The following is a 55,816-nucleotide window of genomic DNA, read 5'->3' as shown; positions in this document are numbered from 1 at the left end:
CCTTCAGTGGCCCGATGCTCGGCGCAATCATGGTCGATTTCCTGTCCTGGCGCTGGGCCTTCGGTGTCTTCACGTTTGGCGGTGCGGCCATGGCGCTCGCAAGCTTCGCCGTGCTTGGCACGCCGCAGGCGAAGCGGCCGCAGGCCGGCGCCGGCCCGACGCCCGCCTTTCCCTTCCTGGCGCTCGGATGCCTTGCCGTCAGCGTCGTGCTGATCGCCGCCGCTGGCGTCGACATCGCCTTGCTGCGCTCGTCGCTGCTCATACTGCTCGGCCTGGCCGGCCTCGCGCTGTTCTTCCGCGTCGATGCGCTGAAGCCGCGCTCGCGCCTGTTTCCCTCGCAACTTTTTTCCTGGAATTCCGCGCTCGGCAGCGGCATGACCATGGTGGCCGCCTCCTCCGTGGCGACCTGCACCTTCGCCATTTACGGGCCGTTGCTGCTGACCACGCTGCACGGCATCCCGATCCTGACGACAGGCTATATCATCGCCGCCGAATCGATTGCCTGGTCGATCCTGTCGATCCTCGTCGCCAATGCGCCGCTGCATCGCGAGCGGTCGATCATCGTCGTCGGCGCGCTGATGATCGCCTGCGGCATTGCCGGCTTCGCCTACACGATCCCGACCGGCTCGATCCCGCTGATCCTGCTTTGCGCCCTTCTGCAGGGCGGCGGCTTCGGCGTCGCCTGGCCGTTCCTGACGCGCGTGATCGTCGCCTCGGCGCGCGAGGGCGAACAGACCATCGCCTCGGCCGCCGTGCCGACGATGCAGCGCATCGGCTATGCGGTAGGCGCCGCCCTTGCCGGCATTATCGCTAATGCCTGTGGGTTCTCCGATGGCCTGAGTCGCGAGGCGGCCGCGATCGTCGCCGGCTGGCTGTTCCTGGCTTTCGTGCCGCTCGGGATCGTCGGGTGCCTGGCCGCGCTCAGGATGTCGTTGACGGCGAACCGGCCGCAAATGGCCACGGGCTGACGTTCCAGACCACGAGCTTATCGAGAGCTGCGAGGCGGCAGACCCTCAAAGCGACGGCAGAACCTTGCGGATGTGATCGGCAAAGGCCGTGGCCGCGGGCGATCGTTCCGCATCGGCGAAAATGATCACGATACCGAGCCCGGGCAGCGGAGGAAGCGGAGCGCCGAGAATATGGAGATCGGGCGGCACCGCCCCCTCCGCCATCACGCTGATCGCCAGCCCTGACCGCGCAACGGCGATCAGCCCGGCAAGGCTGTTGGAGGCATAGGCTATCTTGTAGCGCAGGCCGGCGCGGGTCATGGCCTCGCAGGCCCCCTTGTGGTCGATCGCGTTCGACGCAGCCAGGGCGAGTGGGACGGTGTCGCCGAAATCGTAGAGTTCCAGGGTTGGCCGGCTGCCGACCCAGACCAGCGATTCCCTGCGCACGACATCCGGCGCATCGCCTGGATTGGGTGTGGAAACGAGCGCCAGATCGACCTGACGCGCATTGATGAGCGTGCGCAGTTCGACCGTCGGCGCCGAGACCACCTTGATCTCGACATCGGGATACATTGTGCCGAAACTCTTCAAGAGCGCCGGGAAGAACGCGCTCAGATAGTCTTCGGGGCTGCCGAAGATGATCGACCCATGCAGGCCCTGGTCGGAAAAGGCCGAGATCGCCTCGTCATGGATTCTGAGGATGCGCTCGGCATAGGCCAGAAAACGTTCGCCGCTGCCGGTCAGCCGCACGCCGCTGCCGCTGCGATGAAAAAGGCTCTGGCCAAGCGCTTCTTCCAATCGCTGGATCTGCATGGTCACGGCCGATTGCGTGCGCCCGACCTGCACCGCCACGGCGCTCAGCGTGCCGGAATGCGCCGCGCGCACGAATGTCGACAGGAGCTTGAGATCGAGTGGAGCCTGCATATCAAATCCATTGATATCCGGATCCGATTACTATCAATTTTACTGCACCCGCGCCAAGTGCTATCTAGTCATCTGGTCGCTTTGGTGGAGCTGGAACCATGTCAAAAAACCAGGATCGCGGGTTCTGGAATGCGGCGCAAAAGCATCTGATACGCTATGGCGGCAGCTTCGAGCCGGCAATCATCGAGCGCGCCGCGGGATCCTTCGTCTACGATGCGGATGACAAGCCCATCCTCGATTTCACCTCCGGGCAGATGAGCGCGCTGCTCGGGCATTCTCACCCCAGGATCGTCTCAACGGTGAGCCGCCAGGTCGGTCAGGTCGCGCATCTGTTCAGCGGCATGCTCTCCCGTCCCGTGGTCGAGCTTGCCGTGCGCCTGGCGGCGCTGGCGCCAGGGCTCGACCGGGTTCTGCTTTTGTCGACCGGAGCGGAATCGAACGAAGCCGCGATCCGCATGGCCAAGCTGGTGACCGGCAAGCACGAGATCGTCGCCTTTTCGAAGAGCTGGCACGGCATGACCGGCGTGGCAGCGTCAGCAACCTACAGCGCCGGCCGCAAGGGCTATGGACCTGCCGCGGTCGGCTCGCTCGCGATCCCGGCGCCGAACAGTTTTCGGCCGCGTTTCAAGCATGCCGACGGCTCGCTGGATTGGCAGACCGAGCTCGACGATGCTTTCGATCTGGTCGACAGCCAATCGACGGGCAGCCTGGCGGCCTTCGTCGCCGAACCGATCCTGTCGAGCGGCGGCATATTGGAGCTGCCGCAAGGCTACCTGGCGGCTCTCCAGCAGAAGTGCCGCGAGCGCGGCATGCTGCTGATCCTGGACGAAGCGCAGACAGGCATCGGCCGCACCGGACATATGTTCGCCTTCCAGAGGGACGGCGTTACGCCGGATATCCTGACGCTTTCCAAGACGATCGGCGCCGGCCTTCCGCTTTCGGCCGTCATGACGACGGCCGAGATCGAGGAGGAAGCGCATGCGAAAGGTTTTCTCTTCTACACCACGCATGTCTCCGATCCGCTGCCGGCGGCCGTGGGCCTGGCGGTGCTCGATGTGGTGGAAGAAGAAAAGCTCGTCGAACGGGCGCGCAACATGGGAGCGAAACTGTCCGCCGGCCTGTCCAGCCTGAAGCAGCGCTATGAATGCGTCGGCGACGTGCGCGGCCGCGGTCTCCTGCTCGGCGTCGAGATCGTCAAGGACCGCAAGGACCCTGTCCCCGACCATCAGCTTGGCGCCGCGATCGCGGCTGAGGCGTTCCGGCGCGGTCTCAGCATGAACATCGTGAAGCTTCCCGGCATGGGCGGCGTCTTCCGCATCGCGCCGCCGCTGACGATTTCCGATGAAGAGCTGGACCTCGGCCTGAAGATCATCGCCGAGTCGATCGAGGCCGGGCTCGCCGCGAACACGAGCCTTCCCGGCATCGCCGCGGAGTGACGTCGAGGGCCGGCGACCGAAGCGCCGGTTTCGGCCTCACACCACGACGGTCTGCAGCCGCTCCGCAATCAGCGCGGCAAGCCGCGCCGCCACCTCGTCCTTGCCCATCTCCGGCCACTCCTCAACGCCGGCCCTGGAGACGATGCGCACCTTGTTGCGGTCGCCGCCCATCACGCCCGATGGGCCGATGCCGCTTTCATGCGAGACGTCGTTGGCGACGATGAAGTCGGCGCCCTTTTTCTTGAGCTTGGCCTCGGCATTTGCGATGAGATCCTGCGTTTCGGCAGCGAAGCCGACGACAAGGCCAGGCCTCTGCGCATGATGGCCGATGCCGGCCAGGATGTCCGGGTTCTCGACCATCTGCAGCGCAGGCGGCCCCTCGCCCGCCACCTTCTTGATCTTCTCGCCGGCGGCGTTGGCCGTGCGCCAGTCGGCGACCGCCGCGACAAAGACAGCGGCATCCGCCGGCAGCAGGCTCTCGACCGCTTCCTTCATCTGGGCGCCCGTTTCGACATGGGTGGTCGCGACGCCGGCCGGATCGGCAATGGTGACCGGACCGGAAACGAGCCGCACATCGGCGCCGAGCTTTGCCAGCGCGGCCGCGATGGCATGGCCCTGCTTGCCCGAAGAGCGGTTGGCGATGTAACGCACCGGATCGATCGGCTCATGCGTCGGCCCGGAGGTGACGATGATCCTGCGGCCGGCAAGCGGCTTCGGCTTCTCGTCAAGCATCGTCTCGATCGCGGCGACGATCTCCAGCGGTTCGGCCATGCGGCCCTCGCCCGCTTCGTTGCTTTCGGCCATCTCGCCTTTGGCGGGGCCGATAAAGGCGATGCCATCCTTCTGCAGCGTCGCCCGGTTGCGGCGTGTAGCGGCGTGCGCCCACATCTTCGGGTTCATTGCAGGGGCCATCAGCACCTTCTTGTCGGTGGCCAGCAGCACCGTCGAGGCAAGGTCATTGGCATGGCCGTTGGCAAGCTTCGCCATCAGGTCGGCGGTGGCCGGCGCCACGACCAGCAGGTCGGCCTCGCGCGACAGCCTGATATGGCCGACATCGTGCTCGTCCTTGCGGTCGAACAGGTCGGTAAAGACGTGGTCGGCCGAAAGCGCGCCGACCGACAGCGTGGTGACGAATTCCTGCGCTGCCGAGGTCATCACCACCCGCACAGAAGCGCCGCGCTCGCGCAGCCGCCGTATCAGATCAAGCGATTTATAGGCGGCGATGCCGCCGCCGATGATCAGCAGGATGCGCTTGCCGGAGAGAGTCATGCGGCTTCCCACGGATTGGCCGCGCAGTGGCAGCTCAATATCAAAGCCGCCATGCGGCTCGACCAGACCGCGGATCGCCGCGTAAAGGCTCTCGCCCTCCGGGGCGGTCGCCGCTCCTGCGGACAGAACGCTTCTGCCCAGGATCTCGCGCGCCTGTTCTTCCATGGACACGCCGCGTGCTGCAGCACGTTCGCGCAATCTCTGCTTCACGTCGTCCGCTAGATTACGGACAGTAATCGTGCCCATGATCCCGTTCCAACCGTCAACTGCCTGCAACGCTAGCAAATTGGATGCTAGCATTGCAAGCAATCAGAGCGATTTCCACGCGATGTAGATCAGCGTCAGCGCGATCACCCACAGCGCCACGCGGCCGGACCGGGTGTGGCGCGCTTCAGCCTCGCCGATGGCTTGCGCGGTCGCTTCGTCGAAGCGCAGGCCGTTCTCGGCCATCAGGTCGATCTCGCGCGACAGCCGGTCGGTTCGGGCGGCAAGGTCCAGCGCCTGGCGGGCGAGTGCCAGCAGCGCCTTGGCGCCGTCGCGCGCGTCGGTGAGCAGCCCGCGCGGACCGAGATTGCCGGCGATCCAGTCGCCCACCACCGGTTCGGAGGTCTTCCACATGTTGAAGGCCGGATCGAGCGTGCGGGCGACGCCTTCGACGACCACCATGGTCTTTTGCAACAGGATCAGCTCCGGTCGCGTCGCCATGTCGAACAGCTCGGTGACCTCGAAAAGAAGCGTCAAAAGCTTCGCCATCGAGATGGTGTCGGCCGACTGGCCGTGGATTGGCTCGCCGATGGCGCGGATCGCCTGCGCGAAGGCCGAGACATTGTGCTGGCGCGGCACATAGCCCGCCTCGAAATGCACTTCGGCGACGCGCTGATAGTCGCGCACGATGAAGCCGTAGAGGATCTCCGCCAGGAAGCGCCGCTCCTTCTTGCCGAGCCGCCCGGCAATGCCGAGATCGACGGCAACGATGGTGCCGTCCGCCTCGACGAACAGGTTGCCCGGATGCATGTCGGCATGGAAAAAGCCGTCGCGCAGCGTGTGCCTGAGGAACGACTGGATGAGATTGGTGGCGATCGCCTTGAGGTCATGACCGGCGGCAGCAAGGCCGGCGATGTCGTTCATCTTGACGCCGTCGATCCACTCCATGGTGAGCACGTCGCGGCCGGTCCGTTCCCAATCGACTGCCGGCACGCGGAACCCCGGATCGTCCTTGGTGTTCTCGCCGAGCTCCGAAAGCGCTGCCGCCTCGAGCCGCAAATCCATCTCGATCCTGGTGGTCTGCGCCAGCGTCTGCGTCACCTCGACCGGGCGCAGCCGGCGCGACGATGGGATGTATTTTTCCTGCAGGCGGGCGGCGAGGAAATAGCTTTCGAGGTCCTGGAAGAAGCGGTGCCGCACGCCGGGCCGGATGACCTTCACCGCCACGCGCGAAGCAGTGCCCTCGCGCATGACCTCGGCCCTGTGCACCTGCGCGATCGAGGCCGCCGCCACCGGCTCACCGAAGCTCGAATAGAGATCGTCGATCCTGCGGCCGAGCGAGGCCTCGATCGCGTGGACCGCTTCCGCCTTCGGAAAGGTGTGCATCTTGTCCTGCAACAGCGCGAGGTCGAGCGCCATGTCGTTGCCGACGACATCGGGCCGCGTTGCCAGGAACTGGCCGAGCTTGACATAGGAAGGCCCGAGCCGCACCACCGCGCGCGCCAGCCTGTCGCCGCGCTGATAGCTCAGCGCCCGCCGCCGGGTGAAAAGTCGCGCAACGCTCCAGCCGAATTTCGGCATGCCGGAGAGCTCCTCGCCCGGCAACGCCGCGACGACGCCCTCGCGGACCAGCACCCAGCCGGCCCGGGCGAGCCTGAAGGCGGCGCCGACGCTGCTCATTGGCCATCCCGATTCAAGAGGGCCTGTTTCAAGGGGGCCTGCTTCAAAGGTCCCGCCTCAAAGCTTCCAGCCGGAATGAAGGGCGGCGATGCCGCCCGAATAGTTGCGGAAGGTGACGCGATCGAAGCCGGCGCGGGCGATCATCGCCGCGAAATTCTGCTGGTTGGGGAACTTGCGGATGGATTCGACGAGGTAGGAATAGGGCTCGCCGTCGCCGGTCACCGCCTTGCCGATCCTGGGGATCGCGTTGAACGACCAGGCCTCATAGGCCTTGTCGAGCAGCGGCATCTCGACCTCCGAGAATTCAAGGCACAGAAACCGGCCGCCGCGCTTCAGCACGCGATAGGCTTCGGCAAGGGCGACCTCGATGCGCGGCACGTTGCGGATGCCGAAGGCGATCGTATAGGCGTCGAAGGTCTCGCTCTCGAACGGCAATTCCTCGGCATTGGCCTCGACGAAGTCGGTGTTTGCCGCAAGCCCCTGCTTCTCGGCGCGGTCGCGGCCGACGGAGAGCATTGAACCGTTGATGTCGAGCACGGTGGCATGGGCCTGGCGATGGCTGGCCTCGACGATCCTGAAGGCGATGTCCCCGGTGCCGCCGGCGACATCGAGCACCTTCCAGCCCGGCCGTTTCGGCGGGTTCAGCCAGGCGACCATTGCGTCCTTCCACAACCGATGCAACCCGGCCGACATCAGATCGTTCATCAGGTCGTATCGATTGGCCACCTTATGGAAGACGTCGTTGACCAGGGGCTGCTTCTCGCCTGCCCCGACCTTCCTGAAACCATAGGAGGTTTCCATGCCGCCCGCGGCCGTGGTTCTCTCAACTGACATTATTTTGATCCGTCATAAAACCGGCGGGACCATAGCCGATCGATGGTGCCGACGCTATTGTCCAAGGCGCGGTTTTCGGCCGCGCTTGCAAAACCCGGTCGAGAAAGGTCCCGCATGATTTTCCGGCCAGATTCCGTGCGAGAACAGCATGCCGCGCGCAATGACCGCATGATCTTGAAGGCCGAACTGCACTGCCACATCGAAGGCGCGGCGGCCCCCGAGCTTGTCGTTGCCCAGGCCCGCAAATATGGCAAGGATCCTTCGCCCTATATCCAAGATGGCTCCTTCGTCTGGCACGATTTCACCTCCTTTCTCGCCGCTTATGATTTCGCGTCCGACCTGTTTCGCACGGAAGACGATTATGCGCGCCTCGCCGACTATTATCTGACCAGCCTCGCTCGCGACGGTGCCATCTATTCCGAGGTCTTCACCTCGCCGGACCATGCGAAGAAGGCTGGCCTCTCGCCAAAAGCCTATACCGATGCGCTGGGCGAAGGCATGGCCCGCGCCAAGGCCAAGACAGGGATCGAAGGCCGCATGATCGTCACCGGCGTGCGCCATGTCGGAGTCGAGGCGATCGAGCAGGCCGCACGCTTCGCGGCGCGCTGCGGCCATCCGCTGGTGACCGGTTTCGGCGTCGCCGGCGACGAGCGCATCGGCGATTTCGAGGACTATGTGCGCGCCTTCGAGATCGCGCGTGAAGCCGGCCTCGGCATCACCATCCATGCCGGCGAGCTGATGGGTTGGGAAAGTGTGGCGGCCGCCCTCGACCACATCCGCCCTGCCCGCATCGGCCATGGCGTTCGCGCCATCGAGAACCCCGACCTCGTCCGCCGCATCGCCGACCAGGGCGTGGTGCTGGAATGCTGCCCGGGCTCCAACATCGCGCTGAAAGTCTTCGACAGCTTCGCCGACCATCCCTTTCCGGCGCTGCGCGCCGCCGGCTGCAAGGTGACGCTCAACTCCGACGACCCGCCCTATTTCTGGACCTCGCTGAAGCGCGAATACGATATCGCCGCCGAGCATTTCCGCATGGACGACAAGGCGCTTACCGCCGTGACGCGGACGGCCATCGAGGCAGCCTTCGTGGACAAGAAAACCAAGGCCGCCCTGCTTGCCCGTGTCAACGGCGTCGGCCGCTAACTCTCCGCTGGATTCGTTCTTCTTCTGGATTTAAGGCAAAAGCTGTGGTGGATGGCCGCCGGGCGGTTCCTTGGCCGGCGCATTGTCGCTAGGGTCGCTTCCAGCAGCCGGAATTTCAGGAGATCACGATGCAGGGCGTCACCGTCGTCGACCACCCCCTTGTCCAGCACAAGCTGACCATCATGCGCAAGAAGGAGACCTCGACGGCCGGCTTCCGGCGGCTGCTGCGCGAGATCTCGCTGCTGCTCGGCTATGAAGTGACCCGTAATCTCGAGCTGACCACGACCATGATCGAGACGCCGATCGAGGAGATGGAGGCGCCGACGCTGGAAGGCAAGAAACTGGTCTTCGCCTCGGTGCTGCGCGCCGGCAATGGCCTGCTCGAGGGCCTGCTCGATCTGGTGCCAGCCGCCCGCGTCGCCCATATCGGCCTCTACCGCGACCATGAGACCCTGGAAGCGGTGGAATATTTCTTCAAGGCGCCGAGCGACCTTGCCGACCGCCTGGTGATCGTCGTCGATCCGATGCTGGCGACCGCCAATTCGGCGATTGCCGCCATCGACAAGCTGAAGGGACGCGGCGCCACCAACATCCGCTTCCTCTGCCTGCTTGCCGCCCCCGAAGGCATCGAGCGCTTCACCAAGGCGCATCCGGATGTGCCGATCTTCACCGCCTCGATCGACCGCCAGCTGAACGACAAGGGCTATATCATGCCCGGCCTCGGCGACGCCGGCGATCGCATGTACGGGACAAAGTGAGCGCATCCGTTTACCGCGCGTTTACACAACCGCGCGGTTCCGGCGCACATTAAAGCGGCAAACACCATGCCAGCGTTAGGATGTGGCCTTGATCCAAGGGGCATCCATGCTGCGCAAGCTTCTCATCCTCGGTATTTTTGCCGGAACCTCGGCCTCGATTCCGATCGTCTTTCAGGCCAATCCGCATCTGGTGGACGGACTGCTCAAATCGACCGATGCCGCGCGGCCGGCGGCGCCGAAGGCCGAGCCCCAAGTCAACCTCGCTTCGGTGCCGAGCAAGCCAGCGGCGCCGTTGCCGCTCGGCCGGCAGGTTCTGGTCAATGCCGATGCCCGCGGCCATTTCACATCCCAGTTCAAGCTCAACGGCCGGCAGATCGATGGCATGATCGACACCGGCGCGACACTGGTCGCCATCAACGCCTCGACCGCGCGCAGGATCGGCATCTCGCTCAACCCGTCAGATTTCAATCAACAGGCGAACACCGCCAATGGGGCGATCAAGGCCGCTGTTGTGACAGTCGACCACCTGCAGATTGGCAAGATCTCGGTCGACAACGTCCAGGCGATGGTGCTCGACGACCGGGCGCTGCAGACCAACCTCATCGGCATGAGCTTCCTGCAGCGGTTGCAGAAATACCAGGTCCAAGACGGCGCGCTGCTGCTTGTCCAGTAAGTGTGTCATAAGCAATTCCAGGAAAAGTGTGCAGCGGTTTTCCGTCCGGAATTGCGTCAAAACAAAACAGATAAAGCAGGTCACCGTTTCCGCGAAACGGTGACCTGCTTTATCGAGCCAATATCCGCCTGAGCACGGTCTTCTCGGCGGGCGGCTTGGAACTGCCGATCGTGTAAGCGGCTCTCACCGCCGCCGCTGCTGTCTCCGCCTCCGCGTCGGTACGGGCATGGACCAGCGCCAGCGCCTCCCCCGCGCGCAACTCCGCGCCGACCGGCAACAGCCGGGTCAAACCGACCGCATGATCGATCCTGTCGTCCGGATGGGAACGCCCGCCGCCAAGCGTCACGACGGCAAGCCCGATATCGCGCGTGGCGATGCCGGTCACAAAGCCGGCCTGTTCCGCTTTCACCGCCAGTTCGACCTGCGCCTTCGGCAGATATTTTTCAGCGTTCTCGATAAAATCGCCTGGGCCGCCAAGCACGGACACCATCCGCGCGAAGACGGCAGCCGCCCGGCCGCCGGCGAGCGCTTCGGTCGCACGCCTGAGGCCATCCTGCTGCGACGAAACCAGCCCCGCCGACTGCAGCATCTCGGCCGCCAACGTCAGCGTCACGTCCTCCAGACGCTTGTCGCGAAAACGACCGGTGAGGAAGTCGACGGCATTCTTCACCTCGACCGCGTTGCCGGCCACGGAGGCCAGCGGTTCGTTCATGCCCGTCACCAGCGCCGATGCGTTCAGGCCGGCGCCGTTGGCGACCTCCACCAGGCTGTTCGCCAGGGCCACCGCATCGCGCGACTTTTCCATGAAGGCGCCGTTGCCGAGCTTGACGTCGAGCACCAGCGAGCCCAGGCCCGCGGCAAGCTTCTTCGACAGGATCGAAGCGGTGATCAGCGGTATGGATTCGACCGTTCCCGTCACATCGCGGATCGCGTAGAGCCTGCGGTCGGCGGGCGCCAGATCGGCGGTCTGGCCGATGATGGCGCAGCCGGTCTCGAGCACCGTCTTGCGGAAAAGCGGTAAATCCGGCTGGCTGGCATAGCCGGGAATGGCATCCATCTTGTCCAGCGTGCCGCCGGTGTGGCCGAGGCCGCGGCCGGAGATCATCGGCACATAGGCGCCGCAGGCGGCGACGATCGGCGCCAGCATCAGCGAGACATTGTCGCCGACGCCGCCCGTCGAATGCTTGTCGGTGACCGGGCCAGGCAGGTCGGACCAGTCGAGCACGTCGCCGGAATCGCGCATGGCAATCGTCAGCGCCACCGCTTCCTCGCGGCTCATGCCGTTGAGGAATACGGCCATGGCGAAAGCGCCGACCTGGCCTTCGGAGATGGTGCCGGCCGTCAGCCCCGCGACGAAGGCCGCGATCTCGTCGGACGAGAGCCTGTGGCCGTCGCGCTTGCGGCGGATGATCTCCTGCGGCAGCATCAGTCGGGCAAGCCGCCCTGGAAGACGCGCCGCAGGATCGTCGCCAGCCGCGCGCCGCCGATCGGCGCCATGTCCTTGGTTTCCTGGTGCGAGAGTTCCGCTCCGGTCATGCCGGCCGCCAGGTTGGTGATGACCGAGCAGGCGGCAACCTTGAGCCCGAGGAAACGCGCGAGAATGACCTCCGGCACGGTCGACATGCCGACGGCGTTGGCGCCCATGACGCGCGCCATGCGGATCTCGGCAGGCGTTTCGAAGCAGGGTCCGGAGAACCACATATAGACGCCTTTGTGCAGCGCCGTGCCGGTTGCCTTGGCCGCCCTTTCGATCGCGCCGCGCAGGCCGGCATCGTAGGCCTCGGTGAGGCCGACGAAACGGCGGTCGCTCGGCTCGCCGATCAGCGGATTGGAGCCGGAAAAATTGATGTGGTCGGTGATCAGCATCACCGAGCCCGGTCCCATCTCGGGATCGACCGAGCCGGCGGCGTTGGTGAGGATCAGATGCGAGATGCCGATGCCGGCGAGCACCTCCAGTGCCGGGCGCATCGCGGCGGCGTTGCCATGCTCGTAATAATGCGCGCGGCCGGACAGCATCAGCACCGGCGTGCCGGCGAAATGCCCGGCAACCACCTCGCCGGCATGGCCTGAAACACCGCTGCGCGGGAAGCCCGGCAACTCCGCATAGGAGACGCGCCTGGCATCCTTGACCTGGTCGACCAGCCCGCCAAGGCCCGAGCCCAGCACAAGCGCCGCCTTGGGCGCCAGCCCGTCCAGCTTCTCGACCAGATGATCCAGCGCTTCCTTCATTTCAAGATATCGCCCCTGAAGCCGTAAGGCAGCATCTCGCCCATGGTGACCGTCTCGGCCACGCCGGTGTTGTCGCAGAGATAGAGCTTCGTGTCCGGCCGGCAGAATTCCGCCAGCCGCTGCCGGCAGCCGCCGCAGGGCGAGCATTTGGCCATGCGTTCGGCGATCACGGCGATCTCGACGATCCTGCCGCCGCCGCCCATGATGTAATGGCCGAGCGCGGTCGTCTCGGCGCACCATCCTTCCGGATAGGACGCCACCTCGATATTGGCGCCGGTGAAGACACGCCCGTCCTCGGTGCGAAGCGCGGCGCCCACCGGGAATTTCGAATAGGGCGCATAGGCCTTGGCCATCGCCGTCTTCGCCGCCTCGAACAGATCATGCGACATCCGGTTCTTCTCTCCCACGATCTTGTTCAAATGCCGGTCGCCGAACGAAAATCCAGCCTCAGCGTTCCCGACCTCAGTGTTCCCGACCTCAGCGTTCCTTGACATAGGGCACACCACCGGCGCGCGGCGGTATGGCCTTGCCAATGAAGCCAGCCAACAGGATGACGGTCAGCACATAGGGCAGCGCCTGCATGAACTGCGCCGGCACCTTGCCGACAAGGGGAAGCGGCGACCCCTGCAGGCGGATCGAGGCCGCGTCGAGGAAGCCGAACAGCAGGCAGGCGAACATGGCGTTGACCGGCTTCCACTTGGCGAAGATCAGCGCGGCCAGCGCGATATAGCCCTTGCCCGCCGTCATGTCCTTCACGAAGCCGCCATTCTGGACCATCGACAGGTAGGCGCCGGCGACCCCGGTCAGGATGCCGGTGCAGATCAGCGCGCGATAGCGCAGCCAGGGGACCGAAATGCCGGCGGTGTCGACGGCAGCCGGGTTCTCACCCACGGCGCGCATCCTGAGCCCAAAGCGGGTGCGAAACAGCACCCACCAGGTGAACGGCACCATGGCGAAGGCGAAATAGACCAGGATCGAGTGGCCTGAGATCAGCTCGGCATAGATCGGGCCGATGATCGGCACATCCCTGATCGCCTCGGCGCCGGGCCAGATGATCGCCTCGAAGCGTTCGCCCGGCTGCAGCGCCGGCGTGCGCCCGCCCTGCTGGAACCAAGCCTGGCCGAGGATGATGGTCGATCCGGCGGCGATGAAATTTATCGCCACCCCGGACACGATCTGGTTGCCGCGATGGGTGATCGAGGCGAAGCCGTGCACCAGGGCAAAAGCGACCGAGATCAGGATTGCCGTGCCGAGGCCGATCAGGGCCGAGTGGAAGACCGCGGCGGCCGACGCCCCGGCAAAGGCGCCGACCAGCATCTTGCCTTCCAGCCCGATGTCGAAGATGCCGGCCCGTTCCGAATAGAGGCCAGCCAGGCAGGCGAGCAGCAGCGGCACAGAAAGGCGGATGGTCGAGTCCAGCACCTGGACGATTGCGTTGAACATATCCATCTCAGGCCCCTGTCCCCTTGACCGCCTGCATGCCGACCGACTTCGGACTGACCGAGGCAAAAAGCGCCTGGATGTAAGGCCTGAACATATGCTCCAGCGCGCCGGCAAACAGGATGACAAGGCCCTGGATGATGACGATCATGTCGCGGCTGATCGCCGGCATCTCGAAGGCAAGCTCGGCGCCGCCCTGGTAGAGCATGCCGAACAGGATCGCCGCCAGCACGATGCCGACCGGATGCAGCCGGCCCATCAGCGCCACCGCGATGCCGACATAGCCGGCGCCGGACACGAAATCGATCGCGACATTGTGCTGGTCGCCCATGACGGGGTTGAGCGCCATCATGCCGGCCAGCGCGCCTGAGATCATCATCGCCGTGATGATGATGCGGGTTTCCGAAATGCCGGCATAGCGCGCCGCCTTCGGGCTGTGGCCATAGGTGCGCATCTCATAGCCGAGCCTGGTGCGCCAGATCAGCAGCCAGACCAGGAAGGCCATGACCAGAGCCAGCAGGAAGCAGATGTTGAGCGGCGCCGAGCGGATCTTGGCGCCGAACAATTCAATCACCCAGTTGAGTTTCGGCAGTTCCGCCCCGGCAAGGAAATTGCGCGTCTGCGGCGCCTGCGAGCCGGCCGGCTTCAGCGCGCCGACCAAGAGATAGACCATCACCGAGGCCGCGATGAAGTTGAACATGATGGTGGTGATGACGATGTGCGAGCCGCGCTTGGCCTGCAGATAGGCCGGGATCAGGCCCCAAAGCGCGCCGAACGCAGCGGCGGCCACGATCGCGATCGGAAAGATCACCCACCAGGGCATCACGCTGTCGAGGCTCAGGCAAACGAGCGCGATGCCCAGGCCGCCTATATAGGCCTGGCCCTCGGTGCCGATATTGAACAGGCTGCAATGCGCCGCCACCGCCACCGACAGTCCGGTGAAGATGAAGGTGGTGGCATAGAAGAGCGTGAAGGCGATGCCCGTGCCCCTGCCGAAGGCGCCTTCGACGAGGATGACGGCAGCGCGGAACGGGTTCTCGCCAACCAGCATGACGACGAAACCGGCGACGATGAAGGCGACCGACAGGTTGATCAGCGGGATCAGCCCGTAATCGGCCCAGGCCGGCAGCTTGGCATAGGGCGTGCTCATTCGGCGGCCTCCTGGTGCTCGACGCCGGCCATCAGCAAGCCGAGTTCGCCTTCGGTCGCCTCGGGGCCGCGCTCGCCGACGACACGGCCGGCGAACATCACCAGGATGCGGTCGGAAAGCGAGCGGATCTCGTCGAGCTCGACCGACACCACCAGCACGGCCTTGCCCTGGTCGCGCATGGCGATCAGCCGCTTGTGGATGAATTCGATGGCGCCGACATCGACGCCGCGCGTAGGCTGGCCGACGATCAGCACGCCGGGGTCCTGTTCCATTTCCCTGGCCAGCACGATCTTCTGCTGGTTGCCACCGGAGAAATTGGCCGTCTTCAGCCGCGGATTGGCGGGGCGGATGTCGTATTTCTCGATCTTGTCCTTGGCGTCGGCCATGATGACATCGACGTCGAGGAACGGCCCCTTCAGATAGCGCTCGTCATCGTGATAGCCGAGGATGGAATTCTCGTTTTCCTCGAAAGCGAGCACCAGCCCGACATGGTGGCGGTCCTCCGGCACATGGGCCAGCCCGCGGTCGCGCAATTCGCCGGGATCGGCCTTGCCGGTGAGGTCGATCGGCTTGCCGTCGAGCATCACCTCGCCGGAGACCGCATGCCTGATGCCGGAAATCGCCTCCAGCAGCTCGGACTGGCCGTTGCCGGCAACGCCGGCAATTCCGACGATCTCGCCGCCGCGCACGTCAAACGAAACGTCGTCGACCATGGTGACGCCGCGCTGGTCCTTCACCGTCAGGTTCTTCACCGACAGTTTCACCGCGCCGGCTTCCGACTGGCCCTTCTCGACCCTGAGCAGCACGCGCCGGCCGACCATCAGCTCGGCCAATTCGCCGACCGTGGTTTCCTTTGTCGTCCTGGTCGCGACCATCGTTCCCTGGCGCATGACCGAAACCGTGTCGGTGATCGCCATGATCTCGCGCAGCTTGTGCGTGATGAGCACGATCGTTTTGCCCTGGTCCTTCAATTGCTTGAGGATGCGGAAGAGGTGGTCGGCCTCGGCCGGCGTCAACACGCCCGTCGGCTCGTCGAGGATCAGGATCTCGGCGCCGCGATAGAGCGCCTTGAGGATCTCGACGCGCTGCTGCAGGCCGACCGGCAGCTCCTCGATGACGGCGTCGGGATCGACCTCGAGGCCGTATTCGCGTTCCAGTCGGTCAAGCTCCGAGCGCGCCTTGGTTATGCTGCTCTTCAGCAGCGCATCGCTTTCGGCACCGAGGATGACGTTTTCCAGCACCGTGAAATTGTCGACCAGCATGAAATGCTGGTGGACCATGCCGATGCCGAGCGCGATGGCATCGTTGGAGGTGTGGATCGAAACAGGCTTGCCGCCGACGCGGATTTCGCCGCTGTCGGCCTGGTAGAAGCCGTAGAGGATCGACATCAGCGTCGACTTGCCGGCGCCGTTCTCGCCGACAATGCCGTGGATGGTGCCGCGCGCGACCTCCAGGTTGATGTCGCGGTTGGCGCGCACCGCGCCAAAGCTCTTGTTGATGCCTATGAGCTCAATTGCGGCTTGCGCCATGCAGCCTGTCCCACTCAGTATTTTTATCGCTTGGTCAAAATGCCTAGCATGATGCCCCGCTTATGCCAATCGGCCGTTCACTCTCGACAAATCCCCGCGCCCTTGTCAATTTCGAACCTGAGCAGGTTCCGCAAAAGTGTCCCGCGGTTTTGCGATCGGAACCTGCGAGAACCAACTGAGCATAAGCGGGTACTCGTGGGCATCCCACCAATATCTGCTTGGGTGAAGGCTTCATATTCGCAAGGAACGGTTTTGCATGGCCACGCCTGACGATCGGCTGACGACGCTGGAAATCCGCGCCGCCGAGCAGGAAAAGACCATCGAGGAACTGTCCGGCCAGATCGCCGAACAGTGGAAGGTGATCGAGCGCATGGAGCGCAAGCTTGCAGCCCTGACCAACCGGTTCCTTGAACTGGAGGAGCAGACCGCCTCCGACGTGCCGGTGAGCAAGCCGCCGCATTGGTGAGGAGCCATGGGAAAAGACGGCCATGTCCAGTGAAAGCGACCGCGTCGCCCGGGCCGGCGACTATGTCTTCGGCTTGATGAACGACAGAGAACGCGCCCGCGCCGAGCGCGACCTCGAGATCGATCCCGCCTTTCGCGACACGGTGCTGCGGCTCGCCGAGCGCCTGCGCGCGCTTGATCCCGCGGCGCCCGGAGCGCGCGGCAATCGCTGGGAGCTGGTCACGCAACGCCTTGCCGAACTGCCGCAGATGCAGGCGCGGCTCGCCGGCATTGCCGCTCCCGAGGCCGAACCGCCGCCGGTGATGATCCACCGGGTCGAGCGCAAACCCTACGGCGTCGGCCTGCATTCGCTTGGCGGCAGGCTTGGTTTTGTCATTGCGCTCGCCCTGCTGGCAGCCTTCGCGCTCGGCTATCTCGTCGGGACGTTATAGGATGTCGCCTTCGGCCACGGCTTCGATCGTCGGCCGCATCACCCCCGGCCAAAAACGAAACCGCCGGGCGCTGGCCCGGCGGTTTCAACCCTGCTTCAGCTGCCGATCAATAGGGGCACTTGTTGTCAGCGGTATAGTCGTGCACCTCGATCTTGCCGGCGATGATGTCGGCCTTGGCCTTTTCGACCGCTGCCTTCATCTCGTCGGTCACCAGCGCCTTGTTGTTGTCGTCCATGGCGTAGTCGACGCCGCCTTCCTTGAGGCCGAGATTCTGGAGGCCGCCCTTGAAGGTGCCGTTCTTGCCGTCCATGAAGGCGTTGTAGACGGCGACGTCGACGCGCTTCATCATCGAGGTCAGCACCTTGCCCGGCTGCAGGCCGTTCTGGTTGGAATCGACGCCAACGCCGAGCTTGCCGGCATCCGCCGCCGCCTGCAGCACGCCGACGCCGGTGCCGCCAGCCGCCGCGTAGACCACGTCGGCGCCCTGGTCGATCTGGGTCTTGGCGATCTCACCGCCCTTGGCCGGGTCGTTCCAGGCGGCCGGCGTGTCGCCGGTCATGTTCTGGATGACGTCGGTCGCACCTGCCGACTTGGCGCCGCCGACATAGCCGCATTCGAACTTGCGGATCAGCGGGATATCCATGCCGCCGATGAAGCCGACCTTCTTCGACTTCGATGCCATCGCCGCCAGGATGCCGACGAGGTAGGAGCCTTCGTTCTCCTTAAAGACCAGCGAGCGCACATTGGGCAGGTCGACGGCATCGTCGATGATGGCGAAGTTCAGGTCAGGATAGTCTTTCGCGACCGCTTTCAGCGCGTCCTCCCAGGCAAAGCCGGCCATGACGATCGGGTTGCGGCCGTCCTCGGCGAAGCGGCGCAGCGCCTGCTCGCGCTGCGAGGCATTCGAGACTTCGAATTCGACATAGGCGACGCCGGTTTCGGTCTTGAACTTCTCGGCGCCGTGATAGGCGGCCTCGTTGAAGGATTTGTCGAACTTGCCGCCCAGATCATAGAGGATGGCCGGCTGCACGTCCGCGGCGAAAGCCGGAAGAACCATTGCGGTTGCGGCCAGAAGGCCGAGAACGATACGTTTCATGTGATCCACACCCTGTCGGTTATTTTTCCGTTTTGCGCCGCCTGCCTGCCCGGTTCTCCGGCAGGCTGGCGATGCCAGGCAGGAAGTGTTTGCCCTTCCCGCTCGCGGCCAATCTGGCACGGCGCGAAACAAAATTCACGTGGATTTTTGACCTGTTGGAAAAAGCGGTTACCGGCGGTCCGGCACGGCTCTTTGAGCAATTCCAGGAAAAGTGAAGCGGCAGGCTCGGCGGTTTCGCCGTAGCATTCCGCCCGGAATAGCGTCGCAACAAGAGCCTTCAGGAACTTGGAGCGAATTCCGCGCCCCGGCGCCTGCGCCGGTAGCCAATGGCGTAGAGCAGGAAAGCAAGCACCGCGAACACGGCGAAACCAGGCTGCGCGAGCACCCAGGCGAAGGCGCCGTCCCACACCAGCGGACTTGCCTTGGCGCGCACGAAGCTCTCGAAGGCGGCCCGGGTATCCGGCGAGACCGCCAGCCAGCTTGCGTTGAGCGGCGTCATCACCAGCGAGGAGGCGGCGACCGAGCGTGTAGTGTCGATCACCGCCATGATGACCGAAATCGACAGCGCTATCATGGCTGCCAGCCGAAAGATGAAACGCAACATCGACGCTCTCCCCGGGAAGGCTCCCGTCTACCCCGCCATCGACATAGAGCGTGCGTGGTTCCCGCGCAATCGCGGCCCCCATGAAATTGACACCTTGAAATTACCGAGCCCGCGGCGGCCCGCGCCGGTTGACCCGCCAGATTGCGAAAATGCCGCCGGCGATCGCGCCGACGATCAGGCCGCCCAGCCCGATGAAAGCGGCGAAAAATCCGCAGGCGCCCTCGAAGCAGCTCATATGCGTCAGGTCCGCGATCAGCGAACCGGCGAAGAACCCACCAAATGCGCCGATCACGCCGCCAAGGATGATGCCGAGCAGCGCGGCGAAGATCGAGACGAAGACCGGCGGCCGCTCGGTCTCCAGGTTGGCGTAGACCGTCTCTGCGCCGGCCCCGTTGCGCAGGAGATAGATACAGAGCAGGCCGACGGCGATCTCGGCGACGGTGAAGCCCAGCCCCTCGGCCGAGAACACGAAGTCGGACACCAGCAGCACATAGGCCTGGCGGACCAGGATCCATATGATGATGGCGACCTGCCAGATCGTGTAGTGGCGCGGGAAACGGGCCGATCGGTTGAAGGCGAGACCAAGCAGGTACAGCCCCCACAGAATGGTGATGACGCCGCCGGCGAGGCCGCCATAGATCAGGAAGAGGACGTTATCCGGCAGGCTGAAGTCGCCGATCAGCCGCCAGTTCGAGATCAGGCCATAGGCCGACAGGCCCATGACGATGACGAGCCAGGCCACTGGGATGAAGGAAAGCCCGCTGTCCGGCCGCCCCGCGGGTTGCTGGTCGATCGATGCCATGTCAGGACAATGCCCCTCGCAAAGCCCAATGCAATTCTGCAAGCAGTCGACAGGCAGGCAAGGCCGAAGTCAAGCTCGCTTGCAGAGCACCGACCACTTCACGGCGACAGCCGCCTTTCCTCCTCGACCGCTTTCAAGCGCACGACCGACACCGAGCAAAGGGCCCGCGCCACGACCTTGGTCGACACGCTGCCGAGGTGGCGGCGAATTGCCGAAGAGGATCGGGCGCCGACAACGATGTGCCCGACATCATTGTGCTCGGCATAGTTGAGGATCGCGTCGGCCGGACTGACCGCCTCCAGCACGTGATAGCTTATGCGGTCCTCCGGCAGATGCAGCGGACGCGCCCAGTCCTTCAGCGCGACCAGCCGCTGCAGATAGACAAGGCGCCCTGATTCATCGACATCCGGTGTCTTGCCGACAATCTCGGTCTTCAACACGGTCACGCAGGCCAGCCAGGAATCCGGACGTGCCGCAAGGACACGCGCGGTTTCGTTGCGAACCTCGCCGGCCAGCGCATCGCTTCCATTGGCAAGGTCGACCGCGGCCAAGACGATCGGCGGTCCGGCGCGCACTGCCGAGCTCGCCGCCTTGCCAACCAGCGACTTCTCGTCCGTTCTGCGGAAGAAGTTCCTGATCGCTCCCCAGGCCCGTTCCTTCGATGGCGCGCTCTTCCTGGCGACCACAACCTGATCGGGATTCCTGAGATCCGAAAGAACATGCGCCGCTTCGCCATAGCGCCTGGATCTATCGACTTCCATGCATCGAACAATGACGGCCTCCAGCCACCTCGGCACGGCCTTGTCGATGTCTCGCGGCGGCTTGGGCGCATGATAGAGCCTGCGCTTCATTCCCGCGAAGGTGGCCGGACGCCCGAACGGCTCCTCGCCGGTGGCGAGCTGATAGAGGATGCAGCCCAGCGCGAATATATCGCTTGCGGGATCGGACCTCTCGCCCAGCACCTGTTCCGGCGACATATAGGCTGCCGTGCCCATCGGCACGGAACTCTCTTCGCCGAGAAGGTCCGGAAGCTCCGCATGGCGGGCGAGGCCGAAGTCCAGGAGCACGGCGCCGCGCTCGGCCAGAATGATGTTTTCAGGCTTGAGATCTAGGTGGACGACCTTCTGGCGGTGCAAGGCGGCGAGCGCCTTCGCGATTTCCGCGCCGATCCTTGCCACCTCGTCCGGCGGCTGTGGCGCGCGGTTCGTCAGCTCCGCCAGACCGATGCCGGCGACGAACTCCATGGCAATATAGGGAACCTTCGCCAGGCTTCCGGATGCCGCGAAGCGTGGCACATGCGGACCCGACAGGCGTTTGAGGATCAGTTCCTCGGCTTCGAAGCCGAGAATGACGGAAACGTCTCCGCCCGGGTCGAGAAACGGTATCTTCAGCAGAAGCGGGAAATCGAAATTCGGATTTCTCGCGCGCCATAGCGTTGCCATGCCGCCGGATTGAAGCCGCTCGACGAGCTCGAAACCATCGATGCTTGCCCCTGCCTCGAACTTCTGCATCCATCGCCTCCAGGTTGACTAGCGGCCGATCTTCAAGCGCATGCCGAGCCACCCGGGCAAGCCTGACGCCTGAATCTTGCGGGCGGTTTCTTCATGATCGTAAGGAACGCGCACCATCGTCACCTCACGCCGTTCCGTGTCGAGAAGCGCGAAGCAGGCGGCCGGGTTGCCGTCACGCGGCTGGCCGACCGCCCCGACGATGACAAGATGCCGCCTAAGCTCGGACAAGGGCGCCCCCACATTGTCCAGCGGCCGAAAATGAACCGGCCGTCTGCCGGGCAAAGCATAGTAAATGGCTGGAACGTGGGTATGGCCACAGAAGATGAAGCGGGCATCGCTTGAGGAGAGGCAGCGTTCTGCCGCGTCGACGTCGCGTATGTACAACCATTTTTCCTGCCGCTCCGCGCTGGCGTGCACATACAGCCGGTCTTCGGACCGGAGCGAAAGCGGCAGCTGCGCGAGAAAGTCGAGATGCTCCTGGGCGAGCCGTTCGCGAGTCCACTCGATGGCGGCCCGCGCGTTCTCCGTCATGTCGGTCCGGCCCAAGGCCGCCGCTTCATCGTGGTTGCCCTTGATGCAGAACGCGCCGCCCTCCACCAGATCGGCGGCCTTCTCGACCACATAGACAGGATCGGGCCCGTAGCCGACCAGATCGCCAAGCAGAACCAGCTGGTCCGGCGCCTGCTCCCGAACGACCTCCAGGACTGCGTCGAACGCCTCACGGTTGGCATGGATGTCAGACAGGATCGCGATGCGCATTCAACCTTGTCCCGGGAAGCGAGCAACATAGCAAGGCGACGGCTGCAAGGAATTTGATCCGGCTCAATGCCCCTGCGCGAGCTTACGGCGGAGATTCCCCCCAATGCGGTCACCTTGTCGACTTCCACGACATTGCCTGCAGATCGCTGTCCACCCTCTCACGCACGCTGAAACCAGGCTGCAGCTTAGGCGCGAACGGTCTTACGGGTCGGCCCGCATACATCACGCGAACGCGCGGCACGCCCTCGTTGCGGCGGCCTTCGAGGCCATCCACGGCCAAAAGCCTTTGCATCGCCATTATGGCTTGGCATTCGCTTTCGGATCGACTAGATGAGCCCCGCGCCTGTTTGCCTAGACGGCTAGCGGGTGCAGGGAAGGGTTGCCCGCCGGTTGAAGGCACACCATGTCCGTCGAGGACTTCCCACGGGAGCATCTCCCCAACCCGCGCGGCAAAACCGGCCGGCGCGAGATGTCAAGGACGGAGAGGTGGCCGAGTGGTTGAAGGCGCACGCCTGGAAAGTGTGTTTACGGGAAACCGTAACGCGGGTTCGAATCCCGCTCTCTCCGCCAGAATTTTCCTAATAAATCAATGATTTCATACACTTAGATCATTATTGAAGTCCTTCAAGATCGAAGCGACCTTAATCTGCGTAACAAACCGCCAAGAATCCGCTCAGTCCGCCACAGCGTCGCTCAACGTCGAGGTGGTCAGCATCCTATTCGGGCCGCAAGCAGACGTCAGCTTGCGGCCGCAGGCTTCGAGGGCGGAAGCCGAAGAAGATCTTGTATATCGCATGGCCTCACGGCGTGCGGGCAACGTGCGAGCGCGGGCAGGGTTAGATCCTAACCAATGCGACGCGGCAGACCGCCTTTCGCACGAAAGAACGCCCCCCCTCATAGCGAGAACCGCTGAAGCCCAAGCGGAGAATCTGCGTCCGGCAATGCCGAGGAGCGCCGTACCTTCCCGCGCGTCCGGCATGGCTCGCTCCTTATCCCACTCGTCCGAGGTGAGCGGCAGGTTCAGGGCCAGGAGACGGCGGACGCGGCTCCCAGACCCCGAGCTTGCGCAGGACACGCACCTCATCGCGGATGAGCGTCGTCAGCGCGCGTATGACCGTCGTGGTTGGCCGCTGGCTGGACGTGGCCAGAAGCAGCTCCCGCTCGATCGGGGGATTGCGGATGCGCCAGTAGTTGATCCTGCCTTCGGCAACGAGGTTGTGGCAGCTTGAATAAGACAGGATGGTGTAGCCTATCCCCGCTTCGACGAGCCGCAAGGTCGAAGGCATGGCGTCGACCTCGACCTCGATATTCGGCTCGATGCCGGCGGACCCGAGAATGTGATCCAGCACCACGCGCAGGCCATGCGGCCTCGCTGGCAGGATCATCGGCAGCCGGGACATCACGTCCGCATCGACAGGGCCTGGCCCGAGATTGTGTGGGTCGTTTTTGGCGCCGAGCAGGAACAGCTCGTCGCGCAGGATGGGTTCTGCCAGAAGATTGTTCATCCTCGGCGCGTTGTACAGGACCGCGACGTCGATCTTGCCCATCACCAGCCATTCGAGCAGATGGCCGCTGAAGCCTTCGATCACCCTCAGGCTCACCTGCGGGAACTGGACGCGGAAATTCTGCACCAGCGGCGCCGTCAGCACGACGCCGACCGAGGGCGGCATTCCGAGCACGATCGTGCCACGCGGGTTCGAGCGCAGCGCCGCCAGTTCCGTCTCGGCGCGCGCGGCCTGCTCAAGCAGGGCCACAGCGTAGCTTTGCAGGATCTTGCCGGCTTCCGTAAGCACGATGCCGCGGCCATTGCGATAGAGCAGCGCGACGCCGACCTTGTCCTCGAGCGACTTGATCTGCCGGCTGAGCACCGGCTGGCTAATCGAAAGCGCCACCGCCGCGCGTGAGAAACTGCCGAACTCGGCCACGGCGGTAAAAAGCTGCAGTTGCTTCAGATCGAACATCAGGTGCGGCCCTTGGCTCGAATGCGGGAAACCGCATTGTCGAAGCACGCGGCAAACGCCTGAGTTTGGGGCACTGAGCGATGGTTGACAAGGGAGGCCCAACCGGCGCCCTGCAAAGCTGTTATGCGGCGAGCGAAGCTTATGCTGCGCTCTGGAATTGGCTTATTTGCTAGCTCATGGCCGTCTGCACCAGGCGGCCTTCCCGGAGTAAAAACTTTGCAGACTCGAACGCTTGGGTTCGTTGGGCTCGGCCGCATGGGCGCGCCTATGGTAAGACGGCTTGCTGAAGCGGGCCACCATGTCATCGTCCATGACCGCAGGCCGGATGCCGCCACGGACCTGCCGGGCAATTCTATAAGCGTGGCCGCCACGGCCGCCGCCGTCGCCGACGAGGCCGAGGTGGTGTTCTGCAGCCTGCCGACGCCGCCGATCGTCAAGGAGGTCGTGCTCGGCGCCGATGGCTTGACATCGGGCGCGAAAGCCAAAGTGGTGATCGACCTGTCAACGACCGGGCCCAGCATGGCCAAGACCATCGCGGCGGAGCTGGCCGGCCGCGGCATCGCCTGGGTCGACGCGCCGGTTTCTGGCGGCATCGCCGGAGCCAGCAGCGGCTCGCTCGCGGTAATGGTCTCTTGCAAGAAGTCGGTGTTCGATGAGATCGACCCGGTGCTGGCCAATTTCGGCAAGCGGTTCTACTGTGGCGAAAACGCCGGCACCGCCCAGGTCGCCAAGCTCGGCAATAACATGATCGCGGCGGCCGTCATCCTGCTCTCGGCCGAGGCGCTGGCGATGGGTGTGAAATCCGGGCTGGACCCGCGCATCATGTGCGACATTATCAATGCCTCGAGCGGCCGCAACAGCGCCACCCAGGACAAGTTTCCCCGCGCTGTGCTGCCGGGAACGTTCGATTTCGGCTTCGCCACCGCCCTCTCCTACAAAGACGTCCGCATGTGCGTCGACGAGGCGGAGAATCTCGGCGTGCCGATGGTCGCGGGCTCGCTGGTAAGACAGATGCTCGCCGCCACGAATGCCCGTTTCGGACCGGACTCGGACTTCACTTCGATGGTACGCATCGTCGAAGAATGGGCGGGAATAGAAATCCGCGCCTGAAGGTGGGAACCGCGGAGGACTTGGGAAATGGCAAGCTTCACGAAGCAATTGGCCGACACGCTGGCCGGCCTGCCCTTGGAAGTGTTCAGTCCTGCCGTCACCGCCAAGGCAAAGCTTTGTCTGCTCGATTTCCTCGGCTGCGCCTTCGAGGCGTCCGCGCTCGATCCGAGCCAGCAAGCGCTGGCCGCGGTGACGCCGGCGCGCGGCGGCCACATCATTGGCGAAAGTCGGCAGGCCACACCGGCGGACGCGGCCTTCGTCAATGCGGTCAAGGGGCATGGGCTGGTCCGCGAGGACATGCACGCCGGATCCGTATGCCATCACGGCGTCGTCGTCTGGCCGCTGCTGCTGGCGCTCGCCGAAACGAAGACGGTTTCGGGGATCGACCTGCTGCGGGCGGCAATCGTCGCCTATGAGGTCGGCGGGCGGCTGGGCCGGATGCTCATCGACCGCGAGCTTTCGGGACTGTTCAGGCCGACGGGGCTGGTGGCTCCGATCGGCGCGGGATGTGGCGCCGCGCGGTTCATCGGCCTCGACAAGGAACAGACCGCGGCCGCGATCGCCTTTGCCGCCAACACGTCGTCCGGCCTCAACCAGTGGCCGAAGAGCGGCGGATCGGACATGTTCTTTCATCCGGGCTTTGCCGCGCGCAACGCCTGGATGGCGGTCCAGCTTGCGGCCGCCGGTGCCTATGGCAGCCCGGACGTGCTTGAGGGAAAATCCGGTTACTTCGCCGCCTTCGCACGCCGGCCGATGCGGGGGCCGGTGCAGCTCTTCCCCGACGGCGAGGCCGATATCCTGGCCGTCTACCACAAGGCGGCGCCTGCCTGTAATTTCGCCCAGACGGCCTGCCAGACCGCGCTCAAGCTCGTCGAGATGATCGGTCCCGGCGCAGCCCCCGTCGAGCGGATCCACATCCGTGTCCCCGCCGCCGCGGCGGCCTATCCGGGTTGTGACAACACCGGCCCCTTCGAGCGTTCACTCCAGGCCAAGATGAGCATTCCTTATGGCGTTGCAGCGGTGTTCGCCAGCGGCCGTCTCTCGGAAGACAACTACAGGGACCTGCGGGATAAGGAGACGCTGCGGCTGATCGATGCCAGCGACCTCTCGGCTAGCGACGAACTGACGGCACAGTTTCCGGCCAAGCAGGGCGCCAGCATCGATGTCGTGCTCGGGGACGGGCGGCAGCTGTCGATGGGGCTTCCGGATGTGATCCCGGCGACCGAAGCCGAAATCCGCGAGCGCTTCAGATCGGCCGCCGCGCCGATCGTGGGCGGCGAGGCCGCAAGGTCGATCGAGGACTTCATCGACCGGCTGGAGTCCAAGAAGGATGCCGGCCGGCTGATGCCGCTCTGCGCCACCAAGGAAAAGGCCAGGCCGCGAAGAGCGGCTTGAGCGGGAAGGCGCATGGAGGACGCTGAATGACAGTTCGGCGAAAGACAGCTTTCGTCACCGGCGCCGCGAGCGGCATCGGCAGAGCCATCGCGACAAGCCTCCAGGCCGACGGCACGCGCATCGTGCTTGCCGACCGGCAGGCCGAGGCGCTTCAGGCGTTGTCAAACCAACTGGGCGGCGAGGTCTTTGCGCTCCCGCTGGACATCACCGACGCGTCGGCCGTCGACGCTTGCCTGGAACAGGTGCCGGCGGAATTCCGCGACATCGACATACTGGTCAATAATGCCGGCCACGATATTGGCGGCCGCATCCGTTTCGACCAGGGATCGGCGGATGACTGGTCTGCCATCATCGAGACCAATCTGATCGGCTTGATGCGCGTCACGCGCGCGATCCTGCCCGGCATGGTCGCGCGCGGCCGCGGCGACATCGTCAACATGAGCTCGATCAGCGCGCTCCGGATCGTGCCCGAGCAGGCGCCCTACTCGGCCAGCAAGGCAGGCGTGCACATGCTGAGCGACATCATCCGCGGTGAGCTCGCGGAGACGCCGCTGCGGGTCATCGAGATTATGCCCGGCCTGACGCGCACCAGCATCGTCACGACCCGCCACCGCGGCGACGAGGAAGCGGCGCGGCAATATTTCGAGCGCTTCGGCATGGCGCTTGACCCCGAGGACGTGGCGCGCTGCGTGATGTTCGCGCTGAGCCAGCCGCCGCATGTCCAGATCGCGCAGATGTTCGTGCTGCCTACGAACAGGTGGTAGGTCCCGTCGCCCAGGCCTGCACTGAGCCGGGCGGCCGGGGCCGGCCTGTTCAGTGAACGGCCGCGTACATGATGCGGCTTTCGCTGGCCTCGGCGATGTCCATCTCCTCGACGACGCGCCCCTGCCGCGCAACGAGGATACGGTCCGAGAGAGCCAGTATCTCAGGCAGATAGGACGAGATCACCACCACCGCCATGCCGCTGTCGGCAAGCTCGTTGATGAAGTTGTGGATCTCGACGATGGTGCCGACATCCACGCCGCGCGTCGGCTCGTCCAGGATGACCAGCTTCGGCTTCTGGATGAGCGCCTTGGACAGCACGACCTTCTGCTGGTTGCCGCCCGACAGCTCGATCACGCGCGCATCGGCATCGATCGCCTTGACGCCCAGTCGCTTGGTCCAGGCCGTGGCAAGCTCGCGCGCATTGCGCGGCGTGACAGCGGTCAGCGGATTGCTGCCGGTCGCCAGCGCGCCGAGCTGGACGTTGCTGGCAATCGTCATCGTCTCGAAGAAGCCTTCGATCTTGCGGTCCTCGGTGACATAGACGACGCCGTCGCGCACAGCGGGCCGTGGCGTGCGGTAACGGACCGGCCGGTCCTCGAAGCGTACGGTGCCGCCGTGGAAATAGTCGCGCTTCAAGACGCCGGCGACGATCTTCATCGTCTCCGTTCGCCCCGCCCCGACCAGGCCGAACATGCCGGTGACCTGCCCCGCGAACACCGAGAAGGAGGTGTTTCGGACCGTATTGCCCATCGACAGGTTCTCGACGCTCAGGATCTTCTTGCCCATCGGCCGCGCCTTGCGCTTCTCGCCGGCATAGAGCTCGCCGGACAGGCTCCGTCCGACCATCGCCTGCACGATGCGATCGCGGTCGAAATTGCGCGTGTCGTCGGTGACGACGACCTTGGCGTCGCGCATCACCGTGATGCGGTCCGACAGGTAAAGCGCTTCCTCCAGCGCATGGCTGATGAAGATGATCGCGATGCCTTGCTCCTTCAGCCGGCGCGCCAGGTTGAAGAAGTGGAATTTCTCTTCCGGCGTCAGCGTCGCGGTCGGCTCGTCGAAGATGATGAGCCGGGCATGATGATGCACGGCGCGCGCGATCTCGACCATCTGCTTCTTGCCGGCGCCCAGGGTGGAAACCTGCGACGTGGGGTCGACGTAGAAATTGAGCGACAAAAGATAGCGCTGCGCCTGGATGTTGAGGCCGCGCAGGCGGTTGAAGAGTTTTTCGTCGCCAAGATAGATGTTCTGCGCGACCGACATCGACGGAACCAGATTGGTCTCCTGGAAGACCATGGCGACGCCATGCGCGAGCGCATCGGAAGGCGAGTTGAAAACCGTCGGCTTGCCGTCCAGCACCATCTCGCCCGAGGACGGCTGATAGACGCCGGCCAGCACTTTCATCAGCGTCGATTTGCCGGCGCCGTTCTCGCCGAGGATGGCATGGATCTCACCCGGACGGACGTCGAGGTTGACGTCCGAGATCGCGAGCACGCCGCGAAAGTCCTTGGACACACCGCGCAGTTGAACCAGTGAATTCATGCCGCCGTCTCGTCGTCGATTGCCACGATCTTGCCCGAGCCCTTGGCGCCGGCGATCAGCCTGCCACCTGTCTCGCAGAGCGACGTCACGCCATGGACATCGCCGTCGGCACGGCTCTGGTAGCTGCGCAGCATGGCCATGCGGTCGTCGCATCGCACCACCAGGCCGGTCGACCATGCCGGCGACCACGGCTTGAGCATATTGAGTTTCTTGCGCGCGCCGCCCTGGATCGGCTCGAGAAAGCTCTTTCCGGTCGCAAGCGCCGGCGCGATCCAGTAGGCCGGATCGATCGTGTCGACCATGCGGCGCCGGTATTCGTCCTCCTTGAGCACGAATTCGACCAGCGGATTGCGGGGCGCGAACATCGCCAGCCAGAAGCCGCCCGAGGCGGACTGCGTCATGCGACCCGGATAGGCGGGCAAGGCCGCAAGCGCGACGCGGGGCTGTGAGCCGCCCGCCAGCGCAAGGACGCGATGCCGCCACGCTTCAGCGACAAAGATGTCCTCTCCCGAAAGCGCCAGGCCTGCCGCGAACTCCAGCCCGCCCAGAAGCCGTTCGGCGCGGCCGCTGCGGGTATCGATGCGCCACACCGAGCCGCTCGCCGACTTCGTCATCAGATCGCGCTTCCATTCGCTCGCCGCGTGGCGATCCGATCCGACGGCGACGAACAATGTCGTCGGATCGGCGAAGACCATGGCCGTCACGCAAGAAGGATTGATGCCTTCGACCTTCAGCGGCCTTGAGGCGGTGCCGGGGCTTTCCAGGAGAATTCCGCGACCTTCGACCGCAATCGCCAGGTTTTCGTCCAGGGCGGCGATGCTGGTCACCAGTCCATCCATCGGACAACGCGCGCTCAGCTCAAATTGCGAGGCATCGCCGCTGGTTGAAAGGGTCAGCAGGTTGTTGCCGGAAGAGCAGAGGATGCCGTCATGCGCGGGTGTGAGATTGTCGACGCCGTCGAGCTGCATCAGCACCGGCATCGCGTCGAGCTTCGCGTTCGGCCGCAACGGCCCGTCCATCGGCGGCACGGTGCTGCCGGTGAGATCGAAGCCGCGGAAATTGGCCCAGGCTTTCCAGATCGCGCCGATCATGAACGGGCGCCCCAATAGGCGTCCTGCGCGCACCAGTTCGGGTCGGCATCGGGCAGGCGGTAGCGCCCGATGCGGTTGTTGGAGACGCCGCCGAGATAGAGCCAGCCGCGATGCTCGCGCATTGAGGTGATCATGGGATGGTTGAGGCCGCCAAGGTCCCAGAGATTGTCGAGGATCTCGCCCTTCTCGTTGAACTTCACCACGCAGCCGGTATTGATGTTGGGATAGAGCCACTGGTCCGGCGCGACGCGACGGGCCATGCGCTTACGGAAGCCGGGCATGCGCAGTGCTAGATCGAGTGCCGGCCCGCGCATGCCGAGCAGCGCCAGCCAGTAATTGCCGTCGGAAGAGCGGTTGATGTTGTCTGGGTAACCCGGAAGATTGGAGATCACCTTCTCGGTCCTGCCCTTCTTCGGACCGTCGAAATAGTAGCGGCTGATCGAGCAGGTCCAGCTCTCGGCGAACATGAAGGATTGCCCGTCGGAGCACATGGCGACGCCGTTGGCGAACACTAGTTTCGGGATTTCCGTATGCGTCTTGCCGGTGCGCGGGTCGTAGCAAATGATGCGCCCGCTGGCGCGGCTCTCGAGCGCATCGGTCGCCCAATCCTCCTGCTCGTAGCGGATGGTCGCCTCGCTGAAATAGATGCGGCCGTCCGGCGCCACATCGACGTCGTCGGCAAGGCGAAGGCGCGAATCGTCCACCACCGAGAACCAGCTGCGGTTCGTCTCGTCGGTCAGCTTGGTGACCGTCTTGTCGGGCGCCACCTGGAAAAGCCCCATGCCGCCGATGCAGACGAGCAGATTGCCGGACTTGTCGAAGGCCATGCCGAGCGGATGGCCGCCAATATGCGCGAACACTTCCGAGCGCTTATGATCGGGGCCGAAGAAGCGCACGATGTCGCCGTGGCGGGTGCCGCAATAGAGATTGTCGTCGCGATCGAGGATGACATCCTCCGGCCCTTCGATCTCGCCGAGGCCAATGATCTCGACCGAGCGCAGGCGGTCGTTGAGCATATAGGGTGAGCCGGGCGCATCGACCTGCGGCGAAGGCGGCAGCGACAGATAAGCGGGCGAGACATAGACCTTGGCCAGGATGCGGTGGCGGTGCTTCTGCCAGCGCATGTCGACGAAGACGGCGAGCAAAAGGATCGCGCCGAGGATCGTCGAGTTTATCGGACCGCTGATGCCGAGATTGATCAGGCCGTTGGTCAGCATGAGCACAAGCAGGCTGCCGATGATGGCCTTGGCGACGGAGCCCCGGCCGCCGCCGATTGCGGTCCCGCCGAGCACCGCGGCGGTCAGCGCCTGGACCTCCAGGCCGACGCCGGTGTCGGACCCCGTGCTGCCGAGGCGTGCGGCGAACAGGAAGCCGGCCAGCGCGCACATGGTGCTCGACGCGACATAGGTGAGGAACACCATGAAGCGCACATTGATCCCGGCATTGAAGGCCGAGCGCCGCGCCCCGCCGACGGCCGTCAACCGCCAGCCGGGTCGCATGCGAGAGAGCACCAGATGCCAGGCAAGCGCGATGGTCAGCGTGATCACCAGCGACACCGGAATGCCGAGCACCGTGCCTTCGCCGATGAACACCCACAGATCCGACATCGAGAACCCCGACATGATCGAGGTCGACATGCGCACGAAGACGATCTCGTAGAGCGAGCGGAAGATGATCAGGCTGACCAGCGTCGTCAGGAAGGCGCGCAGCCGCAGATAGCCGATCAGCACGCCGTTGATGGCGCCGCAGATCATTCCCATGCCGAGAATGCCGGCGAGAACAGCCGGCACGGGCAGCTCGTAGACATTCACGCCGATGAGCGAGAACAGAACGGCCAGCGAAAAGACCGAGGCCACTGAGAGATCTATGCCGCCCGAGATCATGACGACGGTGAGCGCCAGGACGACAAGCCCGAATTCGGCGAACTGCCGGGCGAGATCCGACAAGCTGGACAGCGACAGGAAGTCGGGAATGATCGATCCCATCACCAGCACGGTAAGCACCAGCGCGGTGAACGGGATGGCGTTGTCGATCCATCGCTTGGACATGATCTCCCCGATCAGATGATCGGGGAGATAGCGCGAGCGCAGAGACGCTAGAGTGTCGCTTGACATGATGCTGATTGACTTGCCCCGGCTCACTTCAACTGGTCGAGCGACCAGCAGGTGCGCGGACCGATATTGTCTTTCGTCAGCAGCGTCAGCGGCGTGTAGTAGGAGGTCTTCGATTCGCCTGCCTTGGCGGGCGACAGCAGCGTCTGGACGATCTGCTGGTTGATCGCGTTGCCCTGCAGCGGCACGTCATAGCTGATGATCAGGTCGAGAAGCCCCTTCTGGATGTTGTCGCAGCCGATCTGGTTGCCGCCGCCCGAGGTCACGACATAGACGTCGTTTGCCTTGCCCGCCGCCTGGATGGCAGCGCCCGCGCCGACATCCTGGTTGTCCCAGTTGCCGACCACGCCGCAGAGATCGGGATGCTGCTGCAGCACCGTCTCCATGATGGCGCGCGCCTTGGCCGGATCATACTGGGCGGCCTGCTCGGACACGATCTTGATCGCCGGGTCCTTGGCGAAGGTCTGCTTGTAGGCATAGAGCTCGTAGAGGTCCGACGCCGCTGTTGGCTGGCCGCGGATGATCGCGATCTTGCCGGACTTGCCCGATCCCGTGCCGCACTGCTTCACCAGCGCGTCCGACTCGATATAGCCGACGCGCGACCAGTCGGCGCCGACATAGGCGTCGGTCGGCACTACCGATTCCAGGTTGAGCTGGACCACCTTGATGCCGGCGTCCATCGCACGCTTCAAAAGGCGCGCATAGGACTGGACGTCAGGATTGTGCGCGATGATCAGGTCTGGCTTTTCGGCGATGAGCGCCGTCAGCGCCCGCGTGCCGGCATCCGTGCTCCAGTTCGGGTCGCGGATCTCGAGCGTGTAGCCGAGGTCGGCCGCCTGCTTGCGCATGATCGCCGCCCAGCCCTCCGTCAGGTCGAAGCCCATGGCCAGCGGAATGAAGACGACGCGCTTGCCCTTGAGGCCGTCGTAGAACGGATTGCGCGACGGATTGTCGAGGCCGTCATCGGCATGTGCGGCCCCCGCCAGGCCGAGTGCCATGAGCCCGGCCGCCAGGATAGTTCTGAATTTCATGATTTCCTCCCATTGGATTGCAAAGCTTGTCTTCAGATGTCGCCCTGGCTCTGTTGCGAAGTCTGCTCGTCCCTGGGGTTGATGAAGCTATCGACCGTGATGGCGAGCAGCAGGATCAGGCTCTTGATGAGGTTCTGCGTCGTGTAGGTGATGTCGAGGATGGTCATGCCGTTGAGGAGCACGCCGACCAGCAGCGTCCCCACCAGCACGTTGCGCACGCTGCCGCGGCCGCCGCTGAGGCTGATGCCGCCGAGCACGACGACCAGCAGCACGTCGTAGATCATCGTCGAGTTGTAGACCCGCGTGCTCATTCCCGAGACGGCGGCGGCCATCACCACGCCGGCGAGGAAAGCGATCAGAGCGCTGATCACATATTGCGCCACGATCAGCGGGCGCAGCGGCAGGCCGGTGATGCGCGCGGCGAGCGCATTGTCTCCGGCCGCGTAGACGAAGCGGCCGAAGCGCGTGCGCATCAACACCAGCGCGACCAGTGCGGCCAGCACGGCAAAGGCGACGATGGGCATCGGCAGGCCGAGGAAAGCCCCTCGTCCAAGGAAGTCGAACCAGTCGACGCCGGCAGGCGAGTTCTGAACGTCGATCTGGAACAGGAAGGCGCGTCCCGAGCCATACATCACGAGGCCCATCGCAAGCGTAGTGAAGATGGCGGGAATGTCTGCATAGGCGATCAGGATGCCGCTCCCCAAACCGATGACCAGTGCCAGCAGGGCGCCGTAGACCAGAGCCGTGTCGAAGGGCATACCGGCCTGCGCCATCGACAGCACCCAGGACAGCGACACCACCATGGTCGCCACCATGGCAAGGTCGATACCGCGGCCGATGACGACCAGCCCCATGCCGAGGCCCAATATGCCCAGGATGGAGACGCTGCGCACCAGAGCGATCAGATTTCCCGCGGTCAGGAAATTGTTCAGCGTGGCGGCGAAAACCACGAACAGCGCGACGGCGAGCGCGAACACCACGCCCTCCTGCGACAACCGCGCCTTGGCCATTGCGCCACCTCCCGAACCAGGCCTTGCCGGCCCGTCGCGAAGCCCTTCGCGACCTGCTTTTCCTCGCCGCGACCATCCCCTTTTTGGCTGGCTCAAGACATATCCGCCCAGGGAATATCAGTTATGTTTCATGCCGGGCGGGGCATCGGACGCCTGAGCTGTGCGGTGGGTTGAAAGCCGGACACTTTCGGCATCGTCGGCAAGGCCTGTCATGCGACAAGCGCCATAGCTGTTATCCTGATTCCGCACTGCCTCATCGCTTCACTCCGCCTTGCCAATCGCGCAAAACTGCTGAGCGACAAGAGGAGGCGCCAAAGGCGCCTGTCGCACCGGGAGGAAATGATGACGGACGAGCCGCGCAAACAGACGCCGGGGGTCTACAGACGCCGAGTGGGCGATGCCATGGTGACCGTCATCAATGACGGTTTCCTCGATATCAGCGTGGCCATCCTGCGCGGGACGGATCGCGGCGACATGGAGGGCCTGATGCGCGAGCAGTTCCGGCACACGGAACCGCGTCTCACCGTCAATGCCTTCGTGATCGAGACGGGCAAGAACACCGTCCTGGTCGACGCCGGAGGCGGGTCGACCACGGTCTATTCCATGGGGCTGCTGCCGCAGAATCTCGAAGCCGCCGGCTTCAAGCCCACGGACTTCGACACCGTCCTGCTCACCCATATCCATCCCGACCATTCGAGCGGCCTGATGGACACTTCGGGCAAGCCGCTCTTTCCACGGGCTGAAGTCATCGTTCACCGGGATGATCTCGACTTCTGGTCCAATCCCGAGAAGGCTGAAAAGTCCGCCGCGGCGCGGCCTTATACCGGTTCGGCCGATGCGTTGCTGTCCAGCTATCGGGGTCATTTCCATCCCGCCGAAGGCGGCGAGGTAGTGCCGGGCATCCGGCAGCTTCCGCTGCCTGGACACACGCCCGGCCATAGCGGCTATCAGCTCGACTCGGCCGGCGAAACGCTGGTGATGTGGGGCGACACGGTGCACGTGCCGGAGATCCAGATTCCGCGGCCGCAGGTCACCAGCGAGTTCGACGTTGATGAAGCGTTGGCGCATGAAAACCGCCGCAAGATCTTCGAGCATGTCGCCAACGAGCGGCTGCTCGTCACCGGCGGGCACCTGCATCTGCCCGGGTTCGCGCATCTGGTGAAGGCGGGGGATGGCTTCCGCCTCGTTCCTGAAAGCTGGATGGTTCAGCTCTAGAAAACGGACATCAAAAACGGCTCCGGGCCGGCCCGATGGACCGGCCCGTGTGTTTTTAAGCCAGACGTCAATCCGTGACTTCGACCCAGGTCTTGCTCTTGGCGTCGTATTTGACCAGCGTCACCTGCTCGGCGGTGATGGTGATGTGGCTCTTTTCGGAGAAGCTGATATTGCCGGTCATGCCCTTGAAGCCCTGGACCGCGTTGAAGCCTTTCTGCAGGTCTTTCGGATTCGTCGACTTCACGTCCTTGATGACCTGCGCCAGCATCTTGATGCTGTCATAGGCGCCCGCCGAGAAGGGCGTGGCATCGACGTTGAACTTCTTCTTGTAGGCGTCCTTGAACGCCAGAAGTTCCGGACCCGGATGCAGCTCGGTCGTCAGCATCGCGGTGATCGTTCCATCGGCAAGGTCGCCGGCGAGCTTCGAGTAGGTATCGTCGGCGTTGGTCTCGTCATTGCCGTAGACGATGGCGTCGTAACCAATCGAATGCAGGTCCTGCACGAAGGCAGCCTGGTCCTGCGGGGTGAGCCACACGTCGACGCATTTGATGCCTGCGGCCTTGATGGCGTTGACCTCCGGCATCAGGCCAGCGGTCGCGCCCGTCGACCAGTTCTCGGTGATGGTGTGATCCATGGCGATCTTCTTGCCGGCCTTGTCATAGGCAAGCTGGATGCCGAACAGACCGCCCTGCCCGTATGTGGATGGATCATGCAGCACCGCGAGGCCATCGGGGCAGTGCTTCAATGCATGCTGGCCGATCTTCTCGCCCCAGGCAAAGGTGTTGAGACCGAAGTCGAAGACCCACGGGTTCGGCGGGCTGGTCGGCCCGTCCGGATTGACGGTGAGGCCGCCATCGTCGACGACGCCGATGGTCGGGAACTTATGGCGCTCAGCCAGTTGCGCCGTGACCGGGCCGGTGTCGGGCGAGCCGGCAATAGCGATCGCGCCCTGCGACATCAGCTTCTCATAGAGCTGCCCGGACAGCGTGGCCGACGCATTGTCGTTATGCGGGTCGAGCTTGAAGGTGTGGCCATCGACACCGCCGGCGGCGTTGACCTCGTCGACCGCCATCTGCGAGCCGTTCACCGTGGCGACACCGGTCGAACCATAGGCGCCGGTCGTTCCCGCGATGAGGCCGATGAGATATTCGTCCGCCGCGCTGGCTTGAACGCAGAGCCCCCAGAACGCCGTCGTGGCCAGCAACATCGCGGAAGTCGTCGCGAGTTTTCTCATGTCTGATTTTCCTCCCTGCGATCGGTGGGCAGGAACCGACAACCCGATCGCTCAATTGCCCTGCGCTTCCCGCGCCCTCTCGGTGATGGATTTTGCTATCCCGTCGCCAGGCCTTGTCAACGCGAGCGCCAGCGCCCCGAAGCCGGTTCAGCGACCCTGTCAATGCCACTGGAGAAGCCGACCGGGCACGATCATCGGTATCGCAAAAAGGGAGCTCGGCATCTAGGATAACTTATTGCTCCCACTTGCTTTTATACCAAACCAACTTCCTAAAACCGCGCGCCGAAAGACGCCTTGGACCGCCTCGCCGCGCCCCGCGTTTCACCGTTCCGAAACGCCGTTCAATCGCTGCGCTCATAGCTGTTATGTCACTCGCATCAGCTATTTCCGGACGGTCATTTTCGACTAGGTTTTTGACACCGGCGCAGCAGGCCAGAGCTGGACAAATTGCGGCATGGAACCCCCGCCCGACGGTTCATCTTGAATTCGGGCGGCTATCCGACGGAAGCGTCTCCCGCGAGGCGGTCAAGCCGGCTGAGGAGGCGACGCCGGCGAGGGGAGAGGGGCAAGCCACCAGTGCTGCAATTCGTGTTGAGCGGGGTAGCGATAGGATCGATCTACGGTCTGATCGGCATGGCGCTCGCGATCTCGTTCTACGTCACCCGCATCATCAATTTCGCGCAGGGCCAGCTGATGATGGTGACCGTCATGGTCACCGCCGAGCTCGCCTCCTCCGGCTATCCGGTCTGGCTGGCCGCGCTTGCCGGCCTGGCGTGCTCGTGCATCGTCGGCATCCTGTCCTATGTCATCGCGGTGCGGCCGATCCTTTTGTCGAACCGCTTCAGCTTCGGCTGGCTGGTGTCGACGCTAGGCTTCGCAGTGATCGTCGAAAATGCGGCCGCCTATATCTGGGGCCCGACGTCGCAGGCTTTTCCGCCGATCCTCAACGGCATCAGCCTGCCGATCGGCGGCGCGGTGCTGACTGCCCAGCAGCTTCTCGCCATCGTCACCGCCGCGGTGCTTGCCGCCGGCTTCGAGATCGTGCGGCGCTATACGCTGTTCGGCAAGCTCGGCATGGCGACGGCAGCCGATCCCGAGATGGCATCGGCCATCGGCGCCAACACAGCAATCGTCGCGATCGTCGCCTTCACGGTCTCCGCCGTTTACGCGGGGATCGCGGGCCTGCTCATCGGACCTTCGACCTTCGCCAATCCCTATCTCGGCGATACGTTCGGGACCTACGGCTTCATAGCCATGATGATCGGAGGCGGCACCGAGCGGCCGATAGCGGCGATGTTCGGCGGCGTGCTGCTCGGCGTCTGCGCCGAAGGCGCCAACGCGCTGATCAATTCACAGGCCTCGGACTGGTTCCCCTTCATCGTGCTCGTGCTGATCCTGATCGTCTCGCCCAAAGGCCTGTTCAGCACCAGCAATCCACTGTTTCGCCCGCGCCGAGCGGCCATGACGCGCGGCTGAGGTGAGCATGGCCCCTGCATTCGATAATCAGTCGGGCGCCGCCGCTCCAAGGCTTCGCATCGGCCGCTGGCGCGCCGCCGGGCTGGCCGCTGCCCTGATCGCCTATCTAGCGGCCACCGCCTATGTCGCCCAAACCGACCTCGGCCTGCAGAGCCTACTGCTGGTGGCCGCTGTCTTCGGCATCCTTGCGATCAGCCTCGACCTCGTGGCCGGGATGCTCGGCCTGTATTCGCTGGGCCAAGGCGGCTTTTTCGGAATCGGCGCCTACGCGACGACGATCCTTGCCAACGACTATGGCTGGAACGTCTTCGGCCTGCTCATGCTGGTCCTGGCGGCAACGGGCTTGATCGGCATGGCCGTGGGCGCAATGTCGCTTAGGGTCAGCGGCCTCTACTTCGCCATCACCACCTTCATCTTCACGCTGGTGCTGACGGTCCTGGCGACCGACATGGTCACCGTCACCGGCGGCCTACAGGGACTGCTCGGCCCGGCCTTTCCGGATTTCCCGGCAAGCCTGGAATGGCTCGGCACACCTTTGGTGTGGTGCATCATGCTGGCGCTGCTCGCCTGCCTCGGCCTGGTCTGGAATATTCGCCATTCGCCGCTCTACCCGATCCTGCTTTCGATCCGCGACGCCGAGCCGTTCGCTGAGGCCGCCGGCGCGCGCACGGCGGCGATCAAGGTCGGCGTCTTCGGCGTCTCGGCCGCGATGGCCGGAGGGGCAGGCTGGCTCTTCTCGTTCCTCGGCGTCGTCTCTCCCAGCCAGTTCGACTGGTCGGTGTCGCTGAACGTGCTTGTGATGGTGCTGATCGGCGGCATCAACACAAGCATCGGTCCGGTCGTCGGCGCCATGTTCGTCTCGATGTTCCCGAATGTCGTCAACATCAATCCCTGGCTGCAGGAGATCGTCTACGGAGCGCTCTCGATCCTGGCGATCACGCTGTTGCCCGACGGTGTCGTCGGCATTGCGCGGCGCGCGCTTGCACGGCGCGCCGGCGGGACAGCCCAGGTGGCAGATGCCGCCGCGGCCGAAGCCTTGACTGCCCCGCCCGCTATTGCGCCCTCGTACGCTTCGCCAAAAGACTCCGAGGTCATCGTGGAGTGCCGGGGCATCGAATTCGGCTACGGGCTCGGCCCGAAGGTCCTGCGCAATATCGACCTGGTCGTCCGCCGCGGCCATATCCATGGCCTGATCGGCCCGAACGGCTCGGGAAAGAGCACGCTGGCCAATGTGATATCTGGCCGCCTGACGCCGCATGCCGGGGAAGTCCTACTCAAGGGTACACGCGTCGACGGCATGCCGGCGAGCAGCCGCTCGCGGCTGGGACTGCGGCGCACCTTCCAGGCCGCGCAGTTGGTCAAGGAACTGACGCCGACGCAGAACGTCATGGTCGGGCTCTTCGATCGCGTGCCGCGCATCGTCCGCCGCGCGCCGCTCTGGCCGATGCTTGCCTCCGGCCGGCGCGACCTCGCGGCCATGCAACGCCGTGCCAGCGAGGCTCTCAGCCTCGTCGGCGCCGGCGACTGGACGGCGAGGCAGGTAGCAGACGTCCCGCACGGCATCGAGCAGCTGACGCAGCTCGCCTCGGTCTGCGTGGCCGGGCCGGACATCATCGTGCTCGACGAGCCGGCGACCGGACTGTCCGCCGAGGAGGTCAGGCATCTGGCCGCGATCCTAGCCAGTCTGAAGACTCAGGGCGTGACGATGATCATCATCGAGCACCAGACGCGCTTCCTGTTCCCGCTCTGCGACCGCGTGACCGTGCTCAACGCCGGCGAAGTGATCCTCACCGGCTCCGCCGATGAAGTGCGTGCCGACCCGGTGGTCAGACAGGTGTATCTCGGCGAATGAGCGAACAGCCCACCCTCGAAATCAACTCGTTAAGCGCCGGCTATGGCCGCTTCGACGTCGTGCGCGACGTGGCGCTGAGCGTCAGCAAGGGCGAGGCCGTCGCCTTGCTAGGACCGAACGGCGCCGGCAAGACAACAGTGCTGCGCGCCATCATGGGCCTCGTCAAGCAGCGGCGCGGCCTGATCCGCATCGGCGGCACCGATGTCTCGGCGCTCCCCACCCACCGCATCGCCCGCGGGTTGGCCGCGATCGCGCCGGAGGGGCGCCGCCTGTTCCTCGACCAGTCAGTCGAGGACAATCTGCTACTCGGTGCCCTGCATCTGCGCCATGACCGGGCGCGCACCCAGACATTGCTCGCGTCTGTCTACGACCTCTTTCCTGTCCTCAAGGCCTATCGCCAGCGGCTGTCGTCATTCCTCAGCGGCGGCGAGCAGCAGATGGTCGCGATCGGCCGCATGCTGATGAGCGACCCCGAGATCATGCTGCTCGACGAACCGTCGGTGGCGCTTTCTCCCGTTGCCGTCGACATCGTGGTCAAGGCGATGCTGGAGTTGCGCCAACGCGGCGCCTCGCTGCTTCTTGTCGAGCAGCGCACCGACGTCGCAACCCGGGTCTGCGACCGGCTCTACGTCATGACGCATGGCGAGATCGTCGACGAGATGAAGCCGGAGACGATCCGCTCCGGCGGCATGTCGATCCTCAACAAATATCTCGGCTGACGCCTGAAACCGTCTCGAGCGGTGACGCCTCTCACGCCGAGGCGGCGTAGCGCCGCGCGAGCGCCGACATGCCGACGGCGAGAACCAGGATCCCGCCCTTGAAGATCGGCTGGAAATGGGTGGGCGCGCCGAAGATGCTGAGCCCGTTGAAGCCGACCGCCAGGATCAGCACGCCGACCAGCGTTCCGGTAATGTGGAACTCGCCCTCGCGCAAGGTGGCGGACCCGAGGAACACCGCGGCAAAGGCGTCGAGCAGGTAGCCGTCGGCGGCGGCCAGCGTGCCGCTGCCGAGCAGCGACGAGAGCAGCGTGCCGGTGAGTGCGGCGCAGAAGCCGGCGGTGGCGAAGGCGAAGATCTTGATGCGGTCGACGCGAATGCCGGACAGCCTCGCCGCCTCCATGTTGCTGCCCACGGCCTGCATCTTCTGGCCGATGTCGGTCTTGTTGAGCACGGTCCAGAGCGCCAGCAGCACCACGACCATGATGATCACCGGGTTGGGCAGACCGAAGACGATGCGGCCGAGCGAGATGTCGGTGAAGGCGCGCGGGATGCCGGTGGCGATCGGAAAGGCGCTGTAGGTGAAGCCGATGCCGGTCAGCATCGTGCCGATGCCAAGGGTCGAGATCACCGCGTTGATCCGGACCTTGGTCACCAGCAGGCCGTTGAGGATGCCGATGCCGGCGCCGAGGGCGAGCGCGCAGATGATGCTCAGCCAGATTGGAAAGCCTTCATAGGCCATCAGGCCGGTGACGATGAGGCCGACGAAGCTTGCCACATAGCCGATGCTGAGATCGAACTCGCCGACTACAAGCGTATAAGTCAAGCCGCTGGCAATGATCGCGGTGAGCGAAGCCTGGCTCAGGATGTTGAGGAAATTGGCGCGCGACAGGAAAACGCCAGGCGCGTTGATGGAGAAGAACAACACCATCAAGAGCAGCCCGATGATCGTTCCGTAGCGCGACAGGCCGATCAGTGCGGTCCGCTTCCACGAGGACCTGCGGGCCTGCGGCGCTTCCTTTGCCACGGGGACAGTCTCGGCCGTCATGCCGCTTCTCCTTGATCGTCATGCGCGTCGTGATAACTGAGCTCGATGATGTGCGCTTCGGTGATGTCGGCGCCGGTGAGTTCGCCGGTGATGCGGCCCTCGCGCATCACCAGGACGCGGTCGGCCAGCAAAGTGAGTTCCTCGACGTCGGAGGAGATCACCAGGATGCCGACGCCGGAGCGGGCAAGCGCGCGGATCGCGTCATGTATCTCCTCGCGCGCGCCGACATCGACGCCCCGCGACGGCTCATCGAGGATTAAAAGTCTGGTGCCGGCATTCAGCCAGCGCGCGATCAACGCCTTCTGCTGATTGCCGCCGGAAAGGCCGGCGATCCTGGCCGTCACGCTCGGCGTCTTGATGCCGAGATGGGCGACAAGGCTTTCCGCCTGCCGCCGGCCCTTGGCGTCGGAAAGGAACGGAAGACCGGGCACGCTGCGCAGCAGCTTCAGTGTTGAGATGTTGATGTTGAAAGCTACAGATTGCTGCAGCATCACCCCTTGCGAGCGGCGCTCCTCAGGCACCAGGGCGATTCCTGTCTCGACCGCCTCGGACGGGTTGGCGACATTGAGCCGCTTGCCGTCCAGTTCGAAATGGCCGGCCTCGGGGCGAGCGAGCCCGGCAACGAGATGAGCGAATTCGGTGCGGCCGGCCCCGACGAGCCCGCCGAGCGCCAGAACCTCCCCCTTGTAGAGATCGAGGCTCACATCCTTCACCGCCTGCTTCCAGGCAATGGAGCGTGCGGAAAAGACCGGCTGCCGGCTGCGGTCGGGGGCAAGGCGGTCGCGCTCATCCGGCGTGCGGATGGCATGGCCGATGATGGCGCGAACCAATCCCTTCTTATCCAGCGCGCCGCGCTCGGCCTGGCTGACGATGCGGCCGTCGCGGAGCACGGTGATCCTGTCGCAAAGCTGCAGCACTTCTTCCAGCCGATGCGACACGTAGAGGATGGCGACGCCCTGGGCGGCGAGATCGCGGATGATGGCGAAGAGCTGCTCGCTTTCCGGCGCGGAGAGCGAGGCTGTCGGCTCGTCCATCGCGATCATGCTGGCGTCGCGGGTAAGCGCCTTGCCGATCATGACCAGCCAGCGCTGGGCGACCGAGAGCTCCGAGACTTTCGTGTCGAGCGGAAACCGGATGCCGACGCGCTCGGCCGCGGCGCGCGCGGCGACGCCCGAGCGCTTCCAGTCGATCATGCCGAACCGCGTCACCTTCGGCGCACCGAGCAGCATGTTCTGCAGGGCGCTGAAATGCGGGATCAGATTGAGTTCCTGATGGATGAAGGCGAGGCCCGCGCGCTCGGACGCCTTCGGCGTGCCCAGCTGAAGCTCATTGCCCGCGATGGTCACGCTGCCCTGGTCCGGACTGGTGACGCCGGCGAGACAGCGGATCAGCGTCGACTTGCCGGCGCCGTTAGCGCCGACAAGGCCGTGCACCCGGCCGCGCTCGATATCGAGATCGGCGCGGTCGAGCGCGAGTTCGCCCGCAAAGGATTTGGTCAGGCCGCGGATGCGCATCCATGCGCCGGCGGCCGAGACGGGCGCCGACACCTAGCCGCTCCGTTTCGCGGAGCGGCTCAGCCTGTATGTCTTACATGCCATTGGGGTGTTCGGCCATGAACTTGTCGACATTGTCCTTGGTCACCACCACGCCGGGGATCTCGATGGTCTTCGGCTGCCATGAATCGCCGGCTTTCATGGAGTCGAGAATGGCCTGGAACACTTCCTTGCCCTCCTGATAGGCGGGCTGCCAGACGGTGGCCGTCATGTCGCCTTCCTTGACCAGTTGCAGGGCCTGGGCGCTGCCGTTGATCGACACTGTCGTCACATCGGTGCGCCCGGCCTGGCGCAGCGCCGCCACGGCGCCCTGCATCGGCTCGTCCCAGCACGACCAGATGGCGAGCGGCGTGTCGCCGCCGGCCGGATGCGCGGTCAGCCAGGCCGCGGCCGTGGCGTTGCCGAACTGGACCTGCCCGGGCGCGACCACTTCGCTGTAATCCACCTTGACGCCCGACTTGCCCTTGACTCCTTCGTCGAAGGCCATGCCGCGGTCGATGCAAAGCTTGCCCGGATGGAAGGTCATGGCCAGGACATTGGCCTTATCGCCGGCCTTCTCCAGGAGATACTTGACCGAATCGTCGCCAACCTGCCGGCCGCTGGTCGTCGCCACGATGCCGGGGACGATCTCGCCACCCCAAGTGCCGACAGGGATATGCGCGTCGCGCGCCGCCGCCAGGCCGGAGCCGATCGAGCTGCTGGCGAAGGCCAGCACGAAGATGGCGTCGACATGCTGGGCCGCGAAGCTGTTCATCGCTGCGTTGGCCTGATCGGCGCTCGCCTGGGTGTCGGTCACCTTGACGTCCCAGCCGGCTGCCTTGGCTGCGTCCGTCGCCCCGCCGATGACCGCGATGTTGAGCGCGTCATTGGCGAGCAGCGCGACGATGCCGAGCGTCTTGTGGTCCTGCGCCTGCACAGCAGTTGAAACGATCATCGTTCCAGCGGTCAGTAAGGCAAGCAAAAGCCTTTTCATCTGGGAATCCTCCTCTCCCGTTGGTGCCGGCCCATGGCGGACCGACCGTTCCCTCTCCTCGGACTCCGACCAGGGGCGCCGGGACACCGGCTTCGCCGTGTCCGTCGGGCACCCCTGCCGGCCGCTTGCATGCACCCCTCCGCTGCGGCTCTCACGAGCCAACATGAGACAGAGGCGCCTGCCGCTTGATCTTGGTACCGGTACCATATGGCAGTTTTAGCAGACCGGCAATAGCCGCCGTCAACCCGCCCGAGAAATTCGCCGTTGCGACATCACATGCGATTTGAAATGGACGAGTTCACGTTGCCAAGCTGATTTTTCTTGTTATCGGTATCAGGCTAGGGCTATGGCTGAGGCGGTCTAAGTGGAGAGCGCCGCGAGCGCGTAACAGCTCGAGCGAGATGGGAACAGACATGAAAGTGACCTATGACTTTTCCGGCAAGAACGTCATCCTGATCGGCGGGACGACCGGCATCGGGCGGGCAACGGCGCTGGCCTTCGCCAAGGCCGGAGCCAATCTCTACGTCTCCGGCATCGGCGCGGACTCCGGAGAAAGCCTCAAGACAGAGGTCAAGCCGCTTGGCGTCGAGATCGAATTCGAGGAAGTCGACGTTCGCGACAGCAAGGCGATGGCGGCCCTGCACAAGCATGCCTTCGAGCGGTTCGGGCGCATCGACATCGCCTTCAACAATGCCGGCGTCCCGGGCAAGACCGCGCCAGTGCACGAGCTCGATGACGAAGATTACGACCTGCTGATGGACGTCAATCTGCGCGGCATCTTCAACGGCCTCAGGCATCAGGTCCCGCACATGACCGCCAAGGGCGGCGGCGCGATCGTCAACACCTCGTCGCTGTTCGGCGTCATCGGCTTCGCCACGACCGCGGTCTATTGCGCCAGCAAGTGGGGCGTGATCGGCCTCACCAACTCGGTGGCGTTGGAAGTCGCGCGCAAGAACATCCGCGTCAACGCCATCGCGCCTGGCTCGGTGATGACGCCGCTGCTGCGCGGCATGTTCGGCAGCGAGCAGAGCGCCAAGGACACGGTGCTGCCGATGATCCCGATGGGCCGCATCAGCGACCCGTCCGAAATCGCGCAGCTGGTGCTTTTCCTGTCATCGGACGCCGCATCCTTCATCACCGGGCAGGCCGTGGTGATCGACGGCGGCGGCTTCGTCGCGGGCGCCGACAAGCTCTGACGCTTTCAAGGCTGGGGCACAGCCCCCAGCCTTGTTCCTCTTCATTCAGGCGACGCAGCTCTTCTCGCCCTTGGCGAGGGCGATCTCCACCACTTGGAGACCTTTGTCCGTCAGTCGCGACGGGAATGTCGTGCGTAGCCGGTCTTCATGCACCGGTATCACCCTGCGCACCTCGCCACCGACCGATTTCAGCATCTCGGCGCTGGAGAAGATCAGATTGTGCTGGCTGCCGACGGCAAGCCCGATGGGCACGATCTGCGGCGCTGCCGGATCGAGCCCGGTCAGGTTGTCGTAGGTGTAGATGAGATCGCCGGCGAAGATCCAGCGATCCTCGCCGGCGCTGGTGCCGTCGTTGCGGACAGTCACATACATGCTGCCATAAGTGTGGGTGTCGGCGGCGAGATGGACGTCGATCCCCGGCAGCACGTTCTCCTGGTCGCCATCGATGCAGATCATGCGACCTTCCTTCGCCGCCTCGACCGCTCGCACGATATCGGCCGGATCGCCGCCGCCGACGAGGAACCGGTATTCCGGCCCGAGCGTGAGCGCCCACACCCATTTGTCCAACTCGCTCTTCTGGACGTAGAATTTGGCGTTGGGGAACAGATGCATGGCGCCCATATGGTCGAAATGGGCATGGGTAATGAAGACGCTGGTCACGTCCTCCGGCTTCACGCCGCATTCGGCGAGGACCGCGCGCGGACCGTGATAGTTCGAGACGCCATAGGCGGTGGCCAGTTGCTCGCCGTAAGCGACATGGTCGTAGCCGGTATCGATCAGGATGGTTTCGCCACCGCCCTTCAGCAGCGCGTAGGCATAGGGAAGCTTGCGCGTGCCCTGGTGCTGCGGCCCGTACATCATGACGCTGAAGGGGAACTTCTCCACCGCCGCGTATTCGAGCACCCAGATCGAGTAGTGTGCCATTCAATCCTCCTGATTGATTAGATGCCTTGCCCGGACAGGCCCGGCGCGTGGACGGCGCAACAGGCCTGTCCGAAATCGATGAGCTCGAAGCCGGGCAACAGGCGCGACGTCGCCCGCAGATGGTCGCTCGTCGCGCGAAGTGCGCGTGTCAGCGTGTCGAACCGTTTGTCCGACCTGTCCTGCGCCCCGCGGCACGCCGTCGCCGCGGCGCAGGCTTCCATGAGCGTCTCGGCCGCACCGCGCATGTGATGGTAGTGGTGCGCGGCCGGCTCTGGCGCCTGCAGGCCGCGAACCGCTTCTGCCGCTTGCATGACGGCCTGTCTTGTTCCAGCCAAAGCGCCCTCGGCCAGCGCCGCCTGGCGGCGCGACGTCAGCAGGAACAGCGCGTAGCCGGACAGTTGGGTCATGGTCTGGCTGATCAATTGCTGCGCGTCACGCGCGGAATCGGCATAGCGCAGCAGCGACTGCTCCGTCACGCCGACGCAGGAATACACGCCCATTGCAATCCTCCACGCCGGCATCGCGGCGTCCTCCTCGCTTGGGCATTACCCGATTTTGATATCGGTAACAACAGAATTGCTGCAACCGGCGCCAACGGCTTGTTTGTTCGATAAGGGAATGATTTGATGCGCCCCGGCCGGACCGAGCGTAACCAAGATGCCCAGGCGATCCTCTCAGAACCAAGAAAGACGCAATGGCAGCGCCAGAATGCGCGACGTAGCGGTTCGCGCCGGTGTCTCCACCATGACCGTCTCGCGGGTCCTGAACGAGCCCGGCAAAGTGTCAGAGGAGATGCGCGAGCGTGTGCTGACGGCGGTCCGCGAGATCGGCTATCTGCCGAACCATCTGGCGGGCAGCTTGTCCTCGAATCGCTCAACGACCATCGGGCTGATCGTTCCAAGCATCGACAACTCGATCTACACGCAGACGATCAAGGGCCTGTCAGAGGTCCTGAAGCGCTCTGGTTTCCAGCTGATGATCGCGGAATCGGGCTATGATCCCAATGAGGAAGAGGAGCTCATCACCGTCTTCCTCAGCCACCGGGTCGGCGGGCTCGTCCTGCACAGCACCGAGCATACGCCACAGGCGATCGAGAAGATCCGCAAGTCGGGCATTCCGGTCGTCGAGAACGGCAACATCCCCAAAGAGCCGCTCGACATGGTCGTAAGCTATTCAAATCGCGATGCTTCTTACGCGATGACCATGCATCTGGGCAGGCTCGGCTATCGCAAGATCGCCTTCGCCAGCCTCTATTCCGTGCATAATGACCGCTCGCAGGACCGCCTCAAGGGATACCTGGCGGCGCTCAAGCAATTGGGTCACGAACCTGATCCGCGCATGGTCCTGGAAACGGGACGCGGCCTTGCCGCTGGCGCCGAAGTAGTCGCGCGGGTAATGCAGAGCGTGCCGGAGGTCGACGCGCTTTTCTGCGCCGGCGAAGTCCTGGCCGTCGGCGCGCTGTTCGAGTGCCAGCGACGCGGCTGGTCAGTACCCGGCCGCATCGCGCTCGCCAGTTTCGACGACGTCGACCTGTTGCGGCATGTCAGCCCCTCCATCACCACCTTGCGGCTGCCGCGCTACGACATAGGCGAGCGGACGGCGCGGATCCTGCTCAGCCGCATCATCGACGGCGCCGATCACCTGCGCGGCAGCGTCGTCGACCTCAAGTTCGAAGTGATCCAGCGCGAGAGCACCTGACCCACCCCGAGCACCGGTATCGCAACACGGCTCCCCGCTTTTCTGCGATTGCATTCTGTTACCGGTACCAATATAAAGTCGAGACCTGCGCAGCAGTCGCCTGCCTGGCGGACTATCGTAGGAATGAGGGGCTTGGCAATGCTCGCAGAATGGCGGAACAGGATTTGAGCTTGTCGAAGGAAGCTGAGAGAGCAGCGCCCTCCACCCGGGCGAAGCCGCTCAACGAATGCACCGCCTTGATCACCGGCTCCACCGCGGGTCTCGGGCAGGCGATGGCTGCAAGGCTTGCAGAGGCCGGTTGCGGCGTAATACTGCACGGTCTGGAAGACGCCGAGCAGATCGAGGCGCAACGCGACGATCTCGCCCGTAAGACGGGCGCCCGTGTTGCCTACCACAAGGCCGATCTCTCGACGCTATCGGGCGTCGAAGGACTGATCAATGCTGCGATGTCGGTGCTCGGTCCGATCGACATCCTCGTCAACAATGCTGTCGTCCGGCACTTCGCTCCGGTCATAGAGTTCCCGACCGAGCAATGGGACCTGGCGCTGGCGGTCAACCTCTCCGCCGCGTTCCACGCCATCCGGCTTCTGCTCCCGAACATGCGCAGCCGGAATTTCGGCCGGATCTTCAACATTACCTCCGTCTACGGCATGCGCGGAACGACCGATCGCGTCGGCTATGTGACAACGAAGTCTGCTATCCTCGGCTTGACCCGCGCCGTGGCGTTGGAGAACCTGGATCGCGACGTGACCTGTCACAGCCTCTGCCCGGGTTCGGTGCTGACGCCCGGCACGGAAGAACGGGTGGAGAGGCTAATGGCCGAGCGCCGCATCGACCGGACGGCGGCCGAGCGGCTCTTCCTCGAGGGCAAGCAGCCGGGCGGCAACTTCGTCTCGGCCGGGAGCATCTCGGACCTGCTCGTCTTCCTGTGCGGGCCGATCGCCCGGGACATGACCGGATCGGTACTGCCGGTCGAAGCAGGCTGGCTGGCAAGTTGAGCTAGGGTCGAAGCAGACCGGCATCGCCTGCGCGAGAGTAATGTCTAGAGGAGCGATCCATGGACGAATTGTACGAAGTCTACGCCATCCGTTACGGCCACCACGACCGCAACGCGGCAGCGAATTTCATCGGCGGCGACCCGCATGACGGGCCGATGCCGCTCGACTATTTCGTCTGGGCGATCGTCGGCAAGTCGCGCACTTTCGTGTTCGATACGGGCTTCGACGCGAAAGTCGCGGACCGGCGCCAGCGAAATCTGCTGCGCCCGGTCGGCGATGGATTGAAGATGATCGGCATCGATCCGGACAAGGTCGAGGACGTCATTATCTCGCATATGCATTTCGACCATGCCGGCAATCACGAGCTGTTCCCGAAGGCTCGCTATCACGTCCAGGACGTGGAGATGGCCTACTGCACGGGACGCTGCATGTGCCACAGCTATCTCAGGCATCCGTTCGACTATGAGGACGTGGCCAGCATGATCGGCAAGCTCTATGCCGGGCGCGTGACCTTCCATGACGGCGTCTCCGAGGTCGCTCCGAACCTCACCGTGCATCGTGTCGGCGGCCACTCAAAGGGCCTGCAGGTGATCCGGGTGAAGACGCAGCGCGGGTGGGTGGTGCTGGGCTCCGACGCATCGCATTTCTACGCCAATTTCGAGCAGAACCGGCCCTTCCCGGTGCTGGAAAGCGCAACCGACATGCTGGACGGCTACGCCACCATGAAGAAGCTCGCCAGCACGCCGAACCACATCATCCCGGGCCACGATCCGCTGGTGCTCGCCCGCTATCCCGCGGCGCTGGCGGGCGTGGACGACATCGTGCGCCTCGACCTCGACCCGATCGCCGGAGCGCCGTGAGCGCCTTTTTGATCGGCGCCCCTGATGGTCGAAAGCCTTGGGGCGTTCGTCGCAAAATCGTATGGAGACGACAATGACTGATCTCAAGCTCGGGCTGGCTGGCGCCGGCAGGATGGGAACGCCGATGGCGAAGCGCCTGATGGCGGCAGGCTATAGCGTGAGCGTCTATGACACCAATGCGGCCGCCGTCGAGGCATTGGCCGCGCAGGGCGCCGGCAAGGCCGCGACACCCGCGGAGCTGGCGAAGCGCTGCGACGTGGTCCTGCTTTCGCTGCCGACGCCGGAGATCGTGCAGGCCGTCTGCCTTGGCCAAGACGGGCTCACCTCCGCCAAGGGCGCGAGCATCGTCATCGACCTCTCGACCACCGGTCCGCGGACGGAGCGCCTTGTCGCGCAAGGCCTCAAGGCGGCCGGCATCTCGCTGGCCGACTGTCCGGTGAGCGGCGGCGTGGGCGGCGCCGAGAAGGGCACGCTGGCGATGATGGCCGCCTGCGACGACGCGACGATGGAAACGATCCGCCCGGTGCTCGAAACGCTAGGCAAGCCGGTCCATGTCGGCCTGGAGCCCGGCATGGGCCAGATGATCAAAGTGATCAACAATTTGATGTCGGTGACGGCTTTGTCGATCGCTTCCGAGGCGCTCGTGCTCGGCACCAAGGCCGGGCTCGATCCGGACGTCATGCTTGAGGTCATCAATTCGGGCAGCGGCAGTTCCAACGCGACATTGACCAAGATCCCGAAATTCGTCCTTACCCGCGGCTTCGATTTCGGCTTCGCCATCGGGCTGTCGGCCAAGGACATTCGCCTTTGTCTCGAGGAGAGCGACGCGCTGGGCGTGCCGATGATCGTCGGCGGCGCGGTGCGGCAGTTGCTGACCGTGGCGAAGAGCGACCTCGGCGCCGATGCGGACCTGACCGAAATCATCAAGCCGATCGAGGGTTGGGCCGGCGTGACGGTCGCCAGCAAGAAGGCCCAGGCCTGACGCCGGCCGGAACGAGTCCGATGAGCGGCACTTCCCCTCAGGCGATTGCTCCGGGCCTGTCGCGCAGGCTTGCCGCGTTCGTGCGCAATTCGCAATGGAACGACGTGCCGGAGCCGGTGTGCGAGCATGCGCTGCGCGCCCTCTTCAACGGCTTCGGGACCGCGCTTGGAGGTTCGTCCGACCAGGCGATCCTGCGCCTTGCGGCGAGCCTCGCGCCCTTCTCGGCGGGGACGGCGGCGACCGTTGTCGGTCATGGCGCGAAGCGGGATGCGCCGACCGCTGCCTTTCTCAACGCCGCGTCAATGAACGTGTTCGATTTCGACGACACCCATCAAGGCACGATCATCCATCCGACCGCGCCCGTGGCCCCCGTCGTCCTTGCCCTCGCCGAACTACGGCCGGTCAGCGGGACCAAGCTTCTGCATGCCTTCGTTCTCGGCGTGGAGGTGACCTGCCGGATCGGCAACGCGATCTCGCCGGGCCACTACAATCGCGGCTGGCACATCACGTCGACCTGCGGAATCTTCGGCGCCGCGGTAGCCGCGGCGAAGCTGCTCGATCTGACCGAGGAGGAAATCCTCTGGGCCTTCGGCAATGCGTCCGCCCAGGCTTCGGGTCTCGTCGAGACACTGGGCTTCATGGCGAAGAGCGTGGGCGTCGGCACCGCCGCGCGCGGAGGCCTGCTCGCGGCGCTGATGGCGAAGGGCGGGGTCGAAGGACCGCCGATGCCCCTCGAAGGCCCGCGCGGTTTCCTCAAGGTGTTGTGCCACGCGCCAAAGCCTGAGCTGATCGAGCGCGAACTCGGCAGCGACTGGGAAAACCTGCGCAACATGTTCAAGCCATATCCCTGCGGCGTGGTGCTCAACCCCGTTATCGACGCATGCCTTGACCTGCATCGGAAACCTGATTTCTCCGCCGATCTCGTCAGCGACATCACCGTGCGCGGCTGCCCTCTGCTCAAGGCCCGCGCCGACAGGCCCAATGTCACCACGGGCAGGGAAGCGCAGGTCAGCGCGCAGCATGCTGTCGCCGTCGCTCTGTTGCGCGGCACGGCCGGCGCCGCCGATTTCAGCGACGCGGCTGTGAACGATCCTGACGTGAAGGCATTGCGCGCCACGGTGCGTCCGATCGAGACGGACGAAGCCATTCCGGTCGAGGCGGCCTATGTCTCCGTCCGCTGCAGCGATGGGGCGCATTTCGAGGTGCGCGAGCTGGCCGCCACGGGCAGTCCGGCACGGCCGATGACGGACGCCGCGCTGCGCGATAAGTTCGCCACCCTCGCCGAGTACGGCAGCCCGGCGATCGATGCCGGCGCGCTTGCCGATAGCCTGTGCGCGCTTCGCGACGTCAGCGACGTCGGTTCGATCATGCCGCTGGCCCGGCCGAAGGCATAGGCCGCACGCCGTCGTGCCCGACCTCAGCGATTGTGCTGCGGCGGCTTCCAGACATGGGTGGAGATGATGTCCCTCAGTTCCGTGCGCACGGCGCGGAACAGCGGCCGGAATGTCGAGGACATCGGTTTCTGCGACGAGGTCGCGAGGATCAGCTTGCGGGTGATCTGCGGGTCGAACGGCCAGACCTCGATACGGCCGGCTTCGGCAAGCAGGTGCACGGACGCATAGGGCAGGACCGTGTAGCCGCCGCCCTCCTCGACAAGCAGCAGCGTCGACGGCATCGCCTCCAATTCCATCTCGATGCGCGGATAGATGCCGTGTTCGGCGACGATGTTGTCGATCAGCCGGCGCAGACCATGCGGCCGGCTTGGCAGGATCATCGGCAGTTCCGCTAGCACGCCGAGGCCAACCGGACCGCGCGGCAGCAGAGGCTCTGGCAGCGCCGGGCCGATCAGGAAAAGCTCGTCATCGGCGAGCGGCTCGGTCAGCACCGAAGGGTGATTGGGCGAGTTGTAAAGCACCGCAGCGTCGATGCGGCCGGCGATCAGCCACTCCAGGATGTGGCCGCTGAAGCCTTCGATGACCTGCAGGGCGACGTTCGGGAACTCGTTCTTGATCTTCTTGACCAGCGGCACCGTCAGCACCGTCCCGACGGAGGGCGGAACGCCGAGCACCAACCTGCCGCGTGGCGAAGCCCTGAGATTGGATACGGCGTTCTGCGCGAGCCGCATGCGCTCGACGATCTCGTCGGCATGCGATTTCAGGAGCGCTCCGGCTTCGGTCAGCACCACGCCGCGACCGTTGCGGTGGAACAACTCGACGCCGAGCTCTTCCTCGAGCCCGCGGATATGGCGCGTGATCATCGGCTGGGTGACATTAAGGTCGAGGGCGGCCTTCGAGAAGCTGCCCGCCGAGCCGACGGCGATGAATACCTGAAGCTGCTTCGTGTCCAACTCAAACCACCCAACCCGCCGCCGGGCGGTGCCTGCCCGAAGCCTTTCTACGTGCGGAACGGATATTTCACGCCGCGCACGTTCAGGAACACGGCATAGACCGAAGTCGTCGCCGTGATGAAGAGCCGATTGTGCCGCGCGCCGCCAAATGCCACATTCGCCACCATCTCCGGCACCAGGATCTTGCCGATCAATTCACCGGCCGGCGTGTGGCACTGGACGCCGTCCCAAGCGCTGATCCAGAGGTTGCCGGCGATATCAATCCGAAACCCGTCCGGAATGCCCGGCGATATTTCGGCGAACACACGCGAATTTACCAGCCTGTCGCCGGCAACGTCAAACGACCTGACGTGGTGCGGCGCGCTGCGGTCGGTCAGATAACCGGAATCGGCGATGTAGAGCGTCTTCTCGTCGGGCGAGAAGGCAAGGCCGTTGGGCATCGAAAAATCATCGGCGACGACAGCGATGCGGCCGGATTGCGGATCGATGCGGTAGACGCGGCAACCGGGCTGCTCCTGGTCGGCCCGGCGCCCGACATAATCGGAGATGATGCCGTAGTTGGGATCGGTGAACCAGATGCTGCCGTCCGACTTGACCACCACATCGTTCGGCGAGTTGAGCCGCCTTCCCTCGAAGGAGTCCGCGAGCACGGTGATCGAGCCGTCCCATTCGGTACGCACGACACGGCGCTCGCCCTGCATGCAGGTGACAAGCCTGCCTTCGCGGTCGCGGGTGCTGCCGTTCGGATTAGCGACATTGCCGCGGAACAGCGAAACCGCGCCGGTCTCCTCGTCCCAGCGCAGCATGCGGTCGTTGGGAATGTCGCTCCAGACCAACGTGCGCAGGTCGGCGAAATAGACCGGCCCTTCCGCCCAGCGGTTGCCGGTGTGCAGCGTCTCTAGGAAGGCGACCGGATCGATAAGGTCGCCGAAGCGCGGATCGATGATCTCGTAGCAGGACATCGGCTGTCTCGCTTATGGCAGGCGAATGGCGATGGTGTGGATTGGCGGACCGGACGGTGGACCGTGCGACCCGCCAATATTCAGCGCTGGACGAACGGGGCCGGAATGGAGTTCCCGGCATCGATCCAGACGCTCTTTTCCTGGAGATATTCGTAGATGGCGGTGCGGCCGTTCTCGCGGCCAAAGCCCGACTGCTTGTAGCCGCCAAAGGGCGAGAGATAGCTCGTCGCGCGGTACATGTTGACCCACACGATGCCGGCTTCCAGCCGGTCCGGCAGCCGGATGCCGCGGCCTATGTCCTGCGTCCACAATCCGGCGGCGAGGCCATAGATGCTGTCGTTGGCGATGGCAACGGCTTCGTCCTCATCCTCGAACGGAATGATCGAAAGGACCGGGCCGAACACCTCTTCCTGGGCGATGCGCATCGACTGGCTGACATTGCCGAAGATGGTCGGCTCGACGAACCAGCCATCGGCGATCGCCTTGTCCTCCGGCACCTTGCCGCCGAGAAGCTGCTGGGCGCCCTCGTCCCGGGCGATGCCGATATAGTCGAGGACCTTCTTGTGTTGCGGCAGCGTCGTGATTGGCCCGACCTGGGTATCGGGATCGAGCGGGTCGCCGATCCTGGCGGTTTTCGCGAACGCGACCAGCTTTTCGGCCACCTGATCGTAGACGGAGCGCTGCACCAGCGCCCGCGAGCCGGCAATGCAGGTCTGGCCGGTCGCGGCGAAGATGCCCGAGACCAACCCGGGAATCGCGGCCTCCAGCTTGGCGTCGGCGAAGACGATGTTCGCCGACTTGCCGCCGAGCTCCAGCGTCACCTTCTTCAGCCCGCCGGCCGCGGCCTGGTAGACGCGCCGGCCGGTGGCGTCGCCGCCGGTGAAGGCGACCTTCGCCACGCCGGGATGCGTGACCATGCGGTCGCCGATCTCGTGGCCGAAGCCGGTGATGATGTTGACGACTCCCTTCGGGAAGCCGGCCTTCTCGAACAGCCTGCCGAAGAAGAGCGCCGAGACCGACGAGAATTCCGAAGGCTTCCATACGACGGTATTGCCCGCGGCCAGCGCCGGCGCCAGCTTCCAGGTCGCCAGCATCAGCGGCGAGTTCCACGGCGTGATCGCCGCCACGACGCCCAGAGGCTCGAGCTTGGTGTAGTTGAAAACGCCGGGCTTATCGATCGGGATGACGCGTCCCTCGATCTTGTCGGCCAGCCCGCCGAAGAAGCGGAACCATTGCGGGATGTATTTGCATTGCATCCGCATTTCGTTGATGAGCTTGCCGTTGTCCCGCGTCTCCAGAACGGCGAGATTTTCCGCCTCCTCGGCGACGAGGTCGGCAAAGCGCGCCATGATCTGGCCGCGCGCGCTCGCCGTCATCGACCGCCATTCCCCCCGGAAGGCTTGTGACGCGGCCTCCACGGCCGCATCGACATCGGCAACGCCGGCGCGCGGAACAAGCGCCCAGGCCTTGCCGGTGAAGGGATCGAAGGACTCGAAATACTCGCCCGACGCCGCAGCGGCCCAACGGCCGCCGATCAGCATGGCAAGCTTGTCCTCGGCGAGCGGCGGACGCTGGATCATGCCCCGATTTCCTGCAGGGCCTCGCGGGCGTTGCGGAAGGCGTCGACGCCGGCCGGCACGCCGGCATAGATGGCGACCTGCAGCAGCACCTCGCGGATCTCGTCCTTGGTGACGCCGTTGCGGATCGCGCCCTTGACGTGCATCTTCAACTCGTGCGGCCGGTTGAGGGAAGCCAGCATCGCCAGGTTCAGCATGCTGCGCGTCTTGCGGTCGAGCGTCTCGCGGCCCCATACGGCGCCCCAGCAATATTCGGTCACCAGCTCCTGCATCGGCCGGTTGAAATCGTCGGCGCTGGCGAAAGA

General features: G+C 64.6%; 52 protein-coding genes and 1 tRNA gene (2 of these 53 running past the window's edge). 22 read left to right on the top strand and 31 right to left on the bottom strand.

What is annotated here, in order from left to right; all coding sequences use genetic code 11:
- Positions 1–968, top strand: partial view of an MFS transporter gene (locus EJ072_RS22840; RefSeq protein ID WP_126081407.1) — the 3' portion only. Its footprint begins 484 nt before the window's first position; the window shows 968 of its 1,452 coding nt (coding positions 485–1,452); its start codon lies off the left edge, out of view; its stop codon occupies positions 966–968.
- 45 nt (positions 969–1,013) lie between these two features.
- On the opposite strand, the gene EJ072_RS22835 is transcribed toward EJ072_RS22840, so the two are convergent.
- Positions 1,014–1,871 carry a LysR family transcriptional regulator gene (locus EJ072_RS22835; RefSeq protein ID WP_126081406.1) on the bottom strand — a complete coding sequence of 286 codons (858 nt, stop codon included), beginning with the start codon at positions 1,869–1,871 and terminating at the stop codon, positions 1,014–1,016.
- Positions 1,872–1,969: 98 nt separating this feature from the next.
- Here EJ072_RS22835 and EJ072_RS22830 point away from each other — a divergent pair, with 98 nt between their 5' ends.
- Positions 1,970–3,307 carry an aspartate aminotransferase family protein gene (locus tag EJ072_RS22830; RefSeq protein ID WP_126081405.1) on the top strand — a complete coding sequence of 446 codons (1,338 nt, stop codon included), beginning with the start codon at positions 1,970–1,972 and terminating at the stop codon, positions 3,305–3,307.
- Between the two features lie 36 nt (positions 3,308–3,343).
- On the opposite strand, the gene coaBC is transcribed toward EJ072_RS22830, so the two are convergent.
- From coaBC to ubiE, 3 genes are all read right to left on the bottom strand, one after another.
- Positions 3,344–4,822, bottom strand: coding sequence for a bifunctional phosphopantothenoylcysteine decarboxylase/phosphopantothenate--cysteine ligase CoaBC (gene coaBC / locus EJ072_RS22825; RefSeq protein ID WP_210211605.1), 1,479 nt, complete (start codon positions 4,820–4,822; stop codon positions 3,344–3,346).
- Positions 4,823–4,885: 63 nt separating this feature from the next.
- Complete coding sequence (ubiB, locus tag EJ072_RS22820) at positions 4,886–6,460, bottom strand: 2-polyprenylphenol 6-hydroxylase (protein WP_126081404.1); 1,575 nt, start codon at positions 6,458–6,460, stop codon at positions 4,886–4,888.
- A 57-nt stretch (positions 6,461–6,517) separates the two neighbouring features.
- Entirely contained in the window at positions 6,518–7,294 is a 777-nt protein-coding gene (ubiE, locus tag EJ072_RS22815) for a bifunctional demethylmenaquinone methyltransferase/2-methoxy-6-polyprenyl-1,4-benzoquinol methylase UbiE (protein WP_126081403.1), read from the bottom strand.
- A gap of 168 nt (positions 7,295–7,462) precedes the next feature.
- Here ubiE and EJ072_RS22810 point away from each other — a divergent pair, with 168 nt between their 5' ends.
- The 3 genes from EJ072_RS22810 (at position 7,463) to EJ072_RS22800 (ending at position 9,868) form a co-directional block, all read left to right on the top strand.
- Positions 7,463–8,437 (top strand): adenosine deaminase, encoded by a 975-nt coding sequence (locus EJ072_RS22810; RefSeq protein ID WP_126083724.1) that lies wholly within the window; start codon positions 7,463–7,465, stop codon positions 8,435–8,437.
- A 128-nt stretch (positions 8,438–8,565) separates the two neighbouring features.
- Positions 8,566–9,195, top strand: coding sequence for a uracil phosphoribosyltransferase (gene upp, locus EJ072_RS22805; protein ID WP_027165262.1), 630 nt, complete (start codon positions 8,566–8,568; stop codon positions 9,193–9,195).
- 106 nt (positions 9,196–9,301) lie between these two features.
- Entirely contained in the window at positions 9,302–9,868 is a 567-nt protein-coding gene (locus EJ072_RS22800; protein ID WP_126081402.1) for a TIGR02281 family clan AA aspartic protease, read from the top strand.
- Positions 9,869–9,977: 109 nt separating this feature from the next.
- Here the strand turns inward: EJ072_RS22800 and deoA are convergent, their stop codons facing one another.
- The 6 genes from deoA to EJ072_RS22770 all read right to left on the bottom strand — a co-directional run bounded on the left by deoA (position 9,978) and on the right by EJ072_RS22770 (position 16,216).
- Positions 9,978–11,294 carry a thymidine phosphorylase gene (gene deoA, locus EJ072_RS22795; protein ID WP_126081401.1) on the bottom strand — a complete coding sequence of 439 codons (1,317 nt, stop codon included), beginning with the start codon at positions 11,292–11,294 and terminating at the stop codon, positions 9,978–9,980.
- Positions 11,294–12,097 carry a purine-nucleoside phosphorylase gene (locus EJ072_RS22790; RefSeq protein ID WP_126081400.1) on the bottom strand — a complete coding sequence of 268 codons (804 nt, stop codon included), beginning with the start codon at positions 12,095–12,097 and terminating at the stop codon, positions 11,294–11,296. Before EJ072_RS22790 ends, deoA begins: the two co-directional genes overlap by 1 nt.
- Complete coding sequence (gene cdd, locus EJ072_RS22785; RefSeq protein WP_126081399.1) at positions 12,094–12,486, bottom strand: cytidine deaminase; 393 nt, start codon at positions 12,484–12,486, stop codon at positions 12,094–12,096. The genes EJ072_RS22790 and cdd overlap by 4 nt, the downstream gene beginning before the upstream one ends.
- An 88-nt stretch (positions 12,487–12,574) precedes the next feature.
- Positions 12,575–13,546, bottom strand: coding sequence for an ABC transporter permease (locus EJ072_RS22780; protein ID WP_126081398.1), 972 nt, complete (start codon positions 13,544–13,546; stop codon positions 12,575–12,577).
- 1 nt (position 13,547) lies between these two features.
- Positions 13,548–14,687 carry an ABC transporter permease gene (locus EJ072_RS22775; RefSeq protein ID WP_042639286.1) on the bottom strand — a complete coding sequence of 380 codons (1,140 nt, stop codon included), beginning with the start codon at positions 14,685–14,687 and terminating at the stop codon, positions 13,548–13,550.
- On the bottom strand, positions 14,684–16,216 hold the full coding sequence (locus EJ072_RS22770) for an ABC transporter ATP-binding protein (RefSeq protein WP_126081397.1): 1,533 nt from the start codon (positions 16,214–16,216) through the stop codon (positions 14,684–14,686). Before EJ072_RS22770 ends, EJ072_RS22775 begins: the two co-directional genes overlap by 4 nt.
- Positions 16,217–16,472: 256 nt before the next feature.
- Between EJ072_RS22770 and EJ072_RS22765 the strand changes: the two genes are divergently transcribed.
- Together EJ072_RS22765 and EJ072_RS22760 are read left to right on the top strand one after the other, a co-directional pair.
- The gene (locus EJ072_RS22765; RefSeq protein ID WP_126081396.1) at positions 16,473–16,682 is read left to right on the top strand and encodes a SlyX family protein; all 210 of its coding nucleotides are present in this window, start codon (positions 16,473–16,475) and stop codon (positions 16,680–16,682) included.
- A gap of 22 nt (positions 16,683–16,704) precedes the next feature.
- Positions 16,705–17,112 carry a hypothetical protein gene (locus EJ072_RS22760; protein WP_126081395.1) on the top strand — a complete coding sequence of 136 codons (408 nt, stop codon included), beginning with the start codon at positions 16,705–16,707 and terminating at the stop codon, positions 17,110–17,112.
- A gap of 106 nt (positions 17,113–17,218) precedes the next feature.
- On the opposite strand, the gene EJ072_RS22755 is transcribed toward EJ072_RS22760, so the two are convergent.
- Positions 17,219–18,208 carry a BMP family ABC transporter substrate-binding protein gene (locus tag EJ072_RS22755; RefSeq protein ID WP_095817026.1) on the bottom strand — a complete coding sequence of 330 codons (990 nt, stop codon included), beginning with the start codon at positions 18,206–18,208 and terminating at the stop codon, positions 17,219–17,221.
- A gap of 71 nt (positions 18,209–18,279) precedes the next feature.
- Here EJ072_RS22755 and EJ072_RS36110 point away from each other — a divergent pair, with 71 nt between their 5' ends.
- Entirely contained in the window at positions 18,280–18,423 is a 144-nt protein-coding gene (locus EJ072_RS36110) for a hypothetical protein (RefSeq protein WP_189343080.1), read from the top strand.
- 62 nt (positions 18,424–18,485) lie between these two features.
- On the opposite strand, the gene EJ072_RS22750 is transcribed toward EJ072_RS36110, so the two are convergent.
- The 4 genes from EJ072_RS22750 to EJ072_RS22735 all read right to left on the bottom strand — a co-directional run bounded on the left by EJ072_RS22750 (position 18,486) and on the right by EJ072_RS22735 (position 21,884).
- Positions 18,486–18,812: a hypothetical protein gene (locus tag EJ072_RS22750; RefSeq protein WP_126081394.1), complete on the bottom strand. Its 327-nt coding sequence runs from the start codon at positions 18,810–18,812 to the stop codon at positions 18,486–18,488.
- A 100-nt stretch (positions 18,813–18,912) separates the two neighbouring features.
- Positions 18,913–19,614 carry a DUF2569 family protein gene (locus tag EJ072_RS22745; protein WP_126081393.1) on the bottom strand — a complete coding sequence of 234 codons (702 nt, stop codon included), beginning with the start codon at positions 19,612–19,614 and terminating at the stop codon, positions 18,913–18,915.
- Between the two features lie 98 nt (positions 19,615–19,712).
- Entirely contained in the window at positions 19,713–21,125 is a 1,413-nt protein-coding gene (locus EJ072_RS22740) for a bifunctional serine/threonine-protein kinase/universal stress protein (RefSeq protein WP_126081392.1), read from the bottom strand.
- Positions 21,126–21,143: 18 nt separating this feature from the next.
- Positions 21,144–21,884, bottom strand: a complete 741-nt coding sequence (locus EJ072_RS22735; protein ID WP_126081391.1) for a metallophosphoesterase family protein — start codon at positions 21,882–21,884, stop codon at positions 21,144–21,146.
- 480 nt (positions 21,885–22,364) lie between these two features.
- On the opposite strand from EJ072_RS22735, the gene EJ072_RS22730 reads away from it, so the two are divergent.
- A tRNA-Ser gene (locus EJ072_RS22730) sits at positions 22,365–22,454 on the top strand.
- Positions 22,455–22,873: 419 nt separating this feature from the next.
- Here EJ072_RS22730 and EJ072_RS22725 read toward each other — a convergent pair.
- Positions 22,874–23,845, bottom strand: coding sequence for a LysR substrate-binding domain-containing protein (locus tag EJ072_RS22725; protein WP_126081390.1), 972 nt, complete (start codon positions 23,843–23,845; stop codon positions 22,874–22,876).
- A gap of 216 nt (positions 23,846–24,061) precedes the next feature.
- Here EJ072_RS22725 and EJ072_RS22720 point away from each other — a divergent pair, with 216 nt between their 5' ends.
- The 3 genes from EJ072_RS22720 to EJ072_RS22710 are packed head-to-tail and all read left to right on the top strand — an operon-like array spanning position 24,062 to position 27,114.
- On the top strand, positions 24,062–24,955 hold the full coding sequence (locus EJ072_RS22720; protein WP_126081389.1) for an NAD(P)-dependent oxidoreductase: 894 nt from the start codon (positions 24,062–24,064) through the stop codon (positions 24,953–24,955).
- A gap of 27 nt (positions 24,956–24,982) precedes the next feature.
- Positions 24,983–26,350 carry an MmgE/PrpD family protein gene (locus EJ072_RS22715; RefSeq protein ID WP_126081388.1) on the top strand — a complete coding sequence of 456 codons (1,368 nt, stop codon included), beginning with the start codon at positions 24,983–24,985 and terminating at the stop codon, positions 26,348–26,350.
- 26 nt (positions 26,351–26,376) lie between these two features.
- Positions 26,377–27,114, top strand: a complete 738-nt coding sequence (locus EJ072_RS22710; protein ID WP_126081387.1) for an SDR family oxidoreductase — start codon at positions 26,377–26,379, stop codon at positions 27,112–27,114.
- Positions 27,115–27,163: 49 nt separating this feature from the next.
- On the opposite strand, the gene EJ072_RS22705 is transcribed toward EJ072_RS22710, so the two are convergent.
- The 5 genes from EJ072_RS22705 to EJ072_RS22685 are packed head-to-tail and all read right to left on the bottom strand — an operon-like array spanning position 27,164 to position 33,900.
- The gene (locus EJ072_RS22705; RefSeq protein WP_126081386.1) at positions 27,164–28,657 is read right to left on the bottom strand and encodes a sugar ABC transporter ATP-binding protein; all 1,494 of its coding nucleotides are present in this window, start codon (positions 28,655–28,657) and stop codon (positions 27,164–27,166) included.
- The gene (locus EJ072_RS22700; protein ID WP_126081385.1) at positions 28,654–29,748 is read right to left on the bottom strand and encodes a strictosidine synthase; all 1,095 of its coding nucleotides are present in this window, start codon (positions 29,746–29,748) and stop codon (positions 28,654–28,656) included. Before EJ072_RS22700 ends, EJ072_RS22705 begins: the two co-directional genes overlap by 4 nt.
- Positions 29,745–31,862: an SMP-30/gluconolactonase/LRE family protein gene (locus EJ072_RS22695; RefSeq protein WP_189343079.1), complete on the bottom strand. Its 2,118-nt coding sequence runs from the start codon at positions 31,860–31,862 to the stop codon at positions 29,745–29,747. The genes EJ072_RS22700 and EJ072_RS22695 overlap by 4 nt, the downstream gene beginning before the upstream one ends.
- A gap of 23 nt (positions 31,863–31,885) precedes the next feature.
- Positions 31,886–32,890, bottom strand: coding sequence for a sugar ABC transporter substrate-binding protein (locus tag EJ072_RS22690; RefSeq protein ID WP_126081384.1), 1,005 nt, complete (start codon positions 32,888–32,890; stop codon positions 31,886–31,888).
- 32 nt (positions 32,891–32,922) lie between these two features.
- Complete coding sequence (locus tag EJ072_RS22685) at positions 32,923–33,900, bottom strand: ABC transporter permease (RefSeq protein WP_126081383.1); 978 nt, start codon at positions 33,898–33,900, stop codon at positions 32,923–32,925.
- A 342-nt stretch (positions 33,901–34,242) separates the two neighbouring features.
- Here EJ072_RS22685 and EJ072_RS22680 point away from each other — a divergent pair, with 342 nt between their 5' ends.
- Complete coding sequence (locus EJ072_RS22680) at positions 34,243–35,115, top strand: MBL fold metallo-hydrolase (RefSeq protein WP_189343078.1); 873 nt, start codon at positions 34,243–34,245, stop codon at positions 35,113–35,115.
- A 67-nt stretch (positions 35,116–35,182) separates the two neighbouring features.
- On the opposite strand, the gene EJ072_RS22675 is transcribed toward EJ072_RS22680, so the two are convergent.
- A complete protein-coding gene (locus tag EJ072_RS22675; RefSeq protein WP_126081381.1) occupies positions 35,183–36,349 on the bottom strand; it encodes an ABC transporter substrate-binding protein in 1,167 nt (388 codons plus the stop codon).
- Between the two features lie 576 nt (positions 36,350–36,925).
- On the opposite strand from EJ072_RS22675, the gene EJ072_RS22670 reads away from it, so the two are divergent.
- Genes EJ072_RS22670 through EJ072_RS22660 form a run of 3 tightly spaced genes read left to right on the top strand, consistent with a single transcriptional unit; the run spans position 36,926 to position 40,396 of the window.
- The gene (locus tag EJ072_RS22670; RefSeq protein ID WP_126081380.1) at positions 36,926–37,825 is read left to right on the top strand and encodes a branched-chain amino acid ABC transporter permease; all 900 of its coding nucleotides are present in this window, start codon (positions 36,926–36,928) and stop codon (positions 37,823–37,825) included.
- A 7-nt stretch (positions 37,826–37,832) separates the two neighbouring features.
- Positions 37,833–39,677, top strand: coding sequence for an ATP-binding cassette domain-containing protein (locus tag EJ072_RS22665; RefSeq protein WP_126081379.1), 1,845 nt, complete (start codon positions 37,833–37,835; stop codon positions 39,675–39,677).
- A complete protein-coding gene (locus EJ072_RS22660; RefSeq protein WP_126081378.1) occupies positions 39,674–40,396 on the top strand; it encodes an ABC transporter ATP-binding protein in 723 nt (240 codons plus the stop codon). Before EJ072_RS22665 ends, EJ072_RS22660 begins: the two co-directional genes overlap by 4 nt.
- Before the next feature lie 31 nt (positions 40,397–40,427).
- Here EJ072_RS22660 and EJ072_RS22655 read toward each other — a convergent pair whose 3' ends face one another.
- Genes EJ072_RS22655 through EJ072_RS22645 form a run of 3 tightly spaced genes read right to left on the bottom strand, consistent with a single transcriptional unit; the run spans position 40,428 to position 43,967 of the window.
- A complete protein-coding gene (locus EJ072_RS22655) occupies positions 40,428–41,441 on the bottom strand; it encodes an ABC transporter permease (protein WP_126081377.1) in 1,014 nt (337 codons plus the stop codon).
- Complete coding sequence (locus tag EJ072_RS22650; protein WP_126081376.1) at positions 41,438–42,988, bottom strand: sugar ABC transporter ATP-binding protein; 1,551 nt, start codon at positions 42,986–42,988, stop codon at positions 41,438–41,440. Before EJ072_RS22650 ends, EJ072_RS22655 begins: the two co-directional genes overlap by 4 nt.
- Before the next feature lie 40 nt (positions 42,989–43,028).
- Positions 43,029–43,967 carry a sugar ABC transporter substrate-binding protein gene (locus EJ072_RS22645; protein ID WP_189343077.1) on the bottom strand — a complete coding sequence of 313 codons (939 nt, stop codon included), beginning with the start codon at positions 43,965–43,967 and terminating at the stop codon, positions 43,029–43,031.
- A 413-nt stretch (positions 43,968–44,380) separates the two neighbouring features.
- Here EJ072_RS22645 and EJ072_RS22640 point away from each other — a divergent pair, with 413 nt between their 5' ends.
- Positions 44,381–45,163: an SDR family NAD(P)-dependent oxidoreductase gene (locus EJ072_RS22640; RefSeq protein WP_189343076.1), complete on the top strand. Its 783-nt coding sequence runs from the start codon at positions 44,381–44,383 to the stop codon at positions 45,161–45,163.
- A 45-nt stretch (positions 45,164–45,208) separates the two neighbouring features.
- On the opposite strand, the gene EJ072_RS22635 is transcribed toward EJ072_RS22640, so the two are convergent.
- Positions 45,209–46,087 carry an N-acyl homoserine lactonase family protein gene (locus EJ072_RS22635; RefSeq protein WP_126081373.1) on the bottom strand — a complete coding sequence of 293 codons (879 nt, stop codon included), beginning with the start codon at positions 46,085–46,087 and terminating at the stop codon, positions 45,209–45,211.
- Positions 46,088–46,104: 17 nt separating this feature from the next.
- A complete protein-coding gene (locus tag EJ072_RS22630; RefSeq protein WP_126081372.1) occupies positions 46,105–46,587 on the bottom strand; it encodes a hypothetical protein in 483 nt (160 codons plus the stop codon).
- A 208-nt stretch (positions 46,588–46,795) separates the two neighbouring features.
- On the opposite strand from EJ072_RS22630, the gene EJ072_RS22625 reads away from it, so the two are divergent.
- From EJ072_RS22625 to EJ072_RS22605, 5 genes are all read left to right on the top strand, one after another.
- Positions 46,796–47,785, top strand: coding sequence for a LacI family DNA-binding transcriptional regulator (locus EJ072_RS22625; RefSeq protein WP_210211604.1), 990 nt, complete (start codon positions 46,796–46,798; stop codon positions 47,783–47,785).
- Positions 47,786–47,955: 170 nt separating this feature from the next.
- On the top strand, positions 47,956–48,783 hold the full coding sequence (locus tag EJ072_RS22620; protein WP_210211603.1) for an SDR family NAD(P)-dependent oxidoreductase: 828 nt from the start codon (positions 47,956–47,958) through the stop codon (positions 48,781–48,783).
- Between the two features lie 59 nt (positions 48,784–48,842).
- Positions 48,843–49,643 carry an N-acyl homoserine lactonase family protein gene (locus EJ072_RS22615; protein ID WP_126081369.1) on the top strand — a complete coding sequence of 267 codons (801 nt, stop codon included), beginning with the start codon at positions 48,843–48,845 and terminating at the stop codon, positions 49,641–49,643.
- 37 nt (positions 49,644–49,680) lie between these two features.
- Positions 49,681–50,625, top strand: a complete 945-nt coding sequence (locus EJ072_RS22610; RefSeq protein WP_292019070.1) for an NAD(P)-dependent oxidoreductase — start codon at positions 49,681–49,683, stop codon at positions 50,623–50,625.
- 20 nt (positions 50,626–50,645) lie between these two features.
- Positions 50,646–52,019: an MmgE/PrpD family protein gene (locus tag EJ072_RS22605; protein ID WP_126081367.1), complete on the top strand. Its 1,374-nt coding sequence runs from the start codon at positions 50,646–50,648 to the stop codon at positions 52,017–52,019.
- 23 nt (positions 52,020–52,042) lie between these two features.
- Here the strand turns inward: EJ072_RS22605 and EJ072_RS22600 are convergent, their stop codons facing one another.
- From EJ072_RS22600 to EJ072_RS22585, 4 genes are all read right to left on the bottom strand, one after another.
- Positions 52,043–52,972 (bottom strand): LysR substrate-binding domain-containing protein, encoded by a 930-nt coding sequence (locus EJ072_RS22600; protein ID WP_126081366.1) that lies wholly within the window; start codon positions 52,970–52,972, stop codon positions 52,043–52,045.
- A gap of 47 nt (positions 52,973–53,019) precedes the next feature.
- Positions 53,020–53,934, bottom strand: coding sequence for an SMP-30/gluconolactonase/LRE family protein (locus EJ072_RS22595; RefSeq protein WP_126081365.1), 915 nt, complete (start codon positions 53,932–53,934; stop codon positions 53,020–53,022).
- Positions 53,935–54,014: 80 nt separating this feature from the next.
- A complete protein-coding gene (locus tag EJ072_RS22590; RefSeq protein WP_245466954.1) occupies positions 54,015–55,514 on the bottom strand; it encodes an aldehyde dehydrogenase in 1,500 nt (499 codons plus the stop codon).
- Positions 55,511–55,816: the 3' portion of a carboxymuconolactone decarboxylase family protein gene (locus tag EJ072_RS22585; RefSeq protein ID WP_040985791.1), read on the bottom strand. It continues 72 nt past the right edge of the window; 306 of the gene's 378 nt are visible here — the last part of the coding sequence; its start codon lies off the right edge, out of view; it ends in the stop codon at positions 55,511–55,513. Before EJ072_RS22585 ends, EJ072_RS22590 begins: the two co-directional genes overlap by 4 nt.

The sequence above is a fragment of the Mesorhizobium sp. M2A.F.Ca.ET.046.03.2.1 genome, from assembly GCF_003952425.1.
GTDB lineage: Bacteria > Pseudomonadota > Alphaproteobacteria > Rhizobiales > Rhizobiaceae > Mesorhizobium.
The sequence above is the reverse complement of the archived record's forward strand: the minus strand, read 5'-3'. Positions and strand labels throughout refer to the sequence as shown.

What these genes read in the sequence shown, in the direction of transcription:
- EJ072_RS22835 (WP_126081406.1), bottom strand. Translation starts at nt 1,871, where the DNA reads ATGCAGGCTCCACTCGATCTCAAGCTCCTGTCGACATTCGTGCGCGCG.
- EJ072_RS22830 (WP_126081405.1), top strand. Translation starts at nt 1,970, where the DNA reads ATGTCAAAAAACCAGGATCGCGGGTTCTGGAATGCGGCGCAAAAGCAT.
- coaBC (WP_210211605.1), bottom strand. Translation starts at nt 4,822, where the DNA reads ATGGGCACGATTACTGTCCGTAATCTAGCGGACGACGTGAAGCAGAGA.
- ubiB (WP_126081404.1), bottom strand. Translation starts at nt 6,460, where the DNA reads ATGAGCAGCGTCGGCGCCGCCTTCAGGCTCGCCCGGGCCGGCTGGGTG.
- ubiE (WP_126081403.1), bottom strand. Translation starts at nt 7,294, where the DNA reads ATGTCAGTTGAGAGAACCACGGCCGCGGGCGGCATGGAAACCTCCTAT.
- EJ072_RS22810 (WP_126083724.1), top strand. Translation starts at nt 7,463, where the DNA reads ATGATCTTGAAGGCCGAACTGCACTGCCACATCGAAGGCGCGGCGGCC.
- upp (WP_027165262.1), top strand. Translation starts at nt 8,566, where the DNA reads ATGCAGGGCGTCACCGTCGTCGACCACCCCCTTGTCCAGCACAAGCTG.
- EJ072_RS22800 (WP_126081402.1), top strand. Translation starts at nt 9,302, where the DNA reads ATGCTGCGCAAGCTTCTCATCCTCGGTATTTTTGCCGGAACCTCGGCC.
- deoA (WP_126081401.1), bottom strand. Translation starts at nt 11,294, where the DNA reads ATGCTGCCGCAGGAGATCATCCGCCGCAAGCGCGACGGCCACAGGCTC.
- EJ072_RS22790 (WP_126081400.1), bottom strand. Translation starts at nt 12,097, where the DNA reads ATGAAGGAAGCGCTGGATCATCTGGTCGAGAAGCTGGACGGGCTGGCG.
- cdd (WP_126081399.1), bottom strand. Translation starts at nt 12,486, where the DNA reads ATGTCGCATGATCTGTTCGAGGCGGCGAAGACGGCGATGGCCAAGGCC.
- EJ072_RS22780 (WP_126081398.1), bottom strand. Translation starts at nt 13,546, where the DNA reads ATGGATATGTTCAACGCAATCGTCCAGGTGCTGGACTCGACCATCCGC.
- EJ072_RS22775 (WP_042639286.1), bottom strand. Translation starts at nt 14,687, where the DNA reads ATGAGCACGCCCTATGCCAAGCTGCCGGCCTGGGCCGATTACGGGCTG.
- EJ072_RS22770 (WP_126081397.1), bottom strand. Translation starts at nt 16,216, where the DNA reads ATGGCGCAAGCCGCAATTGAGCTCATAGGCATCAACAAGAGCTTTGGC.
- EJ072_RS22765 (WP_126081396.1), top strand. Translation starts at nt 16,473, where the DNA reads ATGGCCACGCCTGACGATCGGCTGACGACGCTGGAAATCCGCGCCGCC.
- EJ072_RS22760 (WP_126081395.1), top strand. Translation starts at nt 16,705, where the DNA reads ATGTCCAGTGAAAGCGACCGCGTCGCCCGGGCCGGCGACTATGTCTTC.
- EJ072_RS22755 (WP_095817026.1), bottom strand. Translation starts at nt 18,208, where the DNA reads ATGAAACGTATCGTTCTCGGCCTTCTGGCCGCAACCGCAATGGTTCTT.
- EJ072_RS36110 (WP_189343080.1), top strand. Translation starts at nt 18,280, where the DNA reads ATGCCAGGCAGGAAGTGTTTGCCCTTCCCGCTCGCGGCCAATCTGGCA.
- EJ072_RS22750 (WP_126081394.1), bottom strand. Translation starts at nt 18,812, where the DNA reads ATGTTGCGTTTCATCTTTCGGCTGGCAGCCATGATAGCGCTGTCGATT.
- EJ072_RS22745 (WP_126081393.1), bottom strand. Translation starts at nt 19,614, where the DNA reads ATGGCATCGATCGACCAGCAACCCGCGGGGCGGCCGGACAGCGGGCTT.
- EJ072_RS22740 (WP_126081392.1), bottom strand. Translation starts at nt 21,125, where the DNA reads ATGCAGAAGTTCGAGGCAGGGGCAAGCATCGATGGTTTCGAGCTCGTC.
- EJ072_RS22735 (WP_126081391.1), bottom strand. Translation starts at nt 21,884, where the DNA reads ATGCGCATCGCGATCCTGTCTGACATCCATGCCAACCGTGAGGCGTTC.
- EJ072_RS22725 (WP_126081390.1), bottom strand. Translation starts at nt 23,845, where the DNA reads ATGTTCGATCTGAAGCAACTGCAGCTTTTTACCGCCGTGGCCGAGTTC.
- EJ072_RS22715 (WP_126081388.1), top strand. Translation starts at nt 24,983, where the DNA reads ATGGCAAGCTTCACGAAGCAATTGGCCGACACGCTGGCCGGCCTGCCC.
- EJ072_RS22710 (WP_126081387.1), top strand. Translation starts at nt 26,377, where the DNA reads ATGACAGTTCGGCGAAAGACAGCTTTCGTCACCGGCGCCGCGAGCGGC.
- EJ072_RS22705 (WP_126081386.1), bottom strand. Translation starts at nt 28,657, where the DNA reads ATGAATTCACTGGTTCAACTGCGCGGTGTGTCCAAGGACTTTCGCGGC.
- EJ072_RS22700 (WP_126081385.1), bottom strand. Translation starts at nt 29,748, where the DNA reads ATGATCGGCGCGATCTGGAAAGCCTGGGCCAATTTCCGCGGCTTCGAT.
- EJ072_RS22695 (WP_189343079.1), bottom strand. Translation starts at nt 31,862, where the DNA reads ATGTCAAGCGACACTCTAGCGTCTCTGCGCTCGCGCTATCTCCCCGAT.
- EJ072_RS22690 (WP_126081384.1), bottom strand. Translation starts at nt 32,890, where the DNA reads ATGAAATTCAGAACTATCCTGGCGGCCGGGCTCATGGCACTCGGCCTG.
- EJ072_RS22685 (WP_126081383.1), bottom strand. Translation starts at nt 33,900, where the DNA reads ATGGCCAAGGCGCGGTTGTCGCAGGAGGGCGTGGTGTTCGCGCTCGCC.
- EJ072_RS22680 (WP_189343078.1), top strand. Translation starts at nt 34,243, where the DNA reads ATGACGGACGAGCCGCGCAAACAGACGCCGGGGGTCTACAGACGCCGA.
- EJ072_RS22675 (WP_126081381.1), bottom strand. Translation starts at nt 36,349, where the DNA reads ATGAGAAAACTCGCGACGACTTCCGCGATGTTGCTGGCCACGACGGCG.
- EJ072_RS22665 (WP_126081379.1), top strand. Translation starts at nt 37,833, where the DNA reads ATGGCCCCTGCATTCGATAATCAGTCGGGCGCCGCCGCTCCAAGGCTT.
- EJ072_RS22660 (WP_126081378.1), top strand. Translation starts at nt 39,674, where the DNA reads ATGAGCGAACAGCCCACCCTCGAAATCAACTCGTTAAGCGCCGGCTAT.
- EJ072_RS22655 (WP_126081377.1), bottom strand. Translation starts at nt 41,441, where the DNA reads ATGACGGCCGAGACTGTCCCCGTGGCAAAGGAAGCGCCGCAGGCCCGC.
- EJ072_RS22645 (WP_189343077.1), bottom strand. Translation starts at nt 43,967, where the DNA reads ATGAAAAGGCTTTTGCTTGCCTTACTGACCGCTGGAACGATGATCGTT.
- EJ072_RS22640 (WP_189343076.1), top strand. Translation starts at nt 44,381, where the DNA reads ATGAAAGTGACCTATGACTTTTCCGGCAAGAACGTCATCCTGATCGGC.
- EJ072_RS22635 (WP_126081373.1), bottom strand. Translation starts at nt 46,087, where the DNA reads ATGGCACACTACTCGATCTGGGTGCTCGAATACGCGGCGGTGGAGAAG.
- EJ072_RS22630 (WP_126081372.1), bottom strand. Translation starts at nt 46,587, where the DNA reads ATGGGCGTGTATTCCTGCGTCGGCGTGACGGAGCAGTCGCTGCTGCGC.
- EJ072_RS22625 (WP_210211604.1), top strand. Translation starts at nt 46,796, where the DNA reads ATGCGCGACGTAGCGGTTCGCGCCGGTGTCTCCACCATGACCGTCTCG.
- EJ072_RS22615 (WP_126081369.1), top strand. Translation starts at nt 48,843, where the DNA reads ATGGACGAATTGTACGAAGTCTACGCCATCCGTTACGGCCACCACGAC.
- EJ072_RS22605 (WP_126081367.1), top strand. Translation starts at nt 50,646, where the DNA reads ATGAGCGGCACTTCCCCTCAGGCGATTGCTCCGGGCCTGTCGCGCAGG.
- EJ072_RS22595 (WP_126081365.1), bottom strand. Translation starts at nt 53,934, where the DNA reads ATGTCCTGCTACGAGATCATCGATCCGCGCTTCGGCGACCTTATCGAT.
- EJ072_RS22590 (WP_245466954.1), bottom strand. Translation starts at nt 55,514, where the DNA reads ATGATCCAGCGTCCGCCGCTCGCCGAGGACAAGCTTGCCATGCTGATC.